This window comes from Caulobacter sp. 10L414, from assembly GCF_056395525.1.
In genome coordinates, this window is record NZ_JBFTJR010000045.1 from 1 (window position 1) to 44,495 (window position 44,495).

The window sequence follows — 44,495 nt, forward strand, 5'->3', positions numbered from 1 at the left end:
TCGCGAGCCGCGGCGGCCTCGGCGGCGGCGCGGGCGTCGGCGGCGCGACGTTCGGCGGCCTGGCGTTCCTGGGCTTCGCGAGCGGCCTCGATGGCGCGCTGGCGAGCGCGCATCTCGTCCTGCGACAAGCCGCCGGCCGACGAACCGCCGCCCTGCCCTTGCGGACGCGGCGCGTCGTGGCGACGCTCGGCCTGGGACGGCGCGGCGAGATTGCCGGAAGCCGGCGCATGCGGACGCGTGCGCTTCGTCTCGACAACCACCGTCTTGGTCCTGCCGTGGCTGAAGCTCTGCTTCACAACGCCGGCGCTCACCGAGCCCTGGCGGGGCTTCAGGGTGATGGGCGCGCGCCCACCGGGGTTGGAACCAGGCCGACCGTTATCGTTCTCGTCGCTCATGCGCTCGCTTGTACTTCCGCCGGGCGGGTTCCCGGCCCAAAAAACCGATCAATCCATACGAGAAAGGGGCCTGGACGTACCTCCAATAGGAAGCGCGTTTCCCGGCCCTTCGCTCAAGAGCGCGACGCCTGCGGCGGCTTGCTCCAACATTCAGGTTCTAGGCTCTTTTCGTCGCCGGATGAAGCCATCCAAGGACGTATAGAAGCCTAGGGCTCCTCGTTCTGACGCACCACCCAGTCCGGCGGCGTGAAAGGACGGAAGCCTGATAACCGCTCGACGTCCAAAGTCCAGCGATCCGTGCCTCGCCCCGCGAGGAGCGCCGTGTGTATCACATTCTCCCCGCCCAAGGCCAAACCCAATTCGTCGGATGTGAACATCCCGAGGATTCTTGGGGCGTTCGGCGCTTTGCGAGCGGCTGAAAAGACCTTGCGGCGGCCATCTTCGGCGCCGTCGGCGGCTTCGATCAGCCAGGCGGTCTTGCCCGAGGCCAGGGCCGCCAGAACCTTTTCGAAGCCGGAGATAATGCTCCCCGAGCGCCGCGCAAGGCCCAGGCCGTCCAGAACCCGCTTGGCCAGAAGCCGTTCGACCTGGTCGGCCAGGTCGGCCGGGGCGGACAGCTTGGCCTTGGCCGAGCGCGAGAAGGCGTTCTTCTTGACGGCCGCGGCGATCGACTCGCGGTCGGCCGCCACCCACATGCCGCGCCCGGGCAGCTTGCGGGCCACGTCGGGGATCACGACGCCGTCGGGACCGGCCACGAACCGCACCAGGCGCGCCTCGTCGACCGCCTCGCCCAGGACGATGTCCTTGCGGGCGCGGCTGGCTTCGGCGTGGGTTTTCGGTGCGGCCTGGTCGATCATGCGTCTTCAAAGGAAGCGGCCCTTCCGAGGATCGGAAGGGCCGGCTGTCTCTTACTGCTCCTCGGCGGCTTCTTCGGCGGCGGGAGCTTCCTCGCCTTCGACTTCAGCGGCCTCGGCCTCTTCGATCTCTTCGACTTCCTCGTATTCCGGCTCCGGCGGGGCCTCGACCCAGCCCATGGCGATACGGGCGCGCATGATCAGGGCTTCGGCGTCGTCGGGCGACAGGTTGAAGCTTTCGAGGATGCCCGGCTCGCGCACGCGCTCGCCGTTCTTGCTCTCGAACCAGCCGCGCATGTCGTCGGGGACGAGGCCGGCCAGGTCTTCGATGGTCTTCACGTCGCCTTCGCCCAGGGCCACGGCCATGGCCAGGGTCACGCCCTCCACGCCCAGCAGTTCGTCCTGGACGCCCAGCTCGACGCGCTTGGCGTCCAGGGCGGCGGCTTCCTTCTCGAGGAATTCGCGGGCGCGGGCCTGAAGCTCCTCGGCGGTCTCGTCGTCGAAGCCTTCGATCGAACCGATCTCGTGGGTGTCGACATAGGCGACGTCTTCCACGGCGGCGAAGCCTTCGGTGACCAGCAGCTGGGCGATGACCTCGTCGACGTCCAGGGCTTCCTGGAACAGGGCCGTGCGCTCGGTGAACTCGCGCTGACGACGCTCGCTCTCCTGGCTTTCGGTCATGATGTCGATCTGCCAGCCGGTCAGCTGCGAGGCGAGGCGGACGTTCTGGCCGCGGCGGCCGATGGCCAGCGACAGCTGCTCGTCGGGCACCACCACTTCGACGCGCTCGTCTTCCTCGTCCATGACGACCTTGGAGACTTCGGCGGGAGCCAGGGCGTTGACGATGAAGGTGGCTTCGTCTTCCGACCACTGGATGATGTCGATCTTCTCGCCCTGCAGCTCGGCGACCACCGCCTGCACGCGCGAACCACGCATGCCGACGCAGGCGCCGACCGGGTCGATCGAGCTGTCGTTGGAGATCACGGCCATCTTGGCGCGCGAGCCCGGGTCGCGGGCCACGGCGCGGATCTCGATGACGCCGTCATAGACTTCCGGCACTTCCTGCGCGAACAGCTTGGCCATGAAGCCGCCGTGGGCGCGCGACAGCATGATCTGCGGGCCCTTGGTCTCACGACGGACGTCGTAGATGTAGGCGCGGATGCGGTCGCCGACGTTGAAGTTCTCGCGCGGGATCGACTGGTCGCGGCGCATGATGCCTTCGCCGCGGCCCAGGTCGACGATGACGTTGCCGTATTCGACGCGCTTGACGCTGCCGTTGACGATCTCGCCCGAGCGGTCCTTGTACTCTTCGTACTGGCGCTCGCGCTCGGCTTCGCGCACCTTGTGCATGACGACCTGGCGGGCCATCTGGGTCTGCACGCGGCCGATTTCGAACGGCGGCAGGGCTTCTTCGTAGATCTTGCCGATCTCGGCGTCGCGCCAGGTGCGCTTGGCCGAGGTCAGGTGGACCTTGCCGATCTCGCCTTCCAGGTCGGCGTCGTCGGCGACGATCTCGATCACGCGCTTCTGCGTCGTCTCGCCCGTGCGCGGGTCGATCTTGACGCGGATGTCGTGCTCGGCGCCGTAGCGGGCGCGGGCGGCCTTCTGCAGGGCGTCCTCGATGGCCTCGATGACGACTTCCTTCTCGATGCCCTTCTCGCGGGCGACCGCGTCGGCGATCTGGAGCAGTTCAAGCCGGTTGGCGGCGATGCCGATGGCCATGGTCAGTCCTCTTCACTTTCGGACAAATCGTTGTCGTTCTCGGCGTCCACGCGGGCGGCGCGCGCATCGGCGCCCCGCTTCATCAGCTCGTCGGTGAGAACGAGCTTGGCGTCGACGATCCAGGCGAACGGGAAATAGACGGTGACGTCGTCCTCGCCCTCGATGTTGAGGCCGATCTGGTCGTCCTCGACACCGGCGAGCTCGCCTTTGAAGCGCTTGCGGCCCTCGGCCACGCGGTCGAGCTCGATGCGCACCTCGAGACCGGCGTAGGTCTCGAAGTCCTTCAGGCGGGTCAGCGGGCGGTCGACGCCCGGGCTGGAGACTTCCAGGGTGTATTCGCCGGCGATCGGGTCGGCGGCGTCCATCACCTCGGAGATGGCGCGCGACAGCTTGGCGCAGTCCTCGACGTTCATGTCGCCGCCGCTGCCGTCTTCCAGAAGCGGACGCTCGGCCATGATCTGCAGGCGACGCTGCTCGGCCCCGCCCATCAGGCGCAGGCGGACGATCTCGTAGCCGGTCGCCTCGGCGACGGGGTCGAGCATCTCGATCAGGTCCAGGTCTTCTCGCGTCTTGCCGCGCACGGTTCTCTTCTCAACTTCGCGGGTCGTCCGCCGGGAGCCTCGAAGGCCCAGCTGGCGAGCGACCAAAGAAAAAGCGGCAGCCTTTCGGGCCGCCGCTCGAAAGCGCCAATCAGCGCTAACGGACGATGTGGGAGCTATATAGCGCGATAGGCGAGCGGGTGGAAGCCCCCTCCTGGCCAGCCCTCGCGCGACACGCGAGGCCGGCTTCGCAGGCCCCGCAAGCCAAGCGCCGAAAGCTGTTCTGACGGTCACTCGACAAGCTGAACCACAGATCGAAGATGCTTTTGCAGGCCCAAGTCGAGGGCCGGACACGCCCCCTCTTTCGCATCGCAACACTTGTGGCCTATACAGGCGGCCGCTTGAGGCCCGCCTCCCCGCGGGAGCCTTCCCACAACGAAGAGTCACTATGGACCTCTCCAAGATCGCCGTGGGCGTGAACCCGCCCTACGACCTGAACGCCGTCATCGAAATTCCGCAGGGCGGCGAGCCGGTGAAGTACGAGATCGACAAGGAAAGCGGCGCCCTGATGGTGGACCGCTTCCTGCACACGGCGATGTTCTACCCGGCCAACTACGGCTTCATCCCGCACACCCTGGCCGACGACGGCGACCCCGCCGACATCATGGTCGTGGGCCCGACCCCGGTGGTGCCCGGCGCGATCATCCGCTGCCGCCCGATCGGCGCCCTGATGATGGTCGACGAGGCCGGGTCGGACGAAAAGATCCTGGCCGTGCCGGTCGACAAGCTGCACCCCTTCTACACGGGCGTGAACAGCTGGCGCGACCTGCCGACCATCCTGACCGAGCAGATCGCCCACTTCTTCCAGCACTACAAGGACCTGGAAAAGGGCAAGTCGACCAAGATCACCGGCTGGGCCGATCCGGACGAGACCGCCGAGCTGATCCGCGCGGCGATCAAGCGTCACGACGAGAACTACTGATCCTTCCAAGGATCGAGATGCGGCGCCGGGGACCTCTCCGGCGCCGTTTTCTTTTGCGGTTTCAAGCCCCGGGTGTGACCTTCGCGACCTTGCGCGCGGGGCCGCTCGACCCCATAACCTCGCCGGATGAGCGAGACCCCGCAAAAGCGCCTCTACATCAAGACCTACGGCTGTCAGATGAACGTCTACGACAGCGAGCGCATGACCGACGTCCTGCGCCCGCTGGGCTATGGCGTGGTCGATGATCCCGAGGGCGCGGATCTCGTGGTGCTCAACACCTGCCACATCCGTGAGAAGGCCACCGAGAAGGTCTATTCCGAGCTTGGCCTGATCAAGCAGATGAAGGACCGCAAGGCCCAGACCGGCGGCAAGATGACCATCGCCGTGGCCGGCTGCGTGGCCCAGGCCGAGGGCCAGGAGATCATGAACCGCCAGCGGGCGGTTGACCTGGTCGTGGGCCCGCAGGCCTATCACCAGCTGCCCGAGCTGATCGCCCGCGCCCACCGGGCCAGCGGCGAGCGGCTGGCCGCCGACTTCGCCGCCGACGAGAAGTTCGACGCCCTGCCGGCCGAGCGTCACGTCACCGGCGTCACCGCCTTCCTGACCGTGCAGGAGGGCTGCGACAAGTTCTGCACCTTCTGCGTGGTGCCCTATACGCGCGGCGGCGAGTGGTCGCGCCCGGTGAACGACATCGTCGAGGAAGCCAAGCGCCTGGCCGGCGCGGGCGTGCGCGAGGTCACCCTGCTGGGCCAGAACGTCAACGCCTATGACGGCGACGGCTCGACCCTGGCCAAGCTGGTGCGCAAGCTGGCCACGATCGATGGCCTGGACCGCATCCGCTACACCACCAGCCACCCGCGCGACATGGGCGAGGACCTGATCGAGGCCCACGGCGAGCTGCCGCAGCTGATGCCTTACCTGCACCTGCCGGTGCAGGCGGGCAGCGACAAGATCCTCAAGGCCATGAACCGCGACCACACGGCCGAAAGCTATGTGAAGCTGATCGAGCGCATCCGCGCGGCCCGGCCCGACATCGCCATGAGCGGCGACTTCATCGTCGGCTTCCCCGGCGAGCGCGACGGCGATTTCGAAAAGACCCTGGAGCTGGTGCGCGAGGTCGGCTTCGCCAGCGCCTTCTCGTTCAAGTATTCGCGCCGCCCCGGCACGCCGGCCTCGGCCATGCCCGGCCAGGTCGACGAGGCCGTGAAGTCCGAGCGCCTGGATCGCCTGAACCAGCTGCTCGACGAACAGCAGCGGGCCTTCAACGCCAGCCAGGCGGGCAAGACCCTGCCGGTGCTGTTCGAGAAGGCCGGCCGCCACCCCGGCCAGATCGTCGGCCGCAGCCCCTATCTGCAAGCCGTCCACGTTTCGGGCGGTGAGCACCTGATCGGGACGATCGTTCCCGTCCGCATCGAGAGCGCCGCCAAGATGAGCCTGGCCGGCGTGCTCGCCAACGAACCCGCTTTGGAGACCGCGTGAGCCGCACGCCAGAGTTCCTGCCGCTTTCCGACGACGCCGTCGTCGCCGTCACCGGCCCGTCCGGCCGCCATGCCGCCCTGATCGAGGACGCCTTCAAGGTCCTGCTCGAGACGCCCGGCGGCGGCGTCAAGATCACTGGCGACGTCAAGGGCCGCTCGGCGGCCAAGCGCGCGCTGCTGGCCCTGGCCGAGCGCGCCGACGCCGGCCATGAGGTGGTCGAGGCCGACATCCGCGTGGCCGTGGGCGAAGCCCACAGCGCCGGCGGCCAGGCCTCGCCGCGCGCCGTGCGCCGCGGCGCCGTCTCGCCCAAGACCAAGAACCAGGCCGCCTACATGGAGCAGATGGCCCGCCATCCGCTGGTGTTCGGCCTGGGCCCCGCCGGCACCGGCAAGACCTTCCTGGCGGTGGCCCAGGGCGCTGGCATGCTGCTGCGCGGCGAGGTCGACCGCCTGATCGTCACCCGCCCCGCCGTCGAGGCCGGCGAGAAGCTCGGCTTCCTGCCGGGCGACCTGAACGAGAAGGTCGACCCCTACATGGCCCCGGTCTGGGAGGCCCTGACCGACATCATGGGCGCCGAACAGCTGCGCCGCCGCCGCGACAAGGGCGAGATCGAGGTCGCCCCGATCGCCTTCATGCGCGGCCGCACGCTTGCCCATGCGTTCGTCATCGTCGACGAGGCCCAGAACTGCTCGCGCCTGCAGATGAAGATGGTGCTGACCCGCCTGGGCGAAGGCGCCCGGATGGTCGTCACCGGCGATCCGACCCAGATCGACCTTCTGAACCCCCGCGACTCCGGCCTGGCCCACGCCGTCTCGATCCTCGACGGCGTCGAGGGCGTGGCCGTGGCCCGCTTCACCTCGACCGACGTCGTGCGCCACCCGCTGGTGGAGCGCATCGTCAAGGCCTACGACGCCGACGCGGCCCTAGTGGCGACTCCCCGATGATCACCGTAGACATCGAAATCGAAGACGAGGCCTGGACCAAGGCCGAGCCCGAAGTCGAGGCCCTGGTCTGGCGCGCCGCCCAGGCCGTGCTGGACGCCCACGAGGACGTCGAGGGCCAGGGCATCGTCATCCTGCTGGCCGACGACGACAGCGTCCAGGCGCTGAACCGCGACTTCCGGCAGAAGGACTACGCCACCAACGTCCTGTCCTTCCCCTCGCCGCAGGACCCGGCCGCCAATCCGGAAGGCCAGATCGGCGACATCGCCCTGGCCTACGGCGTCTGCGCCCGCGAGGCCGAGCAGCAGGGCAAGCCCCTGGCCCACCACCTGCAACATCTTGTGGCGCACGGGGTGCTGCATCTCTTAGGATACGACCACGAGGGCGACGACGAGGCCGAGGCCATGGAAGCGCTCGAACGCGAGATCCTGGCGGGACTGGACGTTCCCGATCCCTACGCCGACGAGAGGTGAAAGCCCAAAGGCATGCCTGACGACGACCAGAGTTCCACGCCCGCCGGTCCGGCTCGCTTCAGCCGGGGCCTGCGGGCGTTCTTTCGTGAGCTGCGGCGCGCCGCGCCGGTCAAGCGTTCGCGCCCGGCCGATCCCGACCACGTCGCCGCCCCCGACCTCGTCGACCAGGCCGAGGCGTTCAAGACGCTGAAGGTCGGCGACGTGATGACCCCCCGCCCCGACGTCGTCGCCGTCGAGGTCGAAACCCCCTTCGCCGTGATCGTGGCCCAGTTCGTCGAGGCCGGCCATTCGCGCATGCCGATCTATCGCGAGGCCCTGGACCAGCCGATCGGTGTGATCCACGTCAAGGACGTCTTCCGCCTGCTGGCCGACGACGCCCTGCGCCCCGAGCCCGAGGCCCGCGTCCTCGAGCAACTGCGCCGCGACATGCTGCTGGTGCCCGCCTCGATGCGCGCCGCCGACCTCCTGCTGCGCATGCGCACCAAGCGCATCCACATGGCCATGGTCATCGACGAGTTCGGCGGGGTCGACGGCCTGGTGACCATGGAAGACCTGATCGAGAGCGTGGTCGGCGACATCGACGACGAGCACGACGACGCCCAGGTCGCCACCGTCACGGCGCGGCCGGACGGCGCCTTCGAGACCGACGGCCGCACGCCCCTGGAAGACCTGGAAGCCGCGGTCGGCGAGACCCTGGCCCCGCCCGAACACGAGGAGGAGGTCGACACCGTCGGCGGCCTCGTCGCGGCCCTGGCCGGCCAGGTGCCCGAACAGGGCCAGGTCGTGCGCCACCCGGCCGGCTTCGAGCTGGAGGTGCTGGAGGCCGACTCCCGCCGCGTGCTGCGGGTGCGGGTGCGCCGCGCGCCGGAACCGGCGCAGGTCGAGACCTCGTTCGATCCCGTGGACGCGCCTTGAACCTTCGCCGCCCGATCGCCGCCTCGCCCGCCCTCGCCCTCTGGCGCGACCGTGGGCTGGCGCTCGCCGCGGGCCTCGCCGCCGCCCTGGCCCATCCGCCGTTCGGGATCCTGCCCGGCCTGCTGGGTTACGCCCTGCTGCTGTGGCTGCTGGACGCCATCGACGGGCCCCGGCCCCTGCGCAGCGCCTTCCTGCGCGGCTGGCTGGCGGGTCTGGCCTATTTCGGCCTGGGCACCTGGTGGATCGGCGAGGCCTTCATGGTCGACGCCGCCAACCAGGGCTGGATGGCCCCGTTCGCGGTGACCGCCATGGCTGCCGGCCTGGCGCTGTTCTGGGGCCTGGCCGCCGTTCTCTACCGCCGCCTGCGGCCCGCGGGCGCTGTGCGGGTGCTGGCCTTCGCCGCCGCGCTGTCGGCGCTGGAGTGGGTGCGCGGCCACGTGCTGACCGGCTTTCCGTGGAACCTGCCGGGCGAGACCTGGCGGGCCGGCTCGGCGCCGTCCCAAGCCGCCGCCCTCGTCGGCGCCTACGGCCTGACCTTCATCACCCTGGCCATCGCCGCCGCCCCGGCCGTCTGGCGACAGGACCGTTCGGGCCGGATCGCCGTCGGCGCGGCCGCCCTCGCCCTGGCCGGCCTCTATGCCGGCGGCGCCCTGGCGCTTAAGGCCGCGCCGCACCCGACGGCGCCGGACGCGCCCCTGGTGCGCATCGTCCAGGCCAACGTCCAGCAGTCGGCCAAGTGGGACGCCGCCAGCTTCCAGGCGATCGTCAACGACTATGTCTCGCTGACCGCCCAGCCCTACGCCGGCGGCAAGCCGGCCGACATCGTGGTCTGGCCGGAAGGCGCCCTGCCGGCCGCGATCAACGACTACCTGGCCCCAGGAACCTGGGTGCGCCAGGCGATCATGGACGCCCTGCGGCCGGGCCAGCTGCTGCTGATCGGCGGCTATCGCTACGAAGGTTCGGCGCAGGCGCCGGTCTACTACAACAGCCTGGTGGCCCTGCGCCGCGAGCCGGGCGACCTCGTCATGGTCGGGGTCTACGACAAGCACCGGCTGGTGCCGTTCGGCGAGTACCTGCCGGCCGACGGCCTGCTGACCGCCATCGGCTTCAAGAGCATGGCCCACCTGGGCGACGGCTTCGCCACGGGGCCGCGCCCCGGTCCGCTGACCGTCGCGCCCGGCCTGAAGGTGCAGCCGCTGATCTGCTACGAGAGCCTGTTCCCGGGCCTGGCCCGGAGCGATCCCGACGCGCGGGCGCTGGTCAACGTCTCCAACGACGCCTGGTTCGGCGTCACCTCGGGGCCGCTGCAGCACCTGAACCTGGCCAGCTATCGCGCCATCGAGGCGGGCCGGCCGATGATCCGCGCCACCCCCACCGGCGTCTCGGCCATGGTCGACGCCCAGGGCGGCGTCGTGGCGGGCCAGCGCCTGGACCTGGGCGCCCGGGGGGTCATCGACGCCCCCCTGCCCGCCATCGGCGCGACGACGCCGGCCTCACACCTCGGCGACTGGCCGCTGGTGATCCTGCTGCTCGCATCGGTAGCGGCCTGTATCGCCACTTCGCGTATCGCGGGTCACAAGTTTGCCGCCATGAAAGATATGGGCTGAACTAAAACCGTAATCTCAGGTCTATGCGTAAGCATGACCGTCTCTATCGAATCCCCCGCCGACATCGAGCGTTCGCCCAACCCCGTCGACCTGCACGTCGGCGCCCGTATCCGCATGCGCCGCAAGATCCTGGGCGTCAGCCAGGAGAAGCTGGCCGAGAGCCTGGGCCTGACCTTCCAGCAGGTGCAGAAGTACGAGCGCGGCGCCAACCGCGTCAGCGCCAGCAAGCTCTACGAGATCGCCCGCAGCCTGCAGGCGCCCGTCGCCTACTTCTTCGAAGGCCTGGCCGATCCGTCCGAGCCGGCCGATGGCCAGCCGCGCAACGACCATCAGGTGCACGAGTTCCTGATGACGCCCGAAGGCCTGGAGCTGGCCTCGCTGTTCCCGCGCCTGAACCGCGCCCCGGTGCGCCGCCGGATCCTCGACCTGGTGCGCTCGATGGCCGAGGAAGAGGTCTAGCGACCTTTCCGACCCCGGCCTTCGGGCCGGGGCTCGCCGCCCGCGCGGTCGCCCGAAAGGCGAACGGCCGCCTTGCGGATATAAACTTATCTTTATATGGTTCTCGCTATGCTCGCGGGGCCGGTCGCCGCGTGGGCGCTGGACTCTAAGCCGGAGCCGTCCACTTGAGCCGTTCGTCCTACATCTTCACCAGCGAAAGCGTCTCCGAGGGCCACCCCGACAAGGTCGCCGACCGCATCAGCGACACCGTCGTCGACGCCTTCCTGACCGCCGACCCCGAAGCGCGGGTGGCGTGCGAGACGCTGGTCACGACCAACCGCATCGTGCTGGCGGGCGAAGTGCGAGCCGGCAAGCCGGGCGGCGACAAGAAGGCCAACAAGGAGCTGACCAAGGACATCATCAAGTCCCTGGAGCCCAAGGTCCGCGCGGCCATCAAGGACATCGGCTACGCTCAGAAGGGCTTCCACTGGGAAAAGGCCAAGTACGCCTGCTACCTGCACGGCCAGTCGGCCCACATCGCCCAGGGCGTCGATGCGACCGACAAGAAGGACGAAGGCGCCGGCGACCAGGGCATCATGTTCGGCTACGCCAGCACCGAGACCCCGGAGCTGATGCCGGCCACGCTGCAGTACAGCCACAACATCCTCAAGCGCCTGGCCGAACTGCGCCACTCGGGCGAGCTGTCCGAGCTGGAGCCCGACGCCAAGAGCCAGGTGACCCTGGAGTACGACGGCGACGGCGTGCCCCAGCGCGTGGTCTCGATCGTGGTTTCGCACCAGCACAAGAAGAAGATCGACGGCAAGACCCCGACCTCCAAGCGCGTGCTGGACCTGATCAAGCCGCACATCCTGCCGATCTTCCCCGAAGGCCTGATCACCAAGAAGACCCAGTGGCTGATCAACCCGACCGGTCGCTTCGAGATCGGCGGCCCTGACGGCGACGCCGGCATCACCGGCCGCAAGATCATCGTCGACACCTACGGCGGCGCGGCCCCGCACGGCGGCGGCGCCTTCTCGGGCAAGGACCCGACCAAGGTCGACCGCTCGGCCGCCTATGCCTGCCGCTACCTGGCCAAGAACGTGGTGGCCGCGGGCCTGGCCGACCGCTGCACGATCCAGATCGCCTACGCCATCGGCGTGGCCAAGCCGGTCTCGTTCCACGTCGACCTGCACGGCACGGGCAAGGTCGATCCGGCCGCCCTGGAAAAGCTCCTGCCCGAACTGATCGGCGGCGCCACGCCGCGCGGCATCCGCGAGCACCTGCAGCTGAACCGCCCGATCTACGCCCGCACCGCCGCCTACGGCCACTTCGGCCGCACGCCGGACAACGAAGGCGGCTTCTCGTGGGAGAAGACCGACCTGGTGTCGGAGCTGAAGGGCCTGGCGTAAGCCTCTTCCTTCCACCGCATTCAAAAGGGCCTCGGCGCGAGCCGGGGCCCTTTTCCTTTCGGACCTTGCGTCCTTCGAGGCTCGCCTGCGGCTCGCACCTCAGGATGAGGACGTCAGTGCAATGAATTCCTCATCCTGAGGCGCCCGCGCGAGCGGGCCTCGAAGGACGCAAGGCCGCGCCGCTGGCCTCCGGCCCGCTTCACCGCTAAAGACCCGCCCCATGACCAATCCTCAACAGCCCCACGGCCCGCTGCGCTCGTTCGGCCGCCTGAAGTCGCGGCCCGTGAAGCCGCGCCAGCAGGCTCTGCTCGACACCCTGCTGCCGACCATCGCCGTGCCGCACGAGGCCTTCCAGCCGCTCGACCTGATGCCGCAGGCCAAGGAGACCTGGCTGGAGATCGGCTTCGGGGGCGGCGAGCACATGGCCGCCCAGGCCGGCCGCCGGCCGGACGTGCTGGTGATCGGGGCCGAGCCCTTCGTCAACGGCGTGGCCAGCGCCGTGCGTCACGTCGAGGAACAGGCCCTGTCGAACGTCCGCATCCACGAGGGCGACGCCCGTGACGTGGTCGGCTGGCTGCCCGACGCCTCGATCGACCGCCTCTTCGTGATGTTCCCCGACCCCTGGCACAAGGCCCGGCACAACAAGCGCCGGATCATCCAGCCGGAGTTCGTGGCTGACCTGGCCCGCGTGCTGAAGCCCGGCGCGGCCTTCCGCTTCGCCACCGACTGGGCCGACTACGCCGAGTGGACGATCGAGCGGGTGCTGGCCAGCCCCGACTTCCGCTTCGCCGAGGAGGGGATCGACCGCCAGGCCATCCCGGCCGACCACGTGACCACCCGCTACGAGGAAAAGAAGCTGGGCGACTGCGCCCCGGTGTTCCTTGACTTCGTGCGGGCCTGAGCTCCCCCGGGGAGCTGGGACCAAAAGAAAAGGGCGCGGGGTGAACCCGCGCCCTTTGTCTTGATCCAGGTCAATCACTCTTCGATCGGCACGCCGTAGAGTTCGAGGCGGTGATCGATCAGCTTGTAGCCGAGCTTCTTGGCGATCGCGTGCTGCAGGGCCTCGATCTCCTCGTCCACGAACTCGACGACCTTGCCGGTCTTCATGTCGATCAGGTGGTCGTGGTGATGGGTCGGCGTCTCTTCGTAGCGCGAACGGCCGTCACGGAAGTCGTGACGCTCGATGATGCCGCTCTCCTCGAACAGGCGAACGGTGCGGTAGACCGTGGCGATCGAGATGTGCGGGTCGATGGCGTGGGCCCGACGGTGCAGCTCCTCGACGTCCGGATGGTCGTCGGCCGACGACAGTACGCGCGCGATGACCCGACGCTGGTCGGTCATGCGCATGCCTTTTTCGATGCAGAGCTTTTCGAGGCGGTCCAAGGCGGCGTCTCCGTCGGGGATTCGCGGGCACAATAGGCAATCGGTTCCTAAGTGTTAAGCGCCCGCCGCATGACGACGGCGTCCTTCGCGCCGTCGGGGTGGGGATAATAGCCCTTCCTGAGACCCACTTGCGAAAAGCCCGTGGCGCCGTAGAGGCGGATGGCCGCGGCGTTGTCGGCCGCGACCTCCAGGAAGAGGTCGAAGGCTCCCGCCTCGGTCGCGATCCCAGCCGCCATCTCGACCAGGGCCGCGCCCCAGCCGCGCCGGCGAGCGGCCGGGTCTACGGCGATGGTCAGGATCTCGGCCTCGCCGGCGACGGCGCGGCACAGGATGAAGCCGCGCGGCGCCTCCGGCTCGCCCGAAGAGCCGAGCACGGCGAACACGCCGGGCGAGTTCAGCAGGGCCTCGAACTCGGTCGGGGCCCAGGGCCGGTCGAAGGCCTTCTCGTGCAGGTCGGCCAGGTCCCAGCACGCTTCCAATCCGACGGGACGCAGGTTCATGCGGCCGGCATCGTGGCATAGGGCGCGCGCAGATAGAGCGGCCGGGGCGAATGGGTCGGGGCCGGACGCGCGGCCGCCAGGCGGGCGATGGCCGCAGGGTCGGCGACGGCCAGGTCGAGGCGGGCCGCGTCGGGCAGCACGCCGTCCAGCAGGGCCGCGCCGGAACCCACCAGGGTGGCCGGACCGCCGGAATAGAGCTCGGCCAGACGGGCGGTCGCCGAGCCGATGTCGAGGGCGTCGGGGGCCATCAGGGCGGTCCCCCCGTCGAAGACCTGCAGGTAGACCTGGCCCATCTTGGCGTCGAGGGCGGCGGCGACGAAGCCAGACGCCCCAGAGGAGGCCGCCAGGGCCTCCAGGCTGTTGATCCCGACGCAGGGGATGGCGAGGGCCTGCGCCAGGCCCTTGGCGAAGGACAGGCCCACGCGCAGGCCGGTGAACGAGCCGGGGCCGACGGTGACGGCGATGCGGTCGAGATCGGCGAAGGCGATCCCGGCCTCGGCGGCGATCTCCTTGGCCAGGGGCGCGATGCGCTCCTGGTGGCCGCGGGTCATGGGCTCGCTGCGGGCGGCCAGAACGCGGCCGTCCTCGATCACAGCGACCGACGAGGCCGCCAGGCAGGTGTCGACGGAAAGAACGCGCAAGATCAGGCGGCCCCGACCTGGGCGGTCTCGGCCGGACGCCAGACGAACTCGTTGAGCTGGGCCTTGGCCTTCAGCGTCGCCTCGTCGGGCACGCCGCCCTTGGTCCAGCCGGGCACGCCGAAGACGTAGGAAACCGTCGGGGTTTCGGGGCGCACGCAGACGGTCTGGTTGACGGTGCGGCCCTCGCCGGCCCGGCACTGGCCCGTAGTGAAGCCCAGGGCGGCCCACTTGGCCAGCAGGCTCTCGCCCTTGGGACCGCGCACGTCGCCGGCGGCCAGGCGGATCTCGGCGATGCCGCCGTCGGCGCCCTTGCCGATCTCCAGCAGCGGGACGTTGTCCTGCTCGACAGTGATGATCGGCCCCGGCGGGCCGTCGCCGACGTGGATGAAGGCGCTCTTGACCACGGCCTTGGGGAACAGGGCCTGGATCGTCGCCTGGTCGAAGGCGGTGGCGGCGGTGATGGGCCCCACGCCCGCGGCGCCCACCTGCAGCGGGCCGCCCGTATAGGGGGTGATCCGGATCACGGCCTGGCCGTCGGCCGGCTTGGCCGCTTGCGGCGCGGCCGCGTCGGGCTTGCCCGAGGACTGGGCGGGGGTCTTTTCGGCGGGGCCGCAGGCGGCCAGCAGGGCCAGCGGCGCGGCGATGAGCGCGAGACGGAGGGTCATGACCCCGTTCTAGCGCCGAAGTGCGAAAATCGCACGCGACCGTGCGATTTTCGCGAAGGCTTCGATCAGAGGATCTGGGCGGCTTCCTCGAAGTCCAGGCGCGGGTTGCGCGGGAACAGGCCCTCGTCGGTGCCGTAGCCGATCGAGGCGATGAAGTTGCTCTTGATGTTGGTGCCCCCGAAGAAGGCCGCGTCGACGCCGGCGTTGTCGAAGCCCGACATCGGACCAACGTCCAGGCCAAGCGCCCGGGCCGCCAGGATGAAGTAGCCGCCCTGTAGCGAGCTGTTGCGCAGCGCGCCCCACTCCTTGGCCACCGGATCGCTGAACCAGTTCTTGGCGCCCGGGGCGTGCGGGAACAGCTTGTCGAGGGTCTCGGGGAAATCGAGGTCGTAGCCGACGATGACGGTGACCGGCGCGGCCAGGATCTTCGGGGCGTTGGAGCCCGACGACAGGGCGGCCAGCTTTTCCTTGGCTTCCGGGCTGGTCACGAAGACGAAGCGCGCCGGGGTGGCGTTGGCGGCGGTCGGGCCGAACTTCACCAGGTCGTACAGTTCGCGCAGCACCGCTTCCGGCACGGGGTCGGACTTCCAGCCGTTGCGCGTGCGCGCCTCGGTGAACAGCTGGGCGAGAGCGGCGGTGTCGAGCTTGGACATCAGCGATCCTTATAGGAAACCATAATCGCAACTTATGTAGTTACAGTATGGGGATCCCGACGGATCGCGCAAGGCGCCCGGGGCCGAAAAGCAGCCCCGGGACCGGGAAGATCAGAGCGTCTGCTCGACCCGGGTCACTTCCGGCACGTAGTGCTTGAGCATGTTCTCGACGCCCGACTTCAGCGTCGCCGACGACGAGGGGCAGCCCGAGCAGGCGCCGCGCATGTGCAGCCAGACGACGCCGGTGGCCGGCTCGAAGCGGCTGAAGACGATGTCGCCGCCGTCCTGGGCCACGGCCGGACGGATGCGGGTGTCGAGCAGTTCCTTGATCTCGGAGACGATCTGGGCGGCTTCGTCGTCATAGACGCCGTCCTCGTCGTGGCCGCCGGCGGCCTCCTCGCTCACCAGAAGCGGGCGGCCGCTGGTGAAGTGATCCATGATCGCAGCCAGGATCGGAGCCTTCAGGTGCGGCCACTGGGCGTCCTCGCCTTTGGTCACCGTCAGGAAGTCCGGACCGAAGAACACCCGCGTCACGTCGCCGAGACGGAACAGGGCGTCGGCCAGCGGCGAGGCCTCGCCTTCCTCGGGGGTGCGGAACTCCCGCGCGCCGTCCACCAGGACCTCGCGGCCGGGGAGGAACTTCAGCACGTCGGGATTGGGCGTGGTTTCGGTCTGGATGAACATGCCGGACATGTGGCCCTTGCTGGGCCCGAGGGCAAGAGCTTGAAGAACCTCTCCCGGAGGGAGAGGGAGGGGCCCGCCGCGCAGCGGTGGGAGGGTGAGGGGTTTCGCCCTCACCGGTCATCCCAAGATCGCGCCGGCACGCCGGCCAACGCCTTAACCCCTCATCCTCCCACGCCTGCGGCGCGGGCCCCTCCTTCTCCCTATGGGAGAAGGGTTTTCTTACGCGCCCCAGAAGCCGACCAGCTTCTTGGTCTCGGCCACGACCGGATCGGCCACGGCGCGGGCGCGCTCGGCGCCGTCCTTGAGGATGGCGTCGATCTGGGCCGGGTCGCCGGTCAGCTCGCGCATGCGCGCGCCGATCGGGCTCATGACCTCGACCGCCAGCTCGGCCAGGGCCGGCTTGAACGTGCCGAAGCCCTTGCCGCCGAACTCCTCGATGACCTTGGCGCGCGTGGTGCTCGACAGGGCCGCGTAGATGTCCACGAGGTTGCGGGCTTCCGGACGCTCGGCCAGGCCTTCGACGGTTTCCGGCAGCGGCTCGGGATCGGTCTTGGCCTTGCGGATCTTGGCGGCGATGGCGTCGGCGTCGTCCATCAGGTTGATGCGCGAGGCGTCCGACGGGTCGGACTTGCTCATCTTGGCCGTGCCGTCGCGCAGGCTCATGACGCGGGTGGCCGGACCCTCGATCACCGGCTCGGTGACCGGGAAGAAGGCCGGCTGGCCGCCCGGGGCGCCGAAGTCGTTGTTGAACTTCTGGGCGATGTCGCGGGTCAGTTCCAGGTGCTGCTTCTGGTCCTCGCCCACCGGCACGTGGGTGGCCTTGTAGAGCAGGATGTCGGCCGCCTGCAGCACCGGGTAGGTGTAGAGGCCCACCGAGCTGCGCTCCTTGTGCTTGCCGCTCTTTTCCTTGAACTGGGTCATGCGGTCGAGCCAGCCCAGGCGCGCCACGCAGTTGAAGATCCAGGCCAGTTCCGCGTGGGCCGGCACGGCCGACTGCGGGAAGATCGTCGCCTTCTTGGGGTCCAGGCCCGCGGCGATGTAGGCGCAGGCGATCTCGCGGGTCTGCTGGGCCAGCACCGCCGGATCCTGCCAGACGGTGATGGCGTGCATGTCGGCGACGAAGATGAAGGGCTCTTCGTCCTGGATGTCGACGAAGCGCTTGAGGGCGCCGAGATAGTTGCCCAGGTGCAGGGCCCCGGAGGCCTGGATCCCGGACAGGATGCGCTTGGGACCCGCGTAGGCGACGGGAGCTTGGTCGGTCATGGCTTCAGCCTTGGATGTCGGAAACGGTCGGAATGGCGGCGCGCACGAGGGCGCGGGCCGCGTCCGCAGACGCGGCGATCGGGTTCAGCGGAAGCTGCGCCATCGCGGCGCGAGGGAACCGATCAAAGCCATGGGCATGCTCGTTACCGTCCCCGCGCCCTTGCGACAAGGCTCTAGGTCGCCTTGCCGCGCCGCAGGGCGGCCTTCAGCTCGCTCGGCTTGACCCCGCCGAACAGGAACAGCAGCGGGAAATAGAGGCCGCCGCCGACCAGGACGGTCAGGACGAGGGCGGCTTCCTTGGCGCCGATCACGTGGCCGCGCAGGCCCAGCGCCTCCAGCGGCGCCTCGATCAGCGGCCGCCAGTGCGAGGCCGCCGCCAGGACGAGGCCCATGCCGACGCTGGCCAGCAGGATGCGGGTCACCCGCGACCAGGTCTGGCCCGACGGGCCGTAATGGCCCTTGCGCCAGAGGGTGAAGGCCATCTGGCCGACATTGAGCCACGAGGCGATGGCGGTCGCCGCGGCGATGCCCTTCACGCCAACCAGATTGAACAGCACGATGCCGAAGGCGATGTTCACCGCCACCGAGATCAGGGCGAAACGCATCGGCGTCTTGGTGTCGCCGCGCGCGAAAAAGGCCCGCGAATACAGCTGCTGCAGCACGAAGGCCGGGGTGCCCAGGCCGTAGAAGAACAGCGCCGACGCCGTCTGGCTGGCGTCGAAGACGGTGAACTCGCCGCGGGTGTAGAGGCCGTCCGACAGGAAGCCGGGCATGGCCACCAGGGCCGCGGCGGCCGGCAGGGTGAAGGCCAGCGCGAGCGCGATGGCCTGGTCCATGGCGCTCTGGGCGTCCTCGCCGTCGCCGGTGTTCACGGCGCGCGCCAGGCGCGGCAGCAGGGCCACGCCGATGGCCACGCCCACCAGGCCCAGCGGCAGCTGATAGAGCCGGTCGGCGGTGGCCAGCCAGGTGCGGCCGCCGGGGACGTGGCTGGCCAGGTTGCCGGAGATGAAGATGTTGACCTGGGTGGCGCTGGCCGCCAGGGCGCCGGGGATGGCCTTGCCGATCAGGGCCTTCACCTCGGGCGTCAGACGCGGCAGCCGCCAGTGGACCTTGGCGCCGGACTTGTTGACGCCCCAGACCAGCAGGGCCGCCTGGGCGACGCCGGCGACGATCACGCCCACCGAGCCCCAGGTGGCGGCCGAGACGGCGTTGGTCTGCGGCAGGATGAAGATCAGGGTGGCGATGTTCAGCAGCACCGGCGCGCCGGCCGACAGGATGAACTTGTCGCGGGCGTTCAGCACGCCCGACAGGTGCGCCACGATAGCCATGCACGGCAGGTAGGGCATGGTGATCTGGGTCAGCACCACGGCCAGTTTGTACTTGGCCGGGTCGGCGGCGAAGCCGGGGCTGATCAGCATCATCAGCCAGGGCATGGCCAACTGGCAGATCACGGTGATGATGATGGTGGCGGCCGCCAGGGTGGCCATGGCGTCGGCGGCCAGGATGTCGGCCTTCTCCTCCCCGTCCTCCTGCAGCGACTTGGCGTAGGCCGGCACGAAGGCGGCCGCGAAAGCGCCCTCGGCGAAGAAGCGGCGGAAGAGGTTGGGAAAGGCCAGGGCCGTGTTGAACGCATCGGCGGCCGGCGTGGCGCTGGCCCCCATGCGGTAGGAGATCGCGAGATCGCGCACGAAGCCCATCAGCCGGCTGACCAGGGTCAGGCCGGAATAGATCATCGACGACTTGAGCAGGCCTCCGCCCTTCTCGGCGGGCGGGGCGGACGTCGGTTCGGGCGCGGCGGAGGTGTCGGTCACGTCCGGCTTCTGGGCGCTGCGCGTGAGGGCGTCAAGCAGGCGCGCGCGCCTGCATCGAGGTTTGACGGAAAGTGCATTGGAGACCCTCCCCCTGAAGGGGGAGGTGTCGGCGAAGCCGACGGAGGGGGATGTGACTACGCTGTTCGACGCGGCTGAGACGCGGGGGATGTTTCCCCCTCCGGCCCTTCGGGCCACCTCCCCCCTTCGGGGAGAGGGCCTTCGCCTACAGCCCCAGCCGTCGCGCCCGTCCGGCGATCTGCAGGGCCAGGCGTTCGGCGATCAGCTGGTCTGGAGACCCTGACGTCTTGCAGGCCTTGTCGGCGACCAGGATGTCCTGCTGCACGGTCAGAAGATGCTCGAGCGTCCAGGCGCGGGCCTGGCGCAGGAACTCACGTTCGGTCTTCCAGAACACGCCCGAGGCCTTGGCGGCCGCGCCCAGATCGACGCCGTTCTTGTGCAGGGTCAGGGTGCGGCGTAGGCGGCCCAGATAGTAGCCCATGGCCCGCACGGCGGCCGGACCGCCCTCGCCTTCCTGGGCGGCGCGACGCAGGCCGGCCTGGGCCGCGCCGATCTTGCCGCCGAAGGCGTCGGCGGCGGCGTCGCTGAGCGAGGCCTCGGGCTCGACGCCGAGGAAGTCGGTCAGGTCGGCGGGCGTGGCGACCACGCCGCTGTTGGGACCCAGATAGAGGGCCAGCCGCTCGATCTCGGCGCGAGCCACGCCGCGCTCCTTGGGCAGGCGGTTGACGAACAGGTCCAGCGCCTCGCCGTTGAGGCTGACGCCGTCGCGCGAAAGGGCGTCGCGGGTCAGGCGCGCCATGTCGCCGACCTCGTCCTCGTAGCAGGGTATGACGTAGCAGCCGTTGGCCTTCTCGCCCGTCTTGCGCAGGGCGGAGTCGCGACCCAGGGCCCCGGCCTCGACCAGGAAGAAGGCTTCGGGGTTCAGCCGGCCCTCGACATGGGCGGTCAGCGCCTCGGCGGCCTGCTTGTCGGGACCGGCCTTCTCGCCCATCAACCGCAGGCGCACGAGCCGCTTGCCGCCCATCATAGACAGGGCCGCCAGCTCATCCTCAAGACGGCCGGGCTGGCTGTCGAGGTCGCCCTCGGTCAGCAGGGCGGTGTCGAAGGGGTCGTCGGGCCGTTCAACCACCTTGTGGGCGAGCTGGGTGGCGCGATCGCGCACCACGCCGCGGTCCTTGCCGTAGATGACGACGGCGCGGACGTCGGGGGTCGGGTCCTTCAGGAACCGCTCGACGTCCTGCCGCTTGGAAAGGATGGCCACGTGATCAGGCGGGCGCCTTGCCGGCCAGCCAGGCGGCCAGGTCCAGCTGGATCTTGCGGGCGACCTCGGCGGCGGCGCGCTCCTGGCCGTCCTGCTGGGCGGCGATGGCGGCGTAGGGCTGGTCGGCGGAGTCGTAGGTGACCACCGCCGTCGCGACGCCCTTGCGCACTTCCGAGCCCGTCGTCGTGTCGGTGAGCTTCCACTCGACCTTCATGTTGAGCTCGTAGCGGTTGGCCACGTTGTCGACGCGCACGCCGCGGGCGAAGCGCTTCTCCTCGACCTTGTAGGTCAGGCGGTGCGAGGCCAGCACGTTGGGATCACGCGCCAGGGCGTCGTCCAGCTGCTCGCGCAGCAGGTAGCCGGCGCGGCCGTCGGCCGCCACCACCTCGATCGCGCCCAGGCCGCCGGTGACGCCGTGCTGGCCGTAGAGCGGGGTGAAGCCGCAGGCCGACAGGGCGAGGGTCGAAAACAGGGCGGCGGCCGCCAGGAGACGCTTCATGGATCAGTTCGCCACGATGTTGACGATGCGGTCTTTGACCACGATCACCTTGCGGACCGTGACGCCCTCAAGGTGGGCCATGACGGCAGGATCCGCCAGAGCGATTTTCTGCACCTCGTCATCCGGGGCGCCGGCCTTGACCTTGATCTCGCCGCGGCGCTTGCCGTTGATCTGGATCGGCAGCACGCGCTCGTCGTCGGCGGCCAGGGCCGGATCGGCCTTAGGCCACGGGGCGTCGACCACCATGCCGTCACGACCCAGGCGCACCCAGGCCTCCTCGGCCAGGTGGGGGGTGAACGGCGCGACCAGGCGGGCCAGGATGTCCAGCGCCTCGGCGCGGGCGGCCAGCACGGCGTTCGAACCGCCTTCAGCCGGGGCGGCCTTCAGGGCGTTCAGGAACTCGTACAGGCGCGCCACGCCGCTGTTGAAGCGGAAGCCCTCGATGCTGTCGGTGACAAAACCGATCAGCTTGTGGGCCGCCTTGCGCAGGGCCAGGGCCGTCTCGTCGGCGTCGTCATGGGCGAAGTCGCCGGCCGGCTGACTGTCGAACTCGTTCCACAGGCGGTGGGTGAAGCGCCACGAGCCCTCGACGCCCGAATTGCTCCACTGAACGTCGCGCTCGGGCGGGCTGTCGCTCATCACGAACAGGCGCGCGGCGTCGACGCCGTAGGCCTCGAAGATGTCTTCCGGCGCGACGACGTTCTTCTTGGACTTCGACATCTTCTCGATGTCGCCGATGACGATCGGCGCGCCGGTCTTGGCGTGCTTGGCCGTGCGGACATTGCCCTCGGCGGTGATCACCACGTCGGACGGTTCGACCCAGTCGCCGGCCTCGTCCTTGTAGGCCTCGTGGGTGACCATGCCCTGCGTGAACAGGCCCGCGAAGGGCTCGTCCACCGACAGCAGGCCCTCGTCCTTCAGCGCCTTGGTGATGAAGCGGGCGTACAGCAGGTGCAGCACGGCATGCTCGACGCCGCCGATGTACTGGTCGACCGACATCCAGTGGTCGGCGCAGGTCTTGTCGATCGGCTCGGCGGCGGTCGGGTCGGTGAAGCGGGCGAAGTACCAGCTGCTGTCGACGAAGGTGTCCAGCGTGTCGGTCTCGCGCTCGGCCGGGGCGCCGCACGACGGACAGTTGACGTGCTTCCAGGTCGGGTGCCGTACCAGCGGGTTGCCCGGCTTGTTGGGGTCGAAGGTGACGTCCTCGGGCAGCACGACCGGCAGCTGGTCTTCCGGCACGGCGACAGGGCCGCAGGCCTGGCAGTGGATCACCGGGATCGGGCAGCCCCAGTAGCGCTGGCGCGAGACGCCCCAGTCGCGCAGGCGATAGACGGTTGCGCCCTGGCCCTGGCCGGCGGCCTCGATGCGGGCCACGGCCTCGGTCTTGGCGGCCTCGACCTCCATCCCGTCCAGGAACTCGGAGTTGAAGATCTTGCCCGGGCCGACATAGGCTTCCTTGCCGACCGCGAACTCGGCCGGATCCGCGCCCGGCGGCAGCACCACCGGCAGCACCGGCAGGTCGTACTTGCGGGCGAAATCCAGGTCGCGCTGGTCGTGGGCCGGGCAGGCGAAGATCGCGCCGGTGCCGTAGTCCATCAGGATGAAGTTGGCGATCCACACCGGCAGGGTGATCGACGGGTCCAGCGGGTGCTTCACCCGCAGGCCGGTGTCGCGGCCCAGCTTCTCGGCGCCCTCGATGTCGGCCTCCGAGGTGCCGCCCTTGCGGCACTCGGCGATGAAGGCCTGCAGGTCGGGGTTCTCGACCGCCAGCTGCTCGGCCAGCGGGTGCTCGGGGGCGATGCCCACGAAGCTGGCGCCGAACAGGGTGTCGGGACGGGTGGTGTAGACTTCCAGGCCCTCGGCCAGGCCGTCGGGCGCCTCGCCCTCAAACTGGAACTTGAAGCGCAGGCCCGTGGACCGGCCGATCCAGTTCTCCTGCATGATGCGGACCTTCTCGGGCCAGCGATCCAGGGTCTTCAGGCCGTCGATCAGGGCGTCGGCGTAGTCGGTGATGCGCAGGAACCACTGGGTCAGCTTGCGCTTCTCGACGGTCGCACCCGAACGCCAGCCCTTGCCGTCGATCACCTGCTCGTTGGCCAGCACGGTCATGTCGACCGGGTCCCAGTTGACCGAGGCCTCCTTGCGGTAGACCAGGCCGCGCTTCAGCAGGCGCAGGAACCAGGCCTGCTGCTTGCCGTAGTATTCCGGGTCGCAGGTGGCGAACTCGCGCGACCAGTCGACCGACAGGCCCAGGGCCTTCAGCTGCTCGCGCATCGAGGCGATGTTGTCGTAGGTCCAGCCCTTGGGATGGACGCCGCGTTCCATGGCCGCGTTCTCGGCGGGCATGCCGAAGGCGTCCCAGCCCATCGGGTGCAGCACGTTGAAGCCCTGGGCGCGCTTGTAGCGGGCTACGACGTCGCCCATGGCGTAGTTGCGCACATGGCCCATGTGGATGCGCCCCGACGGATAGGGGAACATCTCGAGCACGTAGTACTTCGGACGCGCGTCGGGAGCGATCGGCGTCAGGAAGGTGTTGGCGTTCGCCCAGGCGGCGCGCCACTTCGGCTCGGTGTCTTTGGGATTGTAGCGGGCCATGGAAACCAGAAGAGCTAGCGGACAGGGCGCGTAGGGCGCGCCAGGGTTAAGTGTGAGCGGTTAACCCGCTCGGGCGCGCTCCAACGCTTAACAAGAGACGCGTTCCGCAATGCTCATAAGCGGTTTCGCGGCCGGGGCGCGCCTAAATATGCGAACGGGAGCCCCTTGTCGCCAGACGAGGGGCTCCCGCGCGGATCCTTCGGACTGGAAAGAGCCCTTAGTTCCGGATGTTCGAGAGCCGAAGCTGACGCGCGCGGGTCAGGATGGCGTTCTCGATGTCAGTCGCCGTCTGGTCGGAGGCGGCCGTATCGACCCAGGCGCCCGAGGCGTCCTTGGCCTGCTTGAAGATCGTGACGTTCAGGCCGTCGGCGCGCAGGCGCGTGTCCAGGATGTAGACGGTGGCCTTGAAGCGCTCGTCCGGCTTTTCCGGGTTGATGTACCAGTCGGTGACGATCACGCCGCCGTACGGGTCGGCCGAGGCCAGCGGCATGAAGGCCAGGGTGTCCAGCGACGCGCGCCACAGGAAGCCGTTGACGCCGATCGAGCCTTCGCTCGTGGCGGCCTTCGGGCTCTTCTTGAACAGGCCGAAGGGCTGGAAACCGGGCTCTTCGCTCTGGCTGGTGAAGGTCTTGGGCGGCTTGTTGCTGCTGCACGCGCCCACGCCGAGAACCGACAGAGCCAGCACGCCGGCGGCGACGCCGCGCAACATGGACCCACGCTCAAACGCCATAGTACCTCGCTCCAAAAATCTGCCGGCGCGTGCGCGCAGCCCAGGCGCGCCCCCGCAGCCGGAACGGCTCTATAGCATGGCCGCGCTGCGTCAAAACAGGAATCGCGTGACATGGCCGCCACAGGCGCCGCTTGAATCGTAACCTGCGACGATCAGCGTGATCCAAGCCCTGTTGACCGCGTTGTACCAAGGCCTTTATTCGGCTTTCAGGGTGTCCGTACCTATATAGGGTTCGGGCAGGGGTTATTTTTGGGGAATGGGTGTCGAGTGACGAAGGTCGCGACGCAATTCGTATTGGCGGGCGCCGCCGCGCTGATCCTGACCGGATCGGCTTCGCTGGCTCATGCCCAAACCAAGACCCGCACCGCGCCGGCCACCGCCGACTTCACGGTGAAGAACGACTTCACCGGGGCGCAAGGCGCGCCGTTCAGCCCGCAGAACCCCAAGAAGACCCTCGAGTTCGACGCCCGCAAGGGCAAGTGGGGCCTCAAGCTCGACCTCGACCAGCCGGTCGGCCGCGAGATGGAGCTCAAGGACGTCCAGGCCGGGGCCTACTACAAGGTCACCCCGTCGATCCGCGTCGGCGGCGCCGTGGCCCTGGGCGAGAACAACCCCGTGGCCGCCGCTCGCAAGAACGAAACCCGCGAGCCCACGCCGCGCGTGAAGCTGGAAACGGCGTTCAAATTCTGATCCTCGGCGCTCAGGCGCCGAACCCTTCGATCCCCGCCAGGCCATAGACGCCCGCGCCGACCAGCGCGTCGGCGGTTTTCGCGTTGACGCCGCCCAGGGCGTAGACCGGCAGGGCCGCATCCGCCGCGATGGCCGCCAGCCCCGCCGCGCCCAGCGGCTTTCCGGCCGACGGGCTGTTGCTGGGGAAGACCGGCGAGACCACCACCGCCTCGACCCCGGCGCGCTCGGCGGTTCGAACCGCCGCGAGATCATGCCCCGCCGCCGTGATCCGCCAGGCGGGATGGTCCAGACGGATCGCCGCCGCGGTCTGCGCCAAGCGCTGGGGCAGGTGGACGCCGAGCGCCCCGATCGCCTCGGCCAGGGCCGGATCGGCGCCGGCCAGCAGCAGCAGGCCGCGCGCCCGGGCGATCGCGGCCAGGCGCAGGCCGCGCTCGATCGCGTCCGGCGCCTCGAAGGGCCGGTAGACGATCCCGGCGCCCGCCGGCAGGCGCTCGGCGACGGCCTCCGGGTCTGGAACCCGCAAGGGGTCGGTGAAAAACAGCAGGCGCGGCAGGGGATCGCCCGGCCAGACCCATGGGCGAAGCCGCGCGGCCGTTCTAGAGAGGGTCTCCAGACTGCCTGTTTCCTGGTCCGACATGTCGCAAGCCCTGAACGCCATCCGATCCCGCATCGCCGCCGCCGCCCTCGCGGCCGGCCGCCCCGCCGACGCCGTCCAGCTGGTGGCGGTGTCGAAGCTGCAGCCCTGGGAGCATATCGCCCCTGTGTTCGACGCAGGCCAGCGGGTTTTCGGCGAGAACCGCGTGCAGGAGGCCAAGGAGCGCTGGACGCCGCTGCGCGACCAGATCGAACTGCGCCTGATCGGCCCGCTGCAGACCAACAAGGCCCGCGACGCCGTGGCCTTCTTCGACGTGATCGAGACCCTGGACCGCGAAAAGCTGGCCCGGGTGCTGGCCGACGAGGTCCAGGCGCAGGGGAGGGCCCCGCGCCTCCATGTCCAGGTCAACACCGGGCAGGAACCGCAGAAGGCCGGCGTGACGCCCGCCGAGGCCGACGCCTTCATCGCCGCCTGTCGGGGACCCTACGGCCTGACGATCGAGGGTCTGATGTGCATCCCGCCCGCCGACGAGGACCCCGCGCCGCATTTCCGGATGCTGGCCGACATCGCCGCGCGCAACGGGCTGGACAAGCTGTCGATGGGCATGAGCGACGACTTCGAGACCGCCGTCGCCTGCGGCGCGACCTCGGTGCGGGTGGGCTCGGCGCTGTTCGGCTCCCGTTGATCCCTCTCCCCTTGCGGGAGAGGGTGGCCTCCCGAAGGGAGGTCGGGTGAGGGGTCGACGATCCCGTCAGCCGCGATAGCGGTCAGGCCGGGCGTGGTCTTTCAAGCTCGAGAGACCCCTCATCCGTCGACTTCGTCGACACCTTCTCCCGCAAGGGGAGAAGGACTACTCCGATATCCCGATCGCATCGCCCGGCCGGGCCTTTTCCAGCAGCGCCTCGATATCCGTCCGCGCCAGGGCCACGCAGCCTTCAGTGCCGGGATAGCCTTCGCGCGCCAGGTGCAGGAAGATCGCCGAGCCCATCCCTGGAACCGGCGGGTCGTCGTTGTGAGCCAGGATCCCCACCAGGTCGTAGACGCCGTCGTCGCGCCACATGCGCTCGGCGCTGGCCGGATAGGGCAGCTTGACCGGGCGGTTGTAGTTCGGGTCGCCGGGCGCGTCGCACCAGCCGTCGTCGGGGGCGATCGGCGCGACGGGCAGGGCCGTCCTGGGACCGTCGGGATAGACGTCGGGACGGTAGAGCACCTGGCGGATCGCCCAGGTTCCCAGCGGGCTCCTGTTGTCGCCCTCGCGCTTTTCGGCGGCGGCGATGACGCCGGCCTTGCCCAGCGCGCAGCGCACGATGCGGCCGTCGCCGAGGTCGATCACAGCCCCGTTTTGGGCCGAACGCGCCTGGAAGATCATCGCAAACCCTGCTCCCGCAAGCCCGCGCCCCTTGGCGCCGGGCCTCGTAGCGGTCATGTTCCGCCTCATGGCGCAACGCAAGACCCTGCTTCTCATCGACGACGACGACGACCTGCGCGGCGCTTTGGCCGAGCAGTTGGCCCTGCACGAGGAATTCGCCGTGGCCGAGTGCCCGACCGCCGGCGAAGGCGTGCGTCAGGCCCGCGAGATCAAGCCGGACCTGATCCTGCTCGACGTCGACCTGCCCGACATGGACGGCCGAGAGGCCTGCCGGCTGATGCGCAAGAACGGCGTCACCGCGCCGGTGATCATGCTCACCGCCGCCGCCAGCGACAGCGACACCATCCTGGGCCTGGAATCGGGCGCCAACGACTATGTCACCAAGCCCTTCCGCTTCGGCGTGCTGCTGGCCCGCATCCGCGCCCAGCTACGCAGCTACGAGGCCTCGGAAGACGCGCTGTTCCGCATCGGTCCCTACGAGTTCCGTCCCTCGGCCAAGCTGCTCGTCGACGACAAGCAGAAGAAGGTGCGGCTGACCGAGAAGGAAACCAACATCCTGAAGTACCTCTACCGCGCCGGCTCCAAGCCGGTATCGCGCGAGGAGTTGCTGACCGAGGTCTGGGGCTACAACGCCGGCGTCACCACCCACACGCTGGAAACCCACGTCTATCGCCTGCGCCAGAAGATCGAGCCCGATCCGGCCACGGCGCGGATCCTGATCACCGAGGCGGGCGGCTACCGGCTGCAGCCGTAGGGGGGGTCATCAGCCTCCCATTCCGTCCGTTCGGCCAACCACTCGTCCGGGCCCCATTCCCCCTTGGCGAGATTGGACCGCATCCATTTGTCAAAGACGGCGAAGGGAACGGCCCCCGGCAGGACGGCGGCCGAACCTTCAGCGAGCGCCTGCGCCCCAAGCTCCGCCAAGGCCTGGTGAAAGGCCCACAACGCCACCTGTCGCCAATCGTCGCCGGCCGGCACGAGCGCCTCGTTGGTCTCGTAAATTGAATTCAGCGCGTCGAGGCTCGACACCTCTGCGTTGGCCGGCCAGAGCGACCTGGTGCACTCGAAGAGAGCGTTCTTGTCGATCGCCATCACACCTCCCCACGACATTCGCGGCCCCGCCAAACAGAAAGCCCCGGACGCTAGAGCGGCCGGGGCTTCCAGTTTCAGCACTGCGCCTGAAATCAGGCGTTGCCGACCTGGCCGGCGTCGGCCTGGGCCTTGCGCGCGGCGTAGACGCCGGCGAAGTCGATCGGGTCGATCAGGAAGGGCGGGAAACCGCCTTCGCTGGTGACGTCGGCGATCAGGCGACGGGCGAACGGGAACAGGAAGCGCGGGCACTCGATCAGCAGGACCTGCTCGAGGGCTTCTTCCGGCACGCCGGCGATCTGGAACAGGCCGCCGTAGACGACTTCGACGTGGAACACCGCCTGGCCGTCGCGCTCGGCGCGGGCCGACAGCTTCAGGTCGACTTCGAACAGGCCGTCGGCGCGACCGCGCGCGTTCATCTCGACGCCCATGTCGATGGCCGGCTGGCTGGCCGAGGCGCGGAGCGAGTCCGGCGCGAGCGGGTTTTCGAACGAGAGGTCGCGAACAAACTGGGCGACGATGCGGATGCCGGCGGCGGCCGCTTCGTTGTCGTCCTGGGCGGCGGGCGGAGCGCCGTTGGTATCGGTCATGAAGGGTTTTTCCATACTCGGCGCGGCATATCGGCCGTTAGGCGTGAGCGGCGCTGCTAACATGCGGGAGAACGCCGTGCAACGTCAGGCGCCTGACGCGGGCGGTCGCTTGGCCTATATAGGAAGGCTGTCGTCTCAATCGACGGCCCCGATGCGGAACTTGTCGTGCTTGAACTGATCGTCTTCGCGGTGCTCGCCGCCGTCGTCCTCTACCAGCTCTACGCCACTCTCGGTCGCCGGGTAGGGCGTCAGCCCGAGGACACGCCCGCCCCCGTGGCCGCCCCGGCCGCCACCCGTCCGGCCGACAGCGCCGAGGCGGCGTTGCCCGTCAACGCCACGGGCCTGGCCGCCCTGCGCGCGCGCCAGCCCGACTTCGATCCCGCCCGCTTCCTGTCGGGCGCCCGCTACGCCTACGAGATGATCCTCAAGGCCTTCGCCGCCGGCGACCGCGAGGCGCTGAAGCCGCTGCTGGCGGCCGACGTGATGGCCAATTTCGAAGGCGCCATGGTCGCTCGCGAGGCGGAAGGGCGCACCGAGAGCGTCGAGCTGCTGGCCCAGCCGCGCATGGACCTCGACAGCGCCGAGGTGCAAGGCGACACCGCCCGCGCCGTGGTGCGGATCCTGGCCGAGGTGCGCACGCGCTCGACCAGCGCCGCCGGCGAGGCGGTCGACGACCGCCGCACCGCCGACTTGTGGACCTTCGAGCGCGACCTCAAGAGCCGCGACCCCAACTGGACCCTGGTGCGCGTCGCGGTCGCCGAAGCCTGATGCTGCGTTCCGTCCTGACGCTCGCGGCGGCCGCCCTGGTGCTGGCCGCCTGTACGACGACCGCGCCCCCGCCTCCGGTCACGCCGACGCCTCCGGCCCAGACCCCGACCCCGCCGCCGCAACCGATCCAGCCGACGACAACGACGCCGGCGAGCTTTTCGGCGCTGCAGGGCTGGAACGAGGAAGACCACGCCGCCGCCCTGCAGGCCTTCCGCGAGACCTGCGGCGTCGCCAAGGATCCGGCCACGGCCGAGGTCTGCCGCCGGGCCAAGGCCGCCGGTCCCGTCGACGACGCCCGCGCCCGCCAGTTCCTGGAAGCCAATTTCCGCCCCGAGGCCGTTTCGGGCCAGGGCCTGCTGACCGCCTATTTCGCCCCCGAGTACGAAGCGCGCATGTCGCGTTCGGCAGAGTTCAGCGCGCCGATGCGCGGCCGTCCGGCCGACCTGGCCATGCTGGACCTGGGCGCCTTCGACCCCAGCCTGAAGGGCAAGACCGTGGTCGGCCGCGCCGCCGGCGGGACCTTCGTGCCCTATGACGACCGCGCCGCCATCGAGGCCTCGCCGCTGGACCGGCCGCTGGCCTGGATGCGGCCCGAAGACCTCTTCTTCCTGCAGATCCAGGGTTCGGGCGTCCTGACCCTGCCGGACGGCCGCCGCGTGCGCGCCGCCTTCGCCGCCCACAACGGCAAGACCTTCGTCGGCATCGCCACGCCCATGCGCGACCAGGGCCTGCTGGCTGACGGCAACACCTCGGGCGAGGCGATCCGCGGCTGGCTGGCGGCCAATCGCGGCCCCAAGGCCGATGCGATCATGCAGCTGAACCCGCGCTACGTGTTCTTCCAGACCCTGCCCGACGACGGCCGCCAGGCCACGGGCGCGGCCAACGTGCCGCTGCCGGCCGGCCGCGCCATCGCCGTCGACCCCAGCCAGCACGCCATGGGCGGCCTCTACTGGATCGACGCCAGCGCCCCGAAGCTGGCCGGCGCCTTCCCGACCTATCGCCGCGCCGTGGTGGCGCTCGACACCGGCGGGGCGATCAAGGGCCAGGTGCGGGCCGACCTCTACATGGGCACCGGCCAGGCGGCCGGGACCGAGGCCGGCCGCGTGCGCCACGACCTGCGCCTGTGGCGGCTGGTCCCCCAGATGCAGCCCTAGCGCCATGAGCAAGCGACGGCCGCCGGAAGACGATGGCCAGCGCCTGTGGCGGCTGGTGGCCTCGACCGTGACCGGTCGCGCGCCCGAGAAGGCGCTGAAGATGCGCGACAAGGCCCGCATCCGCCCAGGCAAGGCCGAACTGCTGGCCCACGCCGCTGACGTCGAGCCGCCGACGCACCTGGCCTCGGTGGCGCCGCTGCGCATCGATCCGTCCGAGATCAAGGCGTTGAAGGCGAAGCCCGCGCCCAAGCCGCCGCCCGAGGGCATCGAGCCCAACCGCCGCCGCCGCATCGTCAAGGCCCACGACCCGATCGGCGCGCGCCTGGACATGCACGGCCTCGACCAGGACCAGGCCCGCGCCACGCTGGAACGCTTCATCCGCCGCGCCTGGGACGAGGGTCACCGGGCGGTGCTGGTGATCACCGGCAAGGGCAAGGTGGGCCACGGCGTCCTTCGCCAACGCACGCCCGAATGGCTGGCCGATCCAGCCCTGCGCGAGATGATCGCTGGCGTGTCGCAGGCCGACCAACGCCACGGCGGCGAGGGGGCGCTGTACGTGGCGCTGAAGCGTAAGGGGTAGGGGAAGAGCGAGCATGCTCCCTCTCCCATAGGGAGAGGGCTGGGGTGAGGGGTTACGGCGTTCGACGGAGCGCCGGCACATCGTCCGACCTCGTAACCCCTCACCCTCCCAGGCTATCGCCTGGGCCCCTCCCTCTCCCTATGGGAGAGGGGGTCATAAAGATCAGCCGCCTCTCGAGGCCTTTTCGGCATGCCCCGAGGTTCCTTCGCGGGCCTCCAGCTTCTCGGCCACGGCGTCGAGCGACACGCCCGAGGCGGCCATCAGGGCCAGCCAGTGATAGAGCAGGTCGGCGCTTTCCGAGGCCAGGGCCTCGGGACCTTGAGCCACGGCGGCGATAACCGTCTCGACGGCTTCCTCGCCAAGCTTCTTGGCGGCCAGGGCCGGATCGTTAAGCAGCTTGGCAGTGTAGGATGCGGTCGGGTCGCCGCCCTTGCGGCTCTCGACCGTGGCGGCCAGGCGCTGCAGGACCTCGAACAGCCGGCTCATGCGACCGCTCGCGTTGGGTCCAGGCGCACCGGCACGCCGGCGGCGGCCATGGCCTGCTTGGCCTCGCCGATCGAGATCTCGCCGAAGTGGAAGATCGAGGCGGCCAGCACGGCGGCGGCGTGGCCGTCGCGGGCGGCTTCGACCAGGTGCTCGGTCTTGCCCGCGCCGCCCGAGGCGATCACCGGCACGTTGACCGCGCCCGTCACGGCCTGGAGCAGGGGGATGTCGTAGCCGATCTTGGCTCCGTCGCGGTCCATCGAGGTCAGCAGGATTTCGCCCGCGCCGCGCTCGACCACCTTGGCGGCCCAGTCGACCACGTCGAGGCCGGTGTCCTTGCGGCCGCCATAGGTCCAGACGTTCCAGCCCGAGCCGTCGGGGCGGGCCTTGGCGTCGATGGCCACCACCACGCACTGGGCCCCGAAGGCGTCGGCGCCGGCGGCGATCAGGTCGGGGTTCTCGACGGCCGCGGTGTTGGTCGAGACCTTGTCGGCCCCGGCCAGCAGCAGTCGCCGCATGTCGGCCACCTGGCGCACGCCCCCACCCACCGAGACGGGCATGAAGCAGACCTCGGCGGTGCGCGAGATCACGTCCAGGATCAGGCCGCGGCCCTCGCTGGAGGCGGTGATGTCGAGGAACATCAGCTCGTCGGCGCCGGCCGCGTCATAGGCCGCGGCCTGTTCGACCGGATCACCGGCGTCGCGCAGGTCGACGAAGTTGACGCCCTTGACGACCCGGCCGTCCTTGACGTCGAGGCAAGGGATGATCCGGGTCTTCAGCATCAGGCGGCCGCCGCGACCAGCGCTTCGGCCGGCTTGATCGTGCCGGCGTAGAGCGAGCGGCCCAGGATGGCGCCGGCCACCTCGACGCCCTTGCGGGCCTTCAGGCGCTCGATATCGGCCACCGAGGCCACGCCGCCCGAGGCGATGACGGGAATGGAGACCGCGTCGGCCAGTTCGCCCACGCCCTCGACATTGACGCCCGTGAGAGCGCCGTCGCGGCTGATGTCGGTGACGATCAGGGCGGCCACGCCCACGTCCTCGAAGCGCTTGCCCAGGGTGATGGCGTCGATGTCCGACAGGCCGGTCCAGCCGTCGATGGCGACCTTGCCGTCACGCACGTCGACGGCGACGGCGATCTGCTCGGGCCACAGGCGGGCGGCCTTGCGCACCAGGTCCGGATCGTGGACGGCCACGGTGCCCAGGATGACGCGCGACACGCCGGCCTCGATCCAGGCCTCAATGCCTTCGAGCGTGCGGATGCCGCCGCCCAGCTGCACCGGGATCGAGATCGACTCCAGGATCGACTGCACGGCGGCCGTATTGACCGACTTGCCCTCGATGGCGCCGTTCAGGTCAACGACGTGCAGCCACGAGAAGCCGTCCTTGACGAAGCGCTGGGCCTGGTCGGCCGGGCTGTTGTTGAAGACCGTGGCCTTGTCCATGTCGCCGTGCAGCAGGCGCACGCACTGGCCGTCCTTCAGGTCGATGGCGGGATAGAGGATCATGGGCGCCATTCCAGGAAGTTGGCGAGCAGGGTGAGCCCCGCGGCTTGTGATTTTTCAGGGTGGAATTGTACGCCCGCGACGTTCCCCTTGGCCACCGCCGCGACGAACGCGCCGCCGTGGTCGCTGGTCGCCACGACATCGGCCGGGTCGGCCGCGTCGAGCGCGAAGGAATTGGCGTAGTACATGTGGGCGCCGTCCTCGATGCCCTTGAACAGGGCGTGAGCGCGCGAGAAGGCGATCGCGTTCCAGCCCATGTGCGGGATGGTCAGCGACGGGTCGGACGGGACGAGCTTCTTCACCTGGCCGCCGATCCAGTCGAGACCCGGCGTGACGCCGAACTCGAGACCTTCGGTGGCCAGCAGCTGGTGGCCGACGCAGATGCCCATGAACGGCGCGCCGCGCTGGTGCACGGCCTCGTTCATGGCCTCGAACACGCCCGAGGCGTCCAGGCCCGCGCGGCAAGAGGCGAAGGCGCCGACGCCGGGCAGGAACACCCGGTCGGCCTTGGCCACGATGTCGGGGTCGGCGGTGACGACGATGGAGGCGGCGACGCCGCGCCGGCGGGCGGCCTCGTTCAGGGCCTTCTCCGCCGATCGCAGGTTGCCCGACCCGTAGTCGATCAGGGCGAGAGTTTGCATGGAGCCTACAGCACGCCCTTGGTCGACGGCGCCTGGCCGCCGGTCTTCGGATCGAACTCCACCGCCTGACGCAGGGCTCGGGCAAGCGCCTTGAAGCCGCTCTCCGCCACGTGGTGGGTATTGTCGCCGTACAGCGTCTCCAGATGGATGCACGCGCCGCAGTTCATGGCGAAGGCGTGGTGGAACTCCTTGAAGAGCTCGGTATCCATCTCGCCGACCTTGGGGCGCTTGAACTCGACCTTCCAGATCAGATAGGCGCGATTGGACAGGTCGATGGCGCAGCGCGTCAGGGTCTCGTCCATCGGGATGTAGGCGTGGCCGAAGCGCCGGATGCCCTTGAAGCCATCCAGCGCCTTGTTGATCGCCTGACCCAGCACGATCCCGGTGTCTTCCACCGTGTGGTGCATGTCGATGTGCAGGTCGCCCTTGGTCTCGATCTTCAGGTCGAAGCCGCCGTGGCGCGCGAAGCTCTCCAGCATATGGTCGTAGAAACCAATGCCGGTGGAGATCGTCGAGGCGCCGGTCCCGTCGAGATCGATCCAGACCCGGATCTGGGTCTCTTTCGTCTCGCGGACCACTTCAGCGGTGCGGGCCATGCTTCGTCCTTGAAGGTCTGATCGAGACCTTGGGGTGGTTAGAGTCCGTTCTGGGCGGCCAGGTCGCGCAGCTTGACCTGCGGACGCGGACCGTAGTGGGCGATGACCTCGGCGGCGGCCAGCGAGCCCAGCTTGCCGCAGTCGGCCAGCGAGCGCCCCTGGGAGAGGCCGTAGAGGAAACCTGCGGCGTATTGGTCGCCCGCGCCCGTCGTGTCCACGACTTTTTCCACGGGGAAGGCCGAGATTTCGTGGAAGTGCTCGCCGGAGGCGACCACCGAACCCTTTTCGCTTCGGGTGACGGCGGCGATCTCGACGCGCTTGGACAGTTCCTTCACGGCCGCGTCGAAGTCGTCGGTCTGGAACAGGGCGCAGACTTCCGAGGCGTTGGCGAAGACGATGTCGCACTGGGTCTCGACGAAGCCGAGCAGGGCCTCGCGATGGCGCTCGACGACGAAGCTGTCGGACAGGGTGATGGCGATCTTGCGACCGGCGCCGTGCGACAGGGCGGCGGCCTTGGCGAAGGCCCGGCGGGCTTCCAGCGGGTCGAACAGATAGCCCTCGAGATAGGCGTACTGCGCGCCCTCGATGATGGCCTGGTCGACGTCGGCGGCAGTCAGCTCGACGCAGGCGCCCAGATAGGTCGACATCGTGCGCTGGGCGTCGGGGGTGACGTTGATCAGGCACTGGGCGGTGGCCGGGCCCTCGGCCAGCGGCGGGGTGGTGAAGATGCCGCCGATGGCGCGCATGTCGTGGGTGAACACCCGGCCCAGCTGGTCGTCGGCGACCTTGCCGATGAAGGCGGCCTTGCCGCCGAAGCTGGCCACGCCCGCCAGGGTGTTGGCCGCGCTGCCGCCCGAAGCCTCGATGCCGGCCGCCATGGCGTCGTACAGGCTGCTGGCGCGCGCCGTGTCGATCAGCGCCATCGAACCCTTCACCAGCCCTTGGGCGTCGAGGAAGGCGTCGTCGCACTGGGCGATCACGTCGACGATGGCGTTGCCGATGGCGGCGACGTCGTAGAGGGCGGTCATGTCTGCTCTGTTCCGGGAAGATTGACCGACCGCAAGTAAAGGAAGGGGAGGGCGCTGGCAACGCAGGCCTTGCCCCGCGCCCTGCGGCTTTCTAACCCTTGGCGCATGAGCATCACGCAGCCCGACGTCCTGATCCTGGTTCCCGCCGCCGACGAACCGCGCTTCGCCCAGAGCTGGCCGCCGCTGTTCGAGCGCCTGGCCGCGCCGCTGCGGGCCCTGGGCCTGAGCGTGGCCTCGCGGCCGTGGACCGATCCGGTCGAGGCCGGCGAGCAGGGGATCGTCCTGCCGCTGCTGTCGTGGGGCTATCACCACCGCGAGCCGGAATGGTATGCGCGGCTGGACGCCCTGGAGGCGGCCGGCGTGCGCGCCGCCAACCCGCCGGGCCTGCTGCGCTGGAACACCGTCAAGACCTATCTCTCCGAACTGGCCGCCAAGGGCGCGCCGGTGGTGCCGACCATCACCCTGGACAAGGTCACGCCCGAGGCCGTGGCGCGGGCGCGCGACCGCTTCCAGGTCGACCTGGTCGTGGCCAAGCCGCAGGTCTCGGGCGGCTCGCACCGCACCGTGAAACTGGGCCGCGACCCCGACCTTTCCGACGCCCCGACCGGCCCGGCGCTGATCCAGCCTTTCCTGCCGGCGGTGGGCGAGGAGGGCGAACTGTCGCTGTTCTTCTTCGACGGCGCCTTCAGCCACGCGGTGACCAAGGTGGCCGTGCCTGGCGACTTCAGGGTGCAGCCGCAGTACGGCGGCAAGGTCAGCGAGATCGCGCCCGAGCCCGAGGCCCTGCACGCTGCGCACATGGTGCTGGACGCCCTGGGCCAGCCGCTGACCTACGCCCGCATCGACCTGATCCGGGGTCTGGACCACACGCCGCAGCTGATGGAGCTGGAGATCATCGAGCCCGATCTCTTCCTCGAGCACGCCCACGACCACGGCGCGGCGTTCGCGGCGGCGGTGAAGGCGGCGCTGTAGGTCGACACGACGGGCGTCCCCCCAACCGTTCTTCCTTGCGAAGGCGGGGACCAGCGAGGGAATGCCCGGGAAATCGGCATGGGCCGAGCCCCCGCGCGAGCCCGAAATCGGCTCGATTGCTTTTGGCTTTTCGATAGAGGCGGCCTATATCGGGTCCATGCTCCCAACCCTTCGCCAGATGCAGTACCTGAAGCTCCTGTCCGAGCACGGCTCGTTCAGTCGGGCGGCCGAGGCCTGCTACGTCACCCAGCCCACGCTGTCGGCCGGGATCCAGGAACTGGAGAAGATCCTCGGCGCGCCGGTGGTCGACCGCGCCCGCTCGGGCGTGATCCTCACCGCCGCCGGCCAGGAGGCCGTGCGCCGGGCGACCTCGATCCTGGCCCAGACCGAAGACCTGGTGCAGGCCGCGCGCGGCGCGGGCCAACCGTTGGCCGGGCGCTTTCGCCTGGGGGTGATCCCGACCGTGGCGCCGTACCTGCTGCCGCGCGCCCTGCCGATGCTGCGCGACCAGTTCCCCAAGCTGCGCCTGTTCCTGCGCGAGGACCTGACGCAGCGGCTGATCGCCTCGCTGAAGGCCGGCTCGCTGGACGCGGCCCTGATCGCCTTGCCCTATGACATGACGGGCCTGGACTGGGCCCACGTGGAGCATGACGAACTGTTGGCCGCAGCCCCCGCCAACCACCCGATGGCCATGCAGGACAAGGTCGATCCGGCCAGCCTGGACGGCCAGGACGTCATCCTGCTGGAGGACGGCCACTGCCTGCGCGACCACGCCCTGGCCGCCTGCGGGCTGGAGCCGCCCAAGGGCCTGGGCGACGAAGAGAGCTTCGCGGCCACGTCCCTGCCCACCCTGGTGCAGATGATCGGCTCGGGCTTGGGGGTGTCGTTCCTGCCGGCCATGGCCGTGCAGGCGGGCCTGGCCGAGAACGCGCCGGTGACGGTGCGGCCGCTGGCCACGGCCCAGTCCAGCCGCGAGATCGTCGTGGCCTGGCGGGCCGGCTCCAGCCGCGCCGCCGAGGGCCGCCTGCTGGCCGAGACCCTGCGCGCGGCCTAGGCGCCGCGCGATCATTCAATACCGACGTTCTTTCGATCTGCGACCATTCCGCCCATAGGCGCGTTCAGGGCCGGGGATTGGGAGATCGACGAGATGAACGCGGCGAAGATGGCGGCCCTGCTGGGCCTGGCGACGATGGCGACGGGCTGCGTGAGCCTGTCGCGCAGCGTCGCGGTCGAAGACCTGCCGAAGGACTGGAAGGCCCAGAGCCGCGTCGCCGACGTGCGGCTGACGCGCGGCGAGCTGAAGGTCACCGACGGCTTCGACGCCCTGTTCAAGCAACGGGTGCAGGCCAAGCTCGACGGCTGCGCCAAGGGCGAGCGGCCGCTGCGGCTGGAGGTGAAGCTCGATCGCTTCGACAAGGCCAATCCGGCCATGACCGCCCTGGTCGGCGGCGCCAACGTGCTGCGCAGCCAGGCCCGGCTGGTCGACGTGCGGACCGGCAAGGTCGTCGGCGACTACGCCATCGGCAAGACGATCGTCGGCTCGCGACTGGCCGTGATCAAGATGGGCGAGGCCGAGGAACAGCTCAGCGACGCCTTCGGCGAGGAGCTGTGCGCGCAGGCCTTCCCCGCCGCCGTCGCATCCCGATAGCATCAGATATATCTAAATAGCTCTTGACGTCGATCGGTTTCGATATATCTATCGTTTCGATATAACGAAACTGCATCGAAAGAGCACACATGTTTGGACGTCATCATCACCCTCACCACGGCCGCCACGGCGGTCATCACAGCCGCCATCCCTTCGGCTTCGACGGCCGCGAGCACGGCGGCATGGGCGGACGGGGCTTCGGCCGCGGCGGTCCGCGCGGCCGCTTCTTCGACCACGGCGACCTGCGCCTGGTCGTGCTGAAGCTGATCGCCGACAAGCCCAGCCACGGCTATGAACTGATCAAGGCGGTCGAGACCGCGGCCGGCGGCGCCTACAGCCCCAGCCCGGGCGTGATCTACCCGACCCTGACCCTGCTGGAAGAGCTGGGCTACGTGGCCGCGACCGACGCCGGCGGCGGCAAGAAGCTGTACACGATCACCGACGAGGGCCAGGCCTTCCTGGAAACCAACGCCCAGCCGGTGAACGGCCTGTTCGCCCGCATGGCCGAGGCCGCCTCGCGCAGCGCCGCCTTCGCGCCGCAGATCCTGCGGGCCCGCGAAAACCTGAAGACGGCCCTGCGGTTGAAACTGCACGCCGGAAGCCTAAGCTCCGAGCAGATCGCCGCCATCGCCAAGGCTTTGGACGACGCCGCAACGCAGATCGAAGCTGTCTGAACCGGGCCGGAACAGAGGAGCACCATCATGCAGAGCCACGCCCGCCTCGTCACCGACAAGGCCGCCCGCTACATGACCCAGCTGGCCAAGCACTGGGGCCACAAGTTCGAGGTCGAACTGACCGAGACCACGGCCTTCTTCCCGCTGCCGCTGGGTCCGTGCCGGATGACCGCCGACGCCGAAGGCCTGGACATGACCGTCGAGGCCGAAGACCTCGAGGCCCTGGCCAAGCTGGAGCAGGTGGTCGCCGACCACATCCTGCGCTTCGCCTTCCGCGAGAACGTCGAGAAGCTGAACTGGACCCGCGCCCGCGAGGCCGGCCACATCAACCCGCCCAAGGCGCGCGGCGGTCTGGGGCTGGGGGTGTGACACCCTTTCCCCCGCTCGTCATCCCGGTCGAAGCGTAAGCGAAGAGCCGGGACCCAGGGGCAGCCGCATTGCGTTGGCCGCCGCCACGGCGCTGAGGCAAGCGCCGCGCCCAGCCCCCTGGGTCCCGGATCGGCCTTCGACCGTCCGGGATGACGCTGAAAGCTGGAGCTAGGCCGGCTCCAATCCCGCCAGCAGCTTGGCCAGCAAACCGCTCAGCGCCTGCTGCTCGCCGGCGTCCAACGAAGCCAGGAGCGTTCGCTCGTTGTCGATGTGCAGGGGCAGGATCGTGTCCAGCAGCCCCCTGCCCTCCTCCGTCAGCGCCACCAGCGTGCCGCGTCGGTCGCGGGGGTGGGGGCGGCGCTGGACCAAGCCCATCTTCTCCAGCCGGTCGATCCGCGCGGTCATGCCGCCTGACGAGACCATGGCCGTCTCGTAGAGGTCGGTCGGGGTCAGGGCGTAAGGCTCCCCCGCCCGGCGCAGCGTCGCCAGCACGTCGAACTCCCCGCGCTGCAGGCCATGGGCCGAAAACAGCGGCGCCAGGCGCTCCTTGAGCACGATCTCGGCCACCTCGCAGAGGCGCCCGACCAGCTCCATCGGAAACGGATCCAGGTCCGGCCGCTCGCGCCGCCACTGGATCGAGGCCGCGCCTGCGCGGTCATGACGCTTGGCTTTCGCCGCCATCGGATATATCTCGCCATCAAGATACTTTCCGACGAGATATATCGTGGTCCTCGCCTACGAAGAAGACGCCAAGGCGCGTAAAAGCGCGCCGCTCTCCACCCGTGCCGCCAAAAGCGGCGCCCTGCTCACCATCGCGGCGATCATCGTGGCGGCCCTGAACCTGCGCCCGGCCCTGGCCGCGCTCGGCCCGGTGCTCGACCAGGTGAAGGCGGCCACCGGCGCCTCATCGGCCGCCGCGGGCCTGCTGACCACCCTGCCGATCCTGCTGATGGGCCTGGGCGCCCTGCTGGTCGCGCCGCTGCGCCGCTTGCTGGGCGAACGCCTGGGCGTGGCCATCGGCCTGCTGGCCATCGCGCTCGCCTGCGGCCTGCGGGCGATCTGGCCGACACCTGCGGGCCTGTTCGCCAGCGCCGCCATGGTCGGCGTCGGCGTCGCCGCCGTTCAGGCCCTGATGCCCGGCTTCATCAAGCGGGCCACCGGCGAGGGCGCGCCGCGGATGATGGGTCTCTACACCACCGGCATCATGGCCGGCGCGGCCGTCGCCGCGGCCATGGCCACGGGCGTCACCCGCCTGGCCGGCTGGCAGGCGATGTTCGGCCTGTGGGCCGCGCCCGCCGTGCTGGCTCTGGCGTTGTGGATGCGCGCGGCCAAGTCGGAGACGGCCGCCCCGGCCGGCGGCCCGGCGACCTTGCGCCGCCCTTCGATCTGGAAGAGCCCGCGCGCCTGGCTGCTGCTGACCTTCTTCGGCATCGGCACCGGCGCCTACACCCTGGTGCTGGCCTGGTTCCCGCCCTTCTACGCCAGCCGCGGCCTGACCGCCGATCAGGCCGGCTACGCCCTGTCGGCGCTGACGGTGTGCGAAGTGCTGGCCGGCCTGGCCGTCTCGGCCGCCATCGCCCGCCGCCCCGACCGTCGGCCGCTGCTGGCGGCGGCGCTGGCCTCGCTGCTGGCCGGCATCGCCTGCCTGCTGCTGGCGCCATGGCTGGTGCTGCCGACCGTCTGCCTCCTGGGCGCGGGCATCGGCGCGATCTTTCCGCTGTCGCTGATCGTCACGCTCGACCACGCCAGCGATCCCGAAGGCGCCGGCGACCTGATGGCCTTCGTCCAGGGCGGCGGCTACGTCATGGCCAGCGTCATGCCGTTCTTCGCCGGCTGGGTGCGCGACGCCTCGTCGGACCTGTCGGCCGCCTGGCTGCTGATGGCGGCCGGGGTGGTCGCGATGATGGCGATGACCGCGCGTTTCAAGCCGGGCGCGCGGGTCTTAAGCCGCTAGAACAGCCCCAGCGACGGGCAGAGGTCGGCGATCTTGCAGATCTCGCACTTGGGCTTGCGGGCCACGCAGATGTAGCGGCCGTGCAGGATCAGCCAGTGGTGAGCCCGGGTCTGGTAGGGACCGGGCACCACCCGCATCAGATCGTCCTCGACCGCGTCGGGCGTCTTGCCGGCCGACAGCTTGAGGCGATGCGAGACGCGGAACACGTGGGTGTCGACGGCGATGGCCGGCTCGACGTCCAGCTCGTTCAGCACCACGCTGGCGGTCTTGCGGCCCACGCCCGGCAGGCTTTCCAACGCCTGCCGGTTCAGCGGCACCTGGCCGCCGTAGCGGTCCATCAGGATATGGGCCGAGGCGATGACGTTCTTGGCCTTGGTGCGGAAAAGGCCGATCGAGGCGATGTAGGAGATCAGCCCCTCCTCGCCCAGCGCCAGCATCTTCTCGGCGCTGTCGGCCACCTGGAACAGCGGGCCGGTGGCCTTGTTGACCTGCACGTCGGTGGCCTGGGCCGACAGGGCCACGGCGGTGACCAGCTCGTAGGGGTTGGAATAGTTGAGCTCGGTCTTGGGGCGCAGCTCCAGGCTCTCGAAGCGCTCGAACAGGATGCGCACGCGTTCGCGCTCGGCGGCGGTGATCCGCTTGCCGGCGGGGCGTTTCTTGACGAGGGTTTTGCTGGCGGCCATCGGCGGCGACCATGCCGTGATGCGGCCCGCTCGCCAAGGCGGCGCGAGGGGCGTAGACCTTTGGCATGGCCGCCGCGCTCTACATGGACGCCGTGATCCGCCCCAACCGGTCGCTGAGCCGCGCCGGCATGGCCGTGGTGCTGGGCGTGGCCGTCGCCTTCAACCTGATGGTCGCTGTATTCCTGCTGGTGGTCGGCGCGCCGCCGGTGCTGCCGTTCCTGGGGCTGGACGTGCTGGCCCTGTGGCTGGCCCTGCGGGCCAGCAACCGCGCCCTGTCGCGGTCGGAGCGGGTCAAGGTCACCGCCGAGATCATTACAGTCAGCCGGGAAAACGAGAAAGGCGCCCAGGTGGTCTGGACCTCGCCCACAGCCTTCACCCGCGTCGACCTGGACCAGCCGGGCGAGCACGAGAGCCGCGTGCGTCTCTTCATGTCGCGCCGTCGCCTGACCCTGGCCAGGGCGCTGAGCCCCGCGGAACGGGTGGCGTTCGCCCGCGCCCTGGAACGGGCGATCAAGGCGGCCAGGGCCGAACGGCACGGCTAGCAAGAACCGGGCGGACGCCCCGCCCCGGCCGGCGTAGAGTGCGGCGATGGCCCTCGATCTCGTCCCGTCCGAACCTTCCGCCCCCGAAATCCTGGCGCGCCTGGCCGAACGCTCGGCCGACTATCACCGCATGGCCACGGCGCTGGACTGGCTGGCCCAGCGCTGGATGGACCGGCCGTCGCTGGACGAGGCCGCCGACGCCGTCGGCCTGTCGCCGTTCCACTTCCAGCGGATCTTCACCCGCTGGGCCGGGGTCAGCCCCAAGACCTTCGTGGCCGCCATCGCCCACGCCGAGGCCCGCCGCTCGCTCGAGGCCGGCGCCAGCGTGCTCGACGCGGCCTATGACGCGGGCCTGTCGGGACCCTCGCGCCTGCACGACCTGTTCATCGCCCAGGAAGCCGCCACGCCGGGCGACGTGCGCCGGCGCGGGGCGGGCATGACCCTGCGCTGGGGCTGGGCCCCCACCCCGTTCGGCCGCGGGCTGTTCGTGCTGGCCGAGCGCGGCCTGGCGGGCCTGGCCTTCTCGGACGGAGACGACGACTTCAGCTTCGCCGACATGCACCGCCGCTGGCCCGGCGCGGACTGGGTGCGCGACGACGCGGCCGCCCAGGACACCGCCCTGAAGGCCTTCGGCGCCGGCGAAGGCCCCCTGCCCGTGGTGCTGATCGGCTCACCCTACCAGGTGCAGGTGTGGAAGGCGCTGCTGCGCATCCCGGCCGGCGGGACGGCGACCTACGGCCAGGTGGCGGCCTGGGCCGGCAAGCCCAAGGCCTTCCAGGCCACCGGCGGCGCCATCGGCGCCAACCCCATCTCGCTGCTGATCCCCTGCCACCGGGCCATCGCCAAGGACGGCCGCCTCACCGGCTATCACTGGGGCCTGGCGCGCAAGGCCGCGATCCTGGGCATGGAGGCGGTGGCGACGCGGGAGGTGGCGTGAGCCCTTCAACGCACATGAGAACAAAAGCGGAACATACGTCCGAACCCGACGTCGGAGCGAGTCACTCTCGCCCGTAACCGCGATGCGGGGTCGAGTAACGGGTGGAGCAATGGAACCGGAGGTCTTGAAGGAACTGGCAGTGGTGTTGTCGGCGGTGGCGGGTGTGGTCACCGCCCTGGCTGGCCTGGTGTGGGCGTTTCGGCGGCGACCCTGATGGACGCCATATTCTTCTCGTCATCCCGGCTCTCCGCTACGCCACGGCCGGGATGACGAGCGTTACAAGCCTCAGGCCGTGCCGAGGAAGTCGCGCTTGCCGAGCACGACGCCGTTCTCGCGCAGGATCGCGTAGGCGGTGGAGAGGTGGAAATAGAAGTTCGGCAGGGCTTGGCCGGTCAGGTAGTCGAGGGCGTTGTGCTCGGTGGTCTCGCCGCGACGGGTCAGGGCCACGGTGCGGTCCTCGGCGCCGTCGAAGGCGGCGGGATCCAGACCCTCGACATAGGCGATGGCGCGGGCCACGCGGGCCGACAGGTCATCGAAGCTGGTCTCGACGTCGTCCCAGGCCGGAACCTCGAGGCCGGCCAGGCGGGCGCTGGCGCCCTTGGCGAAGTCGGTGGCGATCTGCACCTGGCGGATCAGCGGGAACATGTCGGGATAGAGCCGGGCCTTCAGCAGGGCCTCGGGATCGAGCTTGCGGTCTTCGACATGGGCGGCGGCCTTGGCCAGCACGCCCGACAGGCCCTTCAGCCCCTGGACGAAGACGGGAACGCTGACGCGGTGGGCGGTGATGGTCATGGGGGCTCCGGTTAGGCTTCGGCGCTGGATGTAGGGTGGTTCGGCGCAAGGCGCAGCCCTGCGGTGAAGGCGATCGAACCAACGCCGAGGGCGTGGGAGATGACTTTCCGGCGTCTCGACAGCTGAAACCGCACCCCCTCCGGCCCTCCGTCCAAGATGCTCCCCCTTCAGGGGGAGGGTCTTGATCGGCGAACCTCCCCCTGTGGGGGAGGCGGCCGAAGGCCGGTGGGGGGCCGGTTTCAGCTTTCGAGGCGGCGGGTGAGTTCGCAGTCACTCCCCCCACCGATCGCTAAAGCGATCGCCTCCCCCACGGGGGGAGGTTCCTTGAGGGTTGGGCACAGGTTCTCGTGCTCCCGCGTTCGCACGCGTTAGGTCGGGGA

52 protein-coding genes and 2 pseudogenes are annotated in these 44,495 nt (G+C 69.7%); 25 read left to right on the forward strand and 29 right to left on the reverse strand.

Features of this window, described 5'->3' with window-relative positions; translation table 11 throughout:
* From AC1DCG_RS17485 to rimP, 4 genes are all read right to left on the reverse strand, one after another.
* Nucleotides 1–395: translation initiation factor IF-2 associated domain-containing protein (locus AC1DCG_RS17485; RefSeq protein ID WP_477041585.1), on the reverse strand; the 395-nt coding region annotated here is incomplete at its 3' end.
* Between the two features lie 206 nt (nt 396–601).
* Nucleotides 602–1,252: an RNA-binding protein gene (locus tag AC1DCG_RS17490; protein WP_477029673.1), complete on the reverse strand. Its 651-nt coding sequence runs from the start codon at nt 1,250–1,252 to the stop codon at nt 602–604.
* A 51-nt stretch (nt 1,253–1,303) separates the two neighbouring features.
* Entirely contained in the window at nt 1,304–2,971 is a 1,668-nt protein-coding gene (gene nusA, locus AC1DCG_RS17495) for a transcription termination factor NusA (RefSeq protein WP_165258704.1), read from the reverse strand.
* Nucleotides 2,972–2,973: 2 nt separating this feature from the next.
* Nucleotides 2,974–3,603, reverse strand: a complete 630-nt coding sequence (gene rimP, locus AC1DCG_RS17500; RefSeq protein WP_477029711.1) for a ribosome maturation factor RimP — start codon at nt 3,601–3,603, stop codon at nt 2,974–2,976.
* 355 nt (nt 3,604–3,958) lie between these two features.
* Here rimP and ppa point away from each other — a divergent pair, with 355 nt between their 5' ends.
* The 10 genes and pseudogenes from ppa (at nt 3,959) to trmB (ending at nt 12,655) form a co-directional block, all read left to right on the forward strand.
* A complete protein-coding gene (ppa, locus tag AC1DCG_RS17505) occupies nt 3,959–4,492 on the forward strand; it encodes an inorganic diphosphatase (RefSeq protein WP_058347149.1) in 534 nt (177 codons plus the stop codon).
* Between the two features lie 126 nt (nt 4,493–4,618).
* Entirely contained in the window at nt 4,619–5,971 is a 1,353-nt protein-coding gene (gene miaB, locus AC1DCG_RS17510; RefSeq protein ID WP_165258703.1) for a tRNA (N6-isopentenyl adenosine(37)-C2)-methylthiotransferase MiaB, read from the forward strand.
* On the forward strand, nt 5,968–6,915 hold the full coding sequence (locus AC1DCG_RS17515; RefSeq protein ID WP_101720481.1) for a PhoH family protein: 948 nt from the start codon (nt 5,968–5,970) through the stop codon (nt 6,913–6,915). Before miaB ends, AC1DCG_RS17515 begins: the two co-directional genes overlap by 4 nt.
* Before the next feature lie 11 nt (nt 6,916–6,926).
* Complete coding sequence (ybeY, locus tag AC1DCG_RS17520) at nt 6,927–7,385, forward strand: rRNA maturation RNase YbeY (protein WP_477029710.1); 459 nt, start codon at nt 6,927–6,929, stop codon at nt 7,383–7,385.
* A 12-nt stretch (nt 7,386–7,397) separates the two neighbouring features.
* Nucleotides 7,398–8,300, forward strand: a complete 903-nt coding sequence (locus AC1DCG_RS17525) for a hemolysin family protein (RefSeq protein ID WP_477029672.1) — start codon at nt 7,398–7,400, stop codon at nt 8,298–8,300.
* Nucleotides 8,301–8,314: 14 nt separating this feature from the next.
* On the forward strand, nt 8,315–9,907 hold the full coding sequence (lnt, locus tag AC1DCG_RS17530) for an apolipoprotein N-acyltransferase (protein ID WP_477029709.1): 1,593 nt from the start codon (nt 8,315–8,317) through the stop codon (nt 9,905–9,907).
* A gap of 33 nt (nt 9,908–9,940) precedes the next feature.
* Nucleotides 9,941–10,366, forward strand: a complete 426-nt coding sequence (locus AC1DCG_RS17535; RefSeq protein ID WP_165258699.1) for a helix-turn-helix domain-containing protein — start codon at nt 9,941–9,943, stop codon at nt 10,364–10,366.
* A gap of 164 nt (nt 10,367–10,530) precedes the next feature.
* Nucleotides 10,531–11,754: a methionine adenosyltransferase gene (metK, locus tag AC1DCG_RS17540; RefSeq protein WP_477029671.1), complete on the forward strand. Its 1,224-nt coding sequence runs from the start codon at nt 10,531–10,533 to the stop codon at nt 11,752–11,754.
* 85 nt (nt 11,755–11,839) lie between these two features.
* Nucleotides 11,840–11,925: pseudogene (locus AC1DCG_RS17545) on the forward strand (hypothetical protein); the annotation flags it as partial.
* Nucleotides 11,926–11,974: 49 nt separating this feature from the next.
* Nucleotides 11,975–12,655, forward strand: coding sequence for a tRNA (guanosine(46)-N7)-methyltransferase TrmB (trmB, locus tag AC1DCG_RS17550; protein WP_165258693.1), 681 nt, complete (start codon nt 11,975–11,977; stop codon nt 12,653–12,655).
* A gap of 74 nt (nt 12,656–12,729) precedes the next feature.
* Here trmB and AC1DCG_RS17555 read toward each other — a convergent pair whose 3' ends face one another.
* The 12 genes from AC1DCG_RS17555 to AC1DCG_RS17610 all read right to left on the reverse strand — a co-directional run bounded on the left by AC1DCG_RS17555 (nt 12,730) and on the right by AC1DCG_RS17610 (nt 24,472).
* The gene (locus AC1DCG_RS17555) at nt 12,730–13,137 is read right to left on the reverse strand and encodes a Fur family transcriptional regulator (protein ID WP_101720476.1); all 408 of its coding nucleotides are present in this window, start codon (nt 13,135–13,137) and stop codon (nt 12,730–12,732) included.
* A gap of 47 nt (nt 13,138–13,184) precedes the next feature.
* Nucleotides 13,185–13,637 carry a GNAT family N-acetyltransferase gene (locus AC1DCG_RS17560; protein ID WP_477029670.1) on the reverse strand — a complete coding sequence of 151 codons (453 nt, stop codon included), beginning with the start codon at nt 13,635–13,637 and terminating at the stop codon, nt 13,185–13,187.
* Nucleotides 13,634–14,278, reverse strand: a complete 645-nt coding sequence (gene tsaB, locus AC1DCG_RS17565; protein ID WP_477029669.1) for a tRNA (adenosine(37)-N6)-threonylcarbamoyltransferase complex dimerization subunit type 1 TsaB — start codon at nt 14,276–14,278, stop codon at nt 13,634–13,636. Before tsaB ends, AC1DCG_RS17560 begins: the two co-directional genes overlap by 4 nt.
* A gap of 2 nt (nt 14,279–14,280) precedes the next feature.
* Nucleotides 14,281–14,943, reverse strand: coding sequence for a DUF1131 family protein (locus AC1DCG_RS17570; protein WP_477029668.1), 663 nt, complete (start codon nt 14,941–14,943; stop codon nt 14,281–14,283).
* 65 nt (nt 14,944–15,008) lie between these two features.
* The gene (locus AC1DCG_RS17575) at nt 15,009–15,596 is read right to left on the reverse strand and encodes a malonic semialdehyde reductase (protein WP_477029667.1); all 588 of its coding nucleotides are present in this window, start codon (nt 15,594–15,596) and stop codon (nt 15,009–15,011) included.
* 111 nt (nt 15,597–15,707) lie between these two features.
* A complete protein-coding gene (locus AC1DCG_RS17580; protein WP_165258959.1) occupies nt 15,708–16,280 on the reverse strand; it encodes a NifU family protein in 573 nt (190 codons plus the stop codon).
* A 219-nt stretch (nt 16,281–16,499) separates the two neighbouring features.
* Complete coding sequence (trpS, locus tag AC1DCG_RS17585) at nt 16,500–17,543, reverse strand: tryptophan--tRNA ligase (RefSeq protein ID WP_165258683.1); 1,044 nt, start codon at nt 17,541–17,543, stop codon at nt 16,500–16,502.
* Between the two features lie 173 nt (nt 17,544–17,716).
* Nucleotides 17,717–19,354: a murein biosynthesis integral membrane protein MurJ gene (gene murJ, locus AC1DCG_RS17590; protein ID WP_477029666.1), complete on the reverse strand. Its 1,638-nt coding sequence runs from the start codon at nt 19,352–19,354 to the stop codon at nt 17,717–17,719.
* A gap of 223 nt (nt 19,355–19,577) precedes the next feature.
* A complete protein-coding gene (holA, locus tag AC1DCG_RS17595) occupies nt 19,578–20,627 on the reverse strand; it encodes a DNA polymerase III subunit delta (RefSeq protein ID WP_165258956.1) in 1,050 nt (349 codons plus the stop codon).
* 10 nt (nt 20,628–20,637) lie between these two features.
* On the reverse strand, nt 20,638–21,132 hold the full coding sequence (gene lptE / locus AC1DCG_RS17600) for an LPS assembly lipoprotein LptE (RefSeq protein WP_477029665.1): 495 nt from the start codon (nt 21,130–21,132) through the stop codon (nt 20,638–20,640).
* Nucleotides 21,133–21,135: 3 nt separating this feature from the next.
* Entirely contained in the window at nt 21,136–23,727 is a 2,592-nt protein-coding gene (gene leuS, locus AC1DCG_RS17605; protein ID WP_477029664.1) for a leucine--tRNA ligase, read from the reverse strand.
* A 217-nt stretch (nt 23,728–23,944) separates the two neighbouring features.
* Nucleotides 23,945–24,472: a DUF3576 domain-containing protein gene (locus AC1DCG_RS17610; protein WP_165258680.1), complete on the reverse strand. Its 528-nt coding sequence runs from the start codon at nt 24,470–24,472 to the stop codon at nt 23,945–23,947.
* Nucleotides 24,473–24,724: 252 nt separating this feature from the next.
* On the opposite strand from AC1DCG_RS17610, the gene AC1DCG_RS17615 reads away from it, so the two are divergent.
* Nucleotides 24,725–25,147 (forward strand): NtrZ family periplasmic regulatory protein, encoded by a 423-nt coding sequence (locus AC1DCG_RS17615; protein WP_346764899.1) that lies wholly within the window; start codon nt 24,725–24,727, stop codon nt 25,145–25,147.
* A gap of 10 nt (nt 25,148–25,157) precedes the next feature.
* Here AC1DCG_RS17615 and AC1DCG_RS17620 read toward each other — a convergent pair whose 3' ends face one another.
* A complete protein-coding gene (locus AC1DCG_RS17620; RefSeq protein WP_477029663.1) occupies nt 25,158–25,784 on the reverse strand; it encodes a thiamine phosphate synthase in 627 nt (208 codons plus the stop codon).
* Between AC1DCG_RS17620 and AC1DCG_RS17625 the strand changes: the two genes are divergently transcribed.
* Nucleotides 25,783–26,427, forward strand: coding sequence for a YggS family pyridoxal phosphate-dependent enzyme (locus AC1DCG_RS17625; RefSeq protein ID WP_477029662.1), 645 nt, complete (start codon nt 25,783–25,785; stop codon nt 26,425–26,427). The genes AC1DCG_RS17620 and AC1DCG_RS17625 overlap by 2 nt on opposite strands.
* A gap of 165 nt (nt 26,428–26,592) precedes the next feature.
* On the opposite strand, the gene AC1DCG_RS17630 is transcribed toward AC1DCG_RS17625, so the two are convergent.
* Entirely contained in the window at nt 26,593–27,111 is a 519-nt protein-coding gene (locus AC1DCG_RS17630; RefSeq protein WP_477029708.1) for a L,D-transpeptidase family protein, read from the reverse strand.
* 67 nt (nt 27,112–27,178) lie between these two features.
* On the opposite strand from AC1DCG_RS17630, the gene AC1DCG_RS17635 reads away from it, so the two are divergent.
* Nucleotides 27,179–27,865, forward strand: coding sequence for a response regulator transcription factor (locus tag AC1DCG_RS17635; protein WP_058347127.1), 687 nt, complete (start codon nt 27,179–27,181; stop codon nt 27,863–27,865).
* Here AC1DCG_RS17635 and AC1DCG_RS17640 read toward each other — a convergent pair.
* Nucleotides 27,847–28,203, reverse strand: a complete 357-nt coding sequence (locus AC1DCG_RS17640; protein WP_477029661.1) for a hypothetical protein — start codon at nt 28,201–28,203, stop codon at nt 27,847–27,849. The two genes, AC1DCG_RS17635 and AC1DCG_RS17640, sit on opposite strands and share 19 nt — an antisense overlap.
* Before the next feature lie 92 nt (nt 28,204–28,295).
* Nucleotides 28,296–28,790 (reverse strand): protein-export chaperone SecB, encoded by a 495-nt coding sequence (secB, locus tag AC1DCG_RS17645; protein ID WP_165258676.1) that lies wholly within the window; start codon nt 28,788–28,790, stop codon nt 28,296–28,298.
* Nucleotides 28,791–28,955: 165 nt separating this feature from the next.
* Between secB and timA the strand changes: the two genes are divergently transcribed.
* From timA to AC1DCG_RS17665, 4 genes and pseudogenes are all read left to right on the forward strand, one after another.
* Nucleotides 28,956–29,558: a TIM44-related membrane protein TimA gene (timA, locus tag AC1DCG_RS17650; protein WP_477029660.1), complete on the forward strand. Its 603-nt coding sequence runs from the start codon at nt 28,956–28,958 to the stop codon at nt 29,556–29,558.
* A complete protein-coding gene (gene mltA, locus AC1DCG_RS17655; RefSeq protein WP_477029659.1) occupies nt 29,558–30,712 on the forward strand; it encodes a murein transglycosylase A in 1,155 nt (384 codons plus the stop codon). The genes timA and mltA overlap by 1 nt, the downstream gene beginning before the upstream one ends.
* A gap of 4 nt (nt 30,713–30,716) precedes the next feature.
* The gene (locus AC1DCG_RS17660) at nt 30,717–31,292 is read left to right on the forward strand and encodes a Smr/MutS family protein (protein ID WP_477029658.1); all 576 of its coding nucleotides are present in this window, start codon (nt 30,717–30,719) and stop codon (nt 31,290–31,292) included.
* Nucleotides 31,293–31,336: 44 nt separating this feature from the next.
* A pseudogene (locus AC1DCG_RS17665) lies at nt 31,337–31,443 on the forward strand (hypothetical protein); the annotation flags it as partial.
* An 11-nt stretch (nt 31,444–31,454) separates the two neighbouring features.
* Here the strand turns inward: AC1DCG_RS17665 and AC1DCG_RS17670 are convergent.
* From AC1DCG_RS17670 to AC1DCG_RS17695, 6 genes are read right to left on the reverse strand one after another with little or no spacing between them, the layout of a single operon-like run.
* Nucleotides 31,455–31,778, reverse strand: coding sequence for a phosphoribosyl-ATP diphosphatase (locus AC1DCG_RS17670; RefSeq protein WP_165258669.1), 324 nt, complete (start codon nt 31,776–31,778; stop codon nt 31,455–31,457).
* Nucleotides 31,775–32,557 carry an imidazole glycerol phosphate synthase subunit HisF gene (hisF, locus tag AC1DCG_RS17675; protein WP_477029657.1) on the reverse strand — a complete coding sequence of 261 codons (783 nt, stop codon included), beginning with the start codon at nt 32,555–32,557 and terminating at the stop codon, nt 31,775–31,777. The genes AC1DCG_RS17670 and hisF overlap by 4 nt, the downstream gene beginning before the upstream one ends.
* Nucleotides 32,557–33,291 carry a 1-(5-phosphoribosyl)-5-[(5-phosphoribosylamino)methylideneamino]imidazole-4-carboxamide isomerase gene (gene hisA, locus AC1DCG_RS17680; protein ID WP_165258665.1) on the reverse strand — a complete coding sequence of 245 codons (735 nt, stop codon included), beginning with the start codon at nt 33,289–33,291 and terminating at the stop codon, nt 32,557–32,559. Before hisA ends, hisF begins: the two co-directional genes overlap by 1 nt.
* Nucleotides 33,279–33,920, reverse strand: coding sequence for an imidazole glycerol phosphate synthase subunit HisH (hisH, locus tag AC1DCG_RS17685; protein ID WP_477029656.1), 642 nt, complete (start codon nt 33,918–33,920; stop codon nt 33,279–33,281). The genes hisA and hisH overlap by 13 nt, the downstream gene beginning before the upstream one ends.
* Before the next feature lie 5 nt (nt 33,921–33,925).
* Complete coding sequence (gene hisB, locus AC1DCG_RS17690; RefSeq protein ID WP_101713144.1) at nt 33,926–34,516, reverse strand: imidazoleglycerol-phosphate dehydratase HisB; 591 nt, start codon at nt 34,514–34,516, stop codon at nt 33,926–33,928.
* Between the two features lie 38 nt (nt 34,517–34,554).
* Nucleotides 34,555–35,544 carry an adenosine kinase gene (locus AC1DCG_RS17695; protein WP_165258661.1) on the reverse strand — a complete coding sequence of 330 codons (990 nt, stop codon included), beginning with the start codon at nt 35,542–35,544 and terminating at the stop codon, nt 34,555–34,557.
* A 105-nt stretch (nt 35,545–35,649) separates the two neighbouring features.
* Here AC1DCG_RS17695 and AC1DCG_RS17700 point away from each other — a divergent pair, with 105 nt between their 5' ends.
* The 5 genes from AC1DCG_RS17700 to AC1DCG_RS17720 all read left to right on the forward strand — a co-directional run bounded on the left by AC1DCG_RS17700 (nt 35,650) and on the right by AC1DCG_RS17720 (nt 39,207).
* Nucleotides 35,650–36,516 (forward strand): ATP-grasp domain-containing protein, encoded by an 867-nt coding sequence (locus AC1DCG_RS17700; RefSeq protein ID WP_477029654.1) that lies wholly within the window; start codon nt 35,650–35,652, stop codon nt 36,514–36,516.
* A gap of 157 nt (nt 36,517–36,673) precedes the next feature.
* Nucleotides 36,674–37,570 (forward strand): hydrogen peroxide-inducible genes activator, encoded by an 897-nt coding sequence (locus AC1DCG_RS17705; RefSeq protein ID WP_477029653.1) that lies wholly within the window; start codon nt 36,674–36,676, stop codon nt 37,568–37,570.
* A 93-nt stretch (nt 37,571–37,663) separates the two neighbouring features.
* The gene (locus tag AC1DCG_RS17710) at nt 37,664–38,164 is read left to right on the forward strand and encodes a hypothetical protein (protein WP_165258657.1); all 501 of its coding nucleotides are present in this window, start codon (nt 37,664–37,666) and stop codon (nt 38,162–38,164) included.
* Between the two features lie 89 nt (nt 38,165–38,253).
* Nucleotides 38,254–38,838: a PadR family transcriptional regulator gene (locus AC1DCG_RS17715; RefSeq protein WP_165258655.1), complete on the forward strand. Its 585-nt coding sequence runs from the start codon at nt 38,254–38,256 to the stop codon at nt 38,836–38,838.
* A gap of 27 nt (nt 38,839–38,865) precedes the next feature.
* A complete protein-coding gene (locus AC1DCG_RS17720) occupies nt 38,866–39,207 on the forward strand; it encodes a DUF2218 domain-containing protein (protein ID WP_165258653.1) in 342 nt (113 codons plus the stop codon).
* 168 nt (nt 39,208–39,375) lie between these two features.
* On the opposite strand, the gene AC1DCG_RS17725 is transcribed toward AC1DCG_RS17720, so the two are convergent.
* Complete coding sequence (locus AC1DCG_RS17725) at nt 39,376–39,888, reverse strand: MarR family winged helix-turn-helix transcriptional regulator (protein ID WP_477029652.1); 513 nt, start codon at nt 39,886–39,888, stop codon at nt 39,376–39,378.
* A gap of 43 nt (nt 39,889–39,931) precedes the next feature.
* Here AC1DCG_RS17725 and AC1DCG_RS17730 point away from each other — a divergent pair, with 43 nt between their 5' ends.
* Nucleotides 39,932–41,161, forward strand: coding sequence for an MFS transporter (locus tag AC1DCG_RS17730; protein ID WP_477029651.1), 1,230 nt, complete (start codon nt 39,932–39,934; stop codon nt 41,159–41,161).
* On the opposite strand, the gene nth is transcribed toward AC1DCG_RS17730, so the two are convergent.
* On the reverse strand, nt 41,158–41,844 hold the full coding sequence (gene nth, locus AC1DCG_RS17735; RefSeq protein WP_477029650.1) for an endonuclease III: 687 nt from the start codon (nt 41,842–41,844) through the stop codon (nt 41,158–41,160). The genes AC1DCG_RS17730 and nth overlap by 4 nt on opposite strands.
* A 65-nt stretch (nt 41,845–41,909) precedes the next feature.
* Between nth and AC1DCG_RS17740 the strand changes: the two genes are divergently transcribed.
* Both AC1DCG_RS17740 and AC1DCG_RS17745 read left to right on the forward strand, forming a co-directional pair.
* Nucleotides 41,910–42,386, forward strand: a complete 477-nt coding sequence (locus AC1DCG_RS17740) for a DUF2244 domain-containing protein (RefSeq protein ID WP_477029649.1) — start codon at nt 41,910–41,912, stop codon at nt 42,384–42,386.
* Between the two features lie 46 nt (nt 42,387–42,432).
* Nucleotides 42,433–43,323: a methylated-DNA--[protein]-cysteine S-methyltransferase gene (locus tag AC1DCG_RS17745; RefSeq protein ID WP_165258648.1), complete on the forward strand. Its 891-nt coding sequence runs from the start codon at nt 42,433–42,435 to the stop codon at nt 43,321–43,323.
* A 285-nt stretch (nt 43,324–43,608) separates the two neighbouring features.
* On the opposite strand, the gene AC1DCG_RS17750 is transcribed toward AC1DCG_RS17745, so the two are convergent.
* On the reverse strand, nt 43,609–44,115 hold the full coding sequence (locus AC1DCG_RS17750) for a DUF1993 domain-containing protein (protein WP_477029648.1): 507 nt from the start codon (nt 44,113–44,115) through the stop codon (nt 43,609–43,611).
* Nucleotides 44,116–44,495 lie beyond the last annotated feature (380 nt).

What these genes read in the sequence shown, in the direction of transcription:
- hisB (WP_101713144.1), bottom strand. Translation starts at nt 34,516, where the DNA reads ATGGCCCGCACCGCTGAAGTGGTCCGCGAGACGAAAGAGACCCAGATC.
- AC1DCG_RS17560 (WP_477029670.1), bottom strand. Translation starts at nt 13,637, where the DNA reads ATGAACCTGCGTCCCGTCGGATTGGAAGCGTGCTGGGACCTGGCCGAC.
- AC1DCG_RS17490 (WP_477029673.1), bottom strand. Translation starts at nt 1,252, where the DNA reads ATGATCGACCAGGCCGCACCGAAAACCCACGCCGAAGCCAGCCGCGCC.
- AC1DCG_RS17640 (WP_477029661.1), bottom strand. Translation starts at nt 28,203, where the DNA reads ATGGCGATCGACAAGAACGCTCTCTTCGAGTGCACCAGGTCGCTCTGG.
- AC1DCG_RS17625 (WP_477029662.1), top strand. Translation starts at nt 25,783, where the DNA reads ATGTCGCAAGCCCTGAACGCCATCCGATCCCGCATCGCCGCCGCCGCC.
- AC1DCG_RS17580 (WP_165258959.1), bottom strand. Translation starts at nt 16,280, where the DNA reads ATGTTCATCCAGACCGAAACCACGCCCAATCCCGACGTGCTGAAGTTC.
- AC1DCG_RS17745 (WP_165258648.1), top strand. Translation starts at nt 42,433, where the DNA reads ATGGCCCTCGATCTCGTCCCGTCCGAACCTTCCGCCCCCGAAATCCTG.
- AC1DCG_RS17570 (WP_477029668.1), bottom strand. Translation starts at nt 14,943, where the DNA reads ATGACCCTCCGTCTCGCGCTCATCGCCGCGCCGCTGGCCCTGCTGGCC.
- AC1DCG_RS17725 (WP_477029652.1), bottom strand. Translation starts at nt 39,888, where the DNA reads ATGGCGGCGAAAGCCAAGCGTCATGACCGCGCAGGCGCGGCCTCGATC.
- AC1DCG_RS17575 (WP_477029667.1), bottom strand. Translation starts at nt 15,596, where the DNA reads ATGTCCAAGCTCGACACCGCCGCTCTCGCCCAGCTGTTCACCGAGGCG.
- AC1DCG_RS17695 (WP_165258661.1), bottom strand. Translation starts at nt 35,544, where the DNA reads ATGACCGCCCTCTACGACGTCGCCGCCATCGGCAACGCCATCGTCGAC.
- AC1DCG_RS17700 (WP_477029654.1), top strand. Translation starts at nt 35,650, where the DNA reads ATGAGCATCACGCAGCCCGACGTCCTGATCCTGGTTCCCGCCGCCGAC.
- AC1DCG_RS17630 (WP_477029708.1), bottom strand. Translation starts at nt 27,111, where the DNA reads ATGATCTTCCAGGCGCGTTCGGCCCAAAACGGGGCTGTGATCGACCTC.
- AC1DCG_RS17740 (WP_477029649.1), top strand. Translation starts at nt 41,910, where the DNA reads ATGGCCGCCGCGCTCTACATGGACGCCGTGATCCGCCCCAACCGGTCG.
- hisH (WP_477029656.1), bottom strand. Translation starts at nt 33,920, where the DNA reads ATGCAAACTCTCGCCCTGATCGACTACGGGTCGGGCAACCTGCGATCG.
- mltA (WP_477029659.1), top strand. Translation starts at nt 29,558, where the DNA reads ATGCTGCGTTCCGTCCTGACGCTCGCGGCGGCCGCCCTGGTGCTGGCC.
- AC1DCG_RS17620 (WP_477029663.1), bottom strand. Translation starts at nt 25,784, where the DNA reads ATGTCGGACCAGGAAACAGGCAGTCTGGAGACCCTCTCTAGAACGGCC.
- lptE (WP_477029665.1), bottom strand. Translation starts at nt 21,132, where the DNA reads ATGAAGCGTCTCCTGGCGGCCGCCGCCCTGTTTTCGACCCTCGCCCTG.
- AC1DCG_RS17720 (WP_165258653.1), top strand. Translation starts at nt 38,866, where the DNA reads ATGCAGAGCCACGCCCGCCTCGTCACCGACAAGGCCGCCCGCTACATG.
- AC1DCG_RS17705 (WP_477029653.1), top strand. Translation starts at nt 36,674, where the DNA reads ATGCTCCCAACCCTTCGCCAGATGCAGTACCTGAAGCTCCTGTCCGAG.
- AC1DCG_RS17670 (WP_165258669.1), bottom strand. Translation starts at nt 31,778, where the DNA reads ATGAGCCGGCTGTTCGAGGTCCTGCAGCGCCTGGCCGCCACGGTCGAG.
- secB (WP_165258676.1), bottom strand. Translation starts at nt 28,790, where the DNA reads ATGACCGATACCAACGGCGCTCCGCCCGCCGCCCAGGACGACAACGAA.
- AC1DCG_RS17525 (WP_477029672.1), top strand. Translation starts at nt 7,398, where the DNA reads ATGCCTGACGACGACCAGAGTTCCACGCCCGCCGGTCCGGCTCGCTTC.
- AC1DCG_RS17715 (WP_165258655.1), top strand. Translation starts at nt 38,254, where the DNA reads ATGTTTGGACGTCATCATCACCCTCACCACGGCCGCCACGGCGGTCAT.
- miaB (WP_165258703.1), top strand. Translation starts at nt 4,619, where the DNA reads ATGAGCGAGACCCCGCAAAAGCGCCTCTACATCAAGACCTACGGCTGT.
- nusA (WP_165258704.1), bottom strand. Translation starts at nt 2,971, where the DNA reads ATGGCCATCGGCATCGCCGCCAACCGGCTTGAACTGCTCCAGATCGCC.
- leuS (WP_477029664.1), bottom strand. Translation starts at nt 23,727, where the DNA reads ATGGCCCGCTACAATCCCAAAGACACCGAGCCGAAGTGGCGCGCCGCC.
- nth (WP_477029650.1), bottom strand. Translation starts at nt 41,844, where the DNA reads ATGGCCGCCAGCAAAACCCTCGTCAAGAAACGCCCCGCCGGCAAGCGG.
- AC1DCG_RS17635 (WP_058347127.1), top strand. Translation starts at nt 27,179, where the DNA reads ATGGCGCAACGCAAGACCCTGCTTCTCATCGACGACGACGACGACCTG.
- hisF (WP_477029657.1), bottom strand. Translation starts at nt 32,557, where the DNA reads ATGCTGAAGACCCGGATCATCCCTTGCCTCGACGTCAAGGACGGCCGG.
- trmB (WP_165258693.1), top strand. Translation starts at nt 11,975, where the DNA reads ATGACCAATCCTCAACAGCCCCACGGCCCGCTGCGCTCGTTCGGCCGC.
- ppa (WP_058347149.1), top strand. Translation starts at nt 3,959, where the DNA reads ATGGACCTCTCCAAGATCGCCGTGGGCGTGAACCCGCCCTACGACCTG.
- AC1DCG_RS17660 (WP_477029658.1), top strand. Translation starts at nt 30,717, where the DNA reads ATGAGCAAGCGACGGCCGCCGGAAGACGATGGCCAGCGCCTGTGGCGG.
- AC1DCG_RS17535 (WP_165258699.1), top strand. Translation starts at nt 9,941, where the DNA reads ATGACCGTCTCTATCGAATCCCCCGCCGACATCGAGCGTTCGCCCAAC.
- AC1DCG_RS17750 (WP_477029648.1), bottom strand. Translation starts at nt 44,115, where the DNA reads ATGACCATCACCGCCCACCGCGTCAGCGTTCCCGTCTTCGTCCAGGGG.
- trpS (WP_165258683.1), bottom strand. Translation starts at nt 17,543, where the DNA reads ATGACCGACCAAGCTCCCGTCGCCTACGCGGGTCCCAAGCGCATCCTG.
- hisA (WP_165258665.1), bottom strand. Translation starts at nt 33,291, where the DNA reads ATGGCGCCCATGATCCTCTATCCCGCCATCGACCTGAAGGACGGCCAG.
- AC1DCG_RS17710 (WP_165258657.1), top strand. Translation starts at nt 37,664, where the DNA reads ATGAACGCGGCGAAGATGGCGGCCCTGCTGGGCCTGGCGACGATGGCG.